Raw genomic sequence first — 55,447 nt, 5'->3', positions numbered from 1 at the left:
CCGTCGGGACGACAGGATTTGAACCTGCGACCCCTTGACCCCCAGTCAAGTGCGCTACCAAGCTGCGCCACGTCCCGGTGCGCGCCACCCGCGGTGAACCGCGTGATCGCGCGAACAGCACTTTACCCCACACCCCTGGCCGCGCCGAAAGCGGGCCGGGCGGGACAATCGGCGTATGGGCAGCACAGGACAGACCGACCCGGGCCGGCCGGGCGACGCACGGGACCGCGACAGTGAGGGGCGGGCCCGCAACGCCCGGCCCCGGGACGGACTCGGACGGCCCCTGCCGTACGGCTCGGACGGTGTGCCCCGGCAGCCCGAGGGTGTCGTCCGCACTCCGGAGGAGACCGTCAGCGAGGCGCAGCGGCTGCTCGACGAGGGCAAGCCGTTCCACGCGCACGAGGTCTTCGAGGACGCGTGGAAGTCGGGGCCCGACCGGGAGCGCGAGTTGTGGCGCGGCCTCGCCCAGCTCGCCGTGGGGCTCACGCACGCCGCCCGGGGAAATCTGACCGGTGGGGCCCGGCTGCTGCGGCGCGGGGCGGGCGCGGCCGAGGCGTGGGTGGCGGAGTCGGGGCAGTCCCTGCCGCACGGCATCGACGTGGCGAGTGTGGCCGCATGGGCACGGGAGCTGGCCGGAGACGTGGAGCGGCACGGCCGGGCGGTGGACGCGGGGGTGCGGGCGCCTCGGCTGCGGGGTGCGGCAGCCGGGAGCTGAGCCGCCGCACCGATGTGCCGGGGCCGACGAGCCCGAAACGCCGGCGCCGACGAGCCGCCTCGGCGTGCCCGCCCGGCAGTCTCGCCGTCCCCCGTGAACCCCCGTCCCGGCCCCCGACCTCCACCGCGGTGAAAACGCCCTCACCCCCGTGCGGCAGACTCGGGGCGTGCGAAAGATTCATGTCATCGGTATCGGCGCGGGCGACCCCGACCAGCTCACTCTCCAGGCGGTCCGGGCGCTGCGGAGCACGGACGTGTTCTTCATCCTGGAAAAGGGCGAGGTGAAGGCGGACCTCACCGGGCTCCGGCGGGACATGCTCGACGCGCACGTGCCGGAAGGGACGTACCGCGTCGTCGAGGCGCGTGACCCGGAGCGGGACCGGAGCGCCGGCGGTTCGGCGTACTCCCCCGCCGTCGGGGACTGGCGCAGCGCCCGCGCCGACATCTACGAGCGGCTGATCTCCGAGGAGCTCGGCGAGGAGCAGACCGGCGCGTTCCTGGTGTGGGGCGACCCGTCGCTCTACGACAGCACGCTGGGGATCCTGGAGGAGGTGCTGGAGCGCGGCGCCGTGGCGTTCGAGTACGACGTCGTACCCGGCATCAGCAGCGTCTCGGCGCTCGTCGCCCGGCACCGCACGGGGCTGAACCGCGTGGCCCGGCCGGTGCAGATCACCACCGGCCGACGGCTGGCGGAGGGCTTCCCGGAGGGCGTGGACGACGTGGTGGTCATGCTCGACGCCCACCAGACCTTCCGGCAGTACGCGCAGGAGGACGTCGACATCTACTGGGGCGCCTACATCGGCACCCCGGACGAGATCCTCGTCTCCGGCCCGATCGCCGAGGCCGCCCCCCGCATCGAGCGGTTGCGGGCCGAGGCCCGTGAGCGCAAGGGCTGGATCATGGACACGTATCTGCTGCGCCGGCATCCCCGCGACTGACGGGACCGGCGGGACTGACGGGTCCATCACCGGGCACCCGTGCGGACGTTCTGGCATGCGCACGTAGCCCACAGGTGTGAAGGTGACGACGTGACCGTCGTGGAGGAAACCGCCCTGCCCGCCTCCCAGCCGCCGGTGCTGGACACGCGTCGCCGCAACGTCGTCTTCGTGACGATCATGCTGGGGATGCTGCTCGCGGCCCTCGACCAGACCATCGTCGGCACCGCCCTGCCGACGATCGTGTCGGATCTGGGCGGGGCGGATCACATGTCGTGGGTGGTCACCTCGTACCTCCTCGCGGAGACCGTCGCGACCGTGCTGGTCGGCAAGTTCGGCGACCTGTTCGGCCGCAAGGCGGTCTTCCAGGTCTCGGCCGTCGTGTTCATCACGGGTTCGTTCCTGTGCGGTCTGGCGACGAACATGTCGCTGCTGATCGCCTGGCGGGCGATGCAGGGCATCGGCGCGGGCGGTCTGATGGTCACCTCGATGGCGCTGATCGCCGATGTGATCCCGCTGCGCGAGCGCGGCAAGTACCAGGGTGCGATCGGCGCGGTGTTCGGGGTGGCCACCGTCATCGGGCCGCTGCTGGGCGGGCTGTTCACCGACCATCTGACCTGGCGGTGGGCGTTCTACGTCAACGTCCCCATCGCGATCGTGGTCGTGGTGGCGGCGGCCCGGACCATTCCGGTGGTGAAGTCGGTCACCCGGCCGGTCATCGACTACCTGGGCATCGCGCTCGTCGCGGTCGGGGCCGGTGCCCTGATCCTGGCGACGAGTTGGGGCGGCAACGAGTACGCCTGGGGCTCGGGGGTGATCATCGGGCTGTTCGTGGGCGGCGCCCTGGCCCTGGCGCTGTTCTGCCGGGTGGAGCTGCGGGCGCGCGAACCGATGCTGCCCATGCGGCTGTTCGCCAACCCGGTGTTCACGGTGTGCTCGGTGCTGAGCTTCATCGTCGGCTTCGCCATGCTCGGCGCGCTGACGTATCTGCCGACGTATCTCCAGTACGTCGACGGCGACTCGGCCACGATCTCCGGTGTGCGGACGCTGCCGATGGTGGCGGGGCTGCTCATCGCGTCGGTCTTCAGCGGCACCGTGGTCAGCAGGACCGGGCAGTACCGGATCTTTCCGATCGTCGGCTCGCTGGTGATGGCGGTCGGCCTGTTCCTGCTGTCGCTCATGGGGCCGGACACCGGCGCGGGGCTGGAGTCCCTGTACATGTTCGTGCTGGGCAGCGGCATCGGACTGTGCATGCAGGTCCTGACGATCGCGGTGCAGAACACGGTCGACTACGCCGACCTGGGCACGGCGACCTCCGGCGTGACCTTCTTCCGTACGCTGGGCAGCTCGTTCGGCACAGCCGTCTTCGGCACGATCTACACCAACGCGCTGGCGCCCAACCTCCGTGACGGGGTGGCGCAGGCCGCTCGGACCGAGGAGGTGGACCCTGCCACCCTCGGCCGGGCGGCGACGAGCCCGGAAGGCGTGCACGAGCTGCCGTCGGCGGTGGCCGCCCCGATCGTCGACGCCTACGCCGACACGCTCCAGACCGTGTTCCTGTGGACGGTGCCGGTCGCCGCCCTGGGCTTCCTGGTCGCCCTGTTCCTCAAGCAGGTCCGGCTGCGCGACACCGCGCGGACGGGCTCGACCGACATGGGCGAGGGCTTCGGCTCGCCGAGCGGCGCGGACTCCCGGCGGGTGCTGGAGGCCGCCGTCGGCAAGATCATCGGCGGCACGGACCTGGACACCGCCCGGCGGATCGTCCTGGAGTCCGACACCCGGCTCGACGTGGCCGGGGCCTGGGCGGTGATGCAGGTCGAGCTGTTCACGCGGATGGTCGGCCACGCGAGTCTCGGGCTGATCGCGGCGCGGCGCAGGCTGCCTCCGGAGGTGCTGCTGCCGGTCTTCGAGCGGATGGTGGAGGAGGGGTTCCGGACCCGTGCCGGCTCCGTGCTGTCGCACACCGAGGCGGGCGCCCGTGAGGCCGCGGTCCTCACCCGGGCCTGGGCCGACTGGCTGGAGGACCGGCTGGGGCGGGACATCGACCGTCCCACGGACAGCGATCTGCGCGTGGCGGTCGACGCCATCGCGAAACGGCTGCTGGTGGAGGACCTGAGCCGTGGGCTGCCGCGCAGCGCGGAGAAGTCGCTCGCGGCCGGCTCGGTCTGAGCGCCCTACCCGAGCTCCAGCCGTTCCAGTACGCCCTCCACATCGGGTACGGCCGTCACCCCGTCCGGCAGCGGCGGCCGCCGTACGACGACGACCGGCACTCCGAGATCCCGGGCCGCCGTCAGTTTGGCCGCCGTGGCCGCTCCCCCGCTGTCCTTGGTCACCAGGACGTCGACGCGGTGCTCGCGCAACAGGGCCGTCTCGCCGGGGACGGTGAACGGGCCGCGGGCGAGCAGCACATGGGTGTCGGGCGGCATCGGCGGCTCGGGGGGATCCACCGACCGCACCACGAAGTGGAGGTCCGTCAGGTGGGCGAAGGAGGCCAGGCCGAGGCGACCGGTGGTGAGGAGCACCCGGTGGCCGAGGAGCGGGAGCAGGTCCGCGGCCGCGTCCAGTGAGGGGACGGAATGCCACCGGTCCCCGGGGCCGGGCCGCCAGCCGGGGCGGCGGAGCACCACCGCGGGCACGCCGGACTCGCGCGCGGCGTCGGCGGCGTTGGCCGTGATCGCCTCGGCGAAGGGATGGGTGGCGTCGACGAGCACGTCCACGCCCTCGTCCCGCAGCCACCGGGCCAGTCCCGGGGCCCCGCCGAAGCCCCCGACGCGCACCTCCCCGTCCAGCGCCCCGGGCTGGGCCACGCGCCCGGCGAGGGACGTCGTGACACGGACGCCGGGACGCGCGCACAGCGCCGCGGCCAGAGCACGGGCCTCGGCCGTGCCGCCGAGGATCAGAACGTGAGGGGACACGGCGTCGAGCGTACGAGGTCGGGTGCGGCGGGCGCCCGGACGGGTGGGCCGACCGCAGAACCGGGGAAGCGCAGCGCGGCGGTGCCGACCGGCGAGAGCGGCTCTGCGTGGCTATCGTCCTGGCATGGAGTCCGTGCGTGCCGTGCTCATCGACATCGACGGGGTGCTCACCGTCTCGTGGCGGCCCCTGCCCGGGACCGTCGATGCCTTGCGGGAGATCCGGGAGGCCGGGTTCGGCGTTCTGCTGGTCACCAACACCACCTCGCGTACCCGGGCGTCGATCGCCGGGACGCTGACGGAGGCGGGTTTCCCCGTGTCCGCCGAGGACATCCTGACCGCGCCCGCCGCCACCGCCGCGTACCTCGCCGAGCACTGTCCCGGCGCCCGGTGCGCGCTGTTGAACAGCGGCGACATCGCCGAGGACCTCGAAGGGGTCGGTGTCGTCGAGGAGGACGACGCGGAGACCGTGCCGGATGTCGTCCTGGTCGGCGGGGCCGGTCCCGAGTTCGGTTACGCGGCGCTCGACCGGGCCTTCGGGCATCTGCAGCGCGGGGCCCGGCTGGTGGCGATGCACCGCAACCTGTACTGGCGCACGACCGAGGGACTGCGGCTGGACTCCGGGGCGTTCCTGGCGGGACTGGAGCGGGCCGCGCGGGTGGAGGCCGAGATCACCGGCAAGCCGGCGCGGGCGTTCTTCGACTCGGCGCTCGCGCGGCTGGACGTCGGCGCGGACGAGGCGGTGATGGTCGGCGACGACGTCGAGTCCGACGTGCTGGCGGCGCAGCGGGCCGGGCTCACCGGGGTGCTCGTGCGGACGGGGAAGTTCCAGGAGGAGACGCTGCGGGCCGCCGACGGCACGCCCGACCACGTGATCGACTCCTTCGCGGACCTCCCGGCGCTGCTGCGGGGCTCAGCGCAGCAGTAGTTGCAGACCGCCCACGACCGTCGCCGCGATGACGAGCTGCTCGAACAGCCGCTGGTTGATCCGGTGCACGGCCCACTTGCCGAACAGCGCGCCGGGCACGACGAACGCCACGAGCGCGAGGTCGAGCAGCAGCGAGCGGCCGTCGATCAGGCCGAGCCCCGCGCTGAAGGGCAGCTTGGAGACGTTGACGATCAGGAAGAAGAAGGCCGAGGTGCCGAGGAAGCCGAGCTTGCGGAAGCCCGCGGAGAGCAGGTACATCGACATCACGGGGCCGCCCGCGTTGGCGACCATGGTGGTGAAGCCGCCGAGGACACCGTAGGAGCGGGCCTTGATCCGGCCCGACCGGGTCGTTCCCGACTCCGGTTCCTCCTCCCTGTCCGCGGTGCGCCGGCGCCACACCGTCACGGCCGCCATCAGCAGCAGGATCGCGCCGATCGAGGTCCTGACGATCGCGTCGTCGGCCCGGAGGAGGAACACCGTGCCGACCACGACGCCCGCGGCGACCGCGGGGAACAGCCGCCACAGCGTGGGCCAGTGGGCATGCCGCCGGTAGGCGGCGACGGCCAGGAGGTCGCCGGCGATCAGGAGGGGCAGCAGCACGCCGGTGGAGGCGCGGGCCGGCAGCACCGCCGCGAAGATGGCGAGGCTGACCGTGTTGGCCCCGCTCACCGCGGTCTTCGAGAAGCCGACGAGCAGGGCCGCGAGGGCGAGGGCGGCGCATTCCCAGCCCGTGATGTGCCAAAGCGTCATGGTGTTCATGCGAACACTGATGCTATGTGCAACGAACGGGTGCTGTAAGCGCTGTCTCGCCTGGTGGGCCGGGACGGGGCCGCTGGGACCGCTGGGGCCGCTAGGGCCGCTAGGGCCGTTCGACGAGGAGCGCGCTTCCCTGGCCCACCCCGACGCACATCGTGGCGAGGCCCCGTCCCGCGCCCGTGCGCCGCATGCGGTGGAGCAGCGTCGTCAGGATGCGGGCGCCGGAGCATCCCAGGGGATGGCCCAGCGCGATGGCGCCGCCGCTGGGGTTGACCAGCTCGGGATCGATGCCGAGCTGGTCCACGCAGGCCAGGGCCTGGGCGGCGAAGGCCTCGTTGAACTCGGCCTCCTCCAGGTCGTCGACGCTCCAGCCGGCGCGGGTCAGCACCTTGCGGGTGGCGGGGACGGGGCCGATGCCCATGACGTCGGGGTGGACGCCGGCCGAGGCGCCGGCGACGTAGCGGCCCAGGGACTCCAGGCCCAGCTCGTTCAGGGCGTCCTCGCTGACCAGGAGGAGGCCGGCGGCACCGTCGTTCATCGGTGAGGCATTGCCCGCGGTGACCGAGCCCCCGTCACGGAAGACCGGCTTCAGCCGGGACAGCTTCTCGTACGAGGTGTCCTCGCGGACGCATTCGTCGGTGTCGACGACCACGCCGTCGGGGCGTTCCACGGAGAGGAGTTCGTCGTCGAAGTGGCCGTTCTTGCGGGCCAGGGCGGCGCGCTGGTGGCTGCGCAGGGCGAACTCGTCCTGGCGTTCGCGCGGGATGCCGTACCGCGCGGCGACCTCCTCGGCCGTCTCCCCCATGGCGAGCAGGCCGTGCAGTTCGCGCATCGCCGGGTTGACCAGACGCCAGCCGAGGCGGGTGTCGGCGGTCTCCATGCGGTGCGGCAGGGCCTCGTCGGGGCGGGGCAGCACGAAAGGCGCACGGCTCATCGACTCGGAGCCGCCCGCGATCACGACGTCGGCCTCGCCGGCGGCGATGGTGCGGGCGGCCGTGGTCACGGCCTCCAGGCCCGAAGCGCACAGGCGGTTGACGGTGGCGCCGGGCACGGAGTCGGGGAGGCCGGCGAGCAGCGCGGCCATGCGGGCGACGTTGCGGTTGTCCTCGCCCGCCTGGTTGGCGGCGCCCCAGTAGACGTCGTCGATCCGGGCCGGGTCCAGCGCGGGCACGCCGGCGACCAGGGCGCGGACCACGGTCGCCGCGAGGTCGTCGGGCCGTACCGAGGAGAGGGATCCCCGCAGCTTGCCGATGGGGGTGCGGCGGGCGGCCGCGAAGTGGACGGAACGCACGGGAGGCTCCTCACGCCGCGCATCAACGCGCATTAATTAGCACTGCTAGTTTCGGACTATAGACCCTCGGGCCACCTTCTGTGAAGATTCTGCGCCACCAGGGGTTCCCGGCAGTCGTATCGCAGGCCGGGCAAGGCTCATGCGTCGGGTTTGCACCGATGCGCCCAGGGCACCCGCGCGTCCATGGAGTGGTTGCGGAGCGCCGCCTGCGTGGACGAGGACCCCGAGCTGTTCTTTCCCGTCGGCACCGCCGGCCCCGCCCTGCGCGACGTGAGCGCCGCGAAGCGGGTCTGCGCGCGCTGCCCGGTCACCGACCAGTGCCTGAGCTTCGCGCTGAGCAGCGGTCAGACCTCGGGCGTGTGGGGCGGCACCGGCGAGGAGGAGCGCGACGCACTGCTCCGGACGACGAGGAACGACGTGAGAAGGAGAAGCGCCCTATGACGACTGTGAGGAGCACCCTGCCCGACGACGCCCGGAAGGTCGCCTGCGAGGCACTCCAGGACACGTTGGTGGATCTGCTCGGGCTCTCGCTGGTCGGGAAGCAGGCGCACTGGAACGTCGTCGGACCGCGGTTCCGGTCCATCCACCTCCAGCTCGACGATGTGGTCACGGCGGCACGGGACTTCGCCGACACGGTCGCGGAGCGGTCCGCGGCGCTGGGCGTCCCGCCGGACGGCCGGCCGGAGACCGTCGCCAAGGGCTTCACGCTGCCCGCTCCGCAGGAGGGCTGGGTGCGCGACTCGGACGCCGTGCAGGTGATGGTGGACGCGCTGCAGGACGCGGTCGCCCGGCTGCGTGAGCGCATCGACGCGACCGAGAAGGCCGACCCGGTCACCCAGGACCTGCTGATCGGCATCACCGCGGAGCTGGAGAAGCAGCGGTGGATGTTCGACGCCGAGAACTTCCCGCGCTGACCGGCGGGAAGACGGCGCAGGGCAAGCGACGGACGTACGGAAGGGGCAGGCGATGACCGACGCCCTCGAAATGGACGCGCTGTGGGAGGACTTCCACCGCGTGGTGAACATGACCTCGCAGGAACTCGCGGCCTGGCTGCGGGTCCGTGACGCCGACGAGGCCACCGAGCCGCTGCCGGACCAGGCGGGGTCGGCCACCGGACAGCATGTGCTGGCGATCCTGCAGAAGCGGCGCACCGACCTGACCGAGGACGACGTGCGCGTGATGCGGAAGGTCGTCGACACGGTCACCGACCAGGTGGACCTCGAGAACGAACCCGAGCCGGAGGTGACGGCCGAGGACACCCGTCGTCGGCACCGGCTGATGACCATCGGGCACGATCCGCTGAAGGGGTAGGCCGTGGACCGGCGGCAGCGCGTCGTCCGGGAGCTTCTGGGCGCGCACGGCCGGACGTACGCCGAGGACGCGGGCATCGGGCTGAAGGACACGCCGCAGCCGCTGTACCGGCTGCTGGTGCTGTCGCATCTGCTCAGTGCCCGCATCCGCGGTTCCGTCGCGCTGGCCACCGCCCGGGCCCTGCACGAGGCGGGGCTGCGGGATCCGCGGCGTATGGCGCGGGCCTCCTGGCAGGAACGCGTCGACGCGCTGGGCCGGGGCGGCTACCGGCGCTACGACGAACGCACGGCCACCCAGCTCGGCGACGGGGCCGAGCTGCTGACCGAGCGGTGGGGCGGCGATCTGCGGCGGCTGCGCGGCGAGGCGGACGGCAAGGTGACCGAACTGCGCCGTCTGCTCCAGGAGTTCCCGGGCATCGGGCCCGCGGGCGCCGACATCTTCCTGCGCGAGGCGCAGGGCGTGTGGCCGGAGGCGGCCCCCTACCTGGACGCCAAGGCCCTCCAGGGCGCCGAGCGTCTGAGCCTCCCCACGGACCCGGAGCGCCTCGCCGAACTGGCCGGGGACACCGACCCGGCCGTCTTCGCCGCGGCCCTCGTGCGGGCGGCGGTGGAGAAGGAGGTCGCGCAGGACGCGCTGCGACGTGCCGGTTGACCGGCATGTCCGCCGGCATCCTCGCCGACACCTCCGCCACAAGGCCGCTCACCCGAGCAACCAGCCCCCGTCCACGGTCAGTTCGACCGCGTTGACCGACCGGTTGCGCAGCAGGAAGTCCACCGCGTCCACCACGTCGTCCATCGAGGCGAGCCGTCCCGTGGGGGTCTCGGTACGCAGGGTGGCCAGCACCTTCTCCGGTTTGGCCTGCCAGTACGGACTGTCGCCCACGACGCCGGGATGCACGGCGTTGACCCGGACGGGAGCCAGCTCGACGGCGAGGGTGTTCATCAGGCCCCGCACCCCCGCGTTGACCGTCGCCACCGTCGTCGCGCCCGGGTAGGGGCGCTCCTTGGCCTGGCCGCCGAACAGCACGATGGCACTGCCGTCGTGCAGGCGGCCGCGCAGTGTGTGCACGACCTCCGTGTATCCGACGAGTTTGAGGGTGACCAGGCGCAGGGCGGCGTCGATGTCGTACTCGGTCACCTTGTTGTCGTCCCGGGAGACCCCCGCGATCACCAGATGGTCGACGCGCCCCAGTCCGGCCAGGGCCGCCGCGATCTCCAGCGGCCGGGCCAGGTCGAGGGCGAGTCCGCGTGCGCCGAACTCATTGGCGACCGCTTCGGCCCGCTGGGCGTCGCGGCTGGTGAGAACCACGTCGTCCCCGCGCTCGGCGCGCGTGCGGGCGAATGCGAGCCCGATCCCGGACGTTCCGCCGACGACGAGCACACTGCTCATGACTGTTCCTCCAGTGCCGAGCGCAGGTAGTCCCAGTCCCGTGTGAACCGGTACGAGTGCCGTGACGGCGGCTGCGGCGCCTGGGTCTCCAGCCAGCGCAGCGGGCCGCGTCCGGCGTTGACGAACCCGTGCACGCACCCGGCGCCCGCCCAGGCCACGTCGCCGGGTTCCAGCCGGTACCGCTCGCCGTCGAGGGTGGCCTCCGCGACGCCCTCCAGGATCAGATACGTCTCCTCGAAGGGGTGGTCGTGGGTGCCGATGATTCCGTCGGGCGCGTACTGCACCATGAACATGGTCGAGGCGACCGCGCCCAGGTCGCCGTCGATCATCATCTTCACCGTGATCCCGCTGTAGACGAGCAGCGCGGTCCGCATGCTCGCCGTGACGGCCAGCAGGTCCTGGGACTGCTTGCCGGGATCCATCTGGGCGGGCTCGAAATGGCCGAAGGCGCGGGTGCGCGGGTCGCGGACGTCGATCCGGACCGGGTCACGGGCGGGCATGCCGGGCACGGCCTGGGTGTCGTGTCCGTAGCGGGCGCGCGGTACCGGGGCCAGCATGTCCGCCCAGCGGCCGCCGGTGTTCCCGGCCCCGCGCCAGGCGTGCGGAACGCCGGTCGGCAGCAGACCGTAATCGCCCTCCTCCAGCAGGTACGAGCCCTCGGGCAGGTCCAGGATCACGGCCCCGTCGAGGACGAAGAAGGTCTCCTCGTACGAGTGCACATGGGCGGGCACCCGGCCGTCGGGCCGCAGGTCGCACAGACCGAAGCCGGTGTGGACGCTGCCGTCGTCCTCGCCGACCAGCGCCCGCCGGCGGTGGCCCCGGCCGTCGTGGGGCGCCTCGGGCAGGTCGGCGGCGTGGCGCACCAGGTGAGCGCTCATGCCGGAGCCTTCGCTCCCTTGGCCTCCTTCGCCGCGAGGAGCCGGTCGCGGGATTCGCCGACGAGCCGCAGGGCCCGGGCGGTGTCGCCGAGGAGCCTGCCGTCCCGCTTGCGGATCTCGCCGTCCACGAGGACGGTGTCCACGTTGGAGACGTCGGCGCACAGGGTCACCGCGGCCGCCGCGTCGTGCACGGGGGCGACGTTGGGGGCGGTGGCGTCGATCGCGACGACGTCGGCGCGCTTGCCGGGGGTCAGGGAGCCGGTGCGGTCCTCGAGCCCGGCGACGTGGGCGCCGTTCACGGTGGCGATCTCCAGCATCTGGCGCGCTGTCAGCATGCTGCTGGGTACGGGCATGTTGGCCTGCCAGCAGTCGGCGTTGACGCGGGCGCGTTCGGCGCCGAAGGCCGCGCGGATCTGGGTGAACATGTCGCCCGGCACGGTGGTGACGACGTCGATGCTGAGCGCGGGCCGCAGACCGTACTCGATGGCCTGCATCACGGGTGGCCAGCCGTGCCCCATCTGGAGCTCCACCTGGGGCGCGACCGAGATCGTGCCGCCGCTGTCGGCGACCATCTGCCATTCCTCCCCGCTGAGGTGGCAGCTGTGGACATAGGTGGTGTCCGGGCCGAGCAGCCCCAGGGCGTGGAGCTGCTTCACCATGCCGAAGCGGCCGGCGAGGCGCCCCATGGCCACGTGCACGGTGATCGGCAGGCCCAGCTCCCTGGCCATGGCCCACTCGGCGGTGACGACCTCGTCGACGCAGAAACCCGGGCCGCGGGTGGCCAGGCCCATGGTCAGCAGCCCGTCGTCGGACGCGAAGTACGCCGACCGGATCCGCCGTACGTCGTCCGCCGGGATCGCGATGCGGCTCTCGAACCAGTACTCGGCGAGCGAGGTGTTGGCGCTGCCGTACGCGTACTGCGCCCGGATGCCGGACTCGCGCAGGCCCTGGATCGCCGCGTCCGGGTGCTCGGGGGTGTTGTTGATGTGTGACCAGTCCACGAGCGTGGTGATGCCGGCGTTGAGGCACTCCAGCGCGCCCGCGAGGTTCCCGGCGTACACGTCCTGCGGGGTGTACAGGGGGGCGAAGGTGTCGAGGATGTCGACGAAGTAGTCGTCGAGGGTGGCGTCGGGGGCCACGCCCCGGATGGGCGCCTCCCAGGTGTGGCGGTGGGTGTCGACGAAGCCGGGGATCACGATGTGGCCGCTCATGTCGAGGACTTCGGCGTCGGCGCTGATCTCGGGTTCGACGGCCGCGATCGTGCCGTCCTCGACGAGGACGTCCCCCTGGGGCAGGTCCCCGATCTCCGGGTCCATCGAGATCACGTGACCGGAGCGCAGCAGTGTCCTGGTGGTCATCGCGCTTCCTCCCATGGGGTGTGCGGTGGCGGGTGGGCGGCTCAGTAGGCGGCGAGTCGGCGGACCTCCGTGACGACCTTGTCGACGGTCGGGATGACCTGTTCCTCCAGCGCGTCGGCGAACGGCAGCGGGACGCACTCCCCCGCCACCCGCCGCACGGGCGCGTCGAGGAGGCCGAACCCCTCGTCGGCGACGACCGAGACGACGGTGGCGCCCCAGCCGCCCTGGTACGGGTTCTCCTCGACGGTGACGAGCCGGGACGTCTTGCGCAGCGAGGCGAGGACGGTCGCGGCGTCCAGCGGGACGAGGCAGCGCAGGTCGACCACCTCGGCTTCGACGCCCTCCCCGGCCAGGGTCTCGGCGGCCTTCAGGGCCAGGGGAACCATCGAGGCCAGCGCGACGAGGGTGACGTCGCCGCCCTCGCGGACGACCGCGGCCCGGCCCAGCTCGACGACGTGCTCCGGCGGCGGCGGTGGGCCCTTGGTCGCGAACAGTCCCTTGTGCTCGAAGAAGATCACCGGGTCGTCACTGCGTATCGCCGCCGCCAGCATGCCGACGACGTCTGCGGGTGTCGCCGGCGCCGCGATCTTCAGCCCGGGGACGGCCAGCGCCCAGTTCTCGGTGGCCTGGGAGTGCTGCGCGCCGAAACCGAGCCCGCCGCCGTTGGCGGTGCGCACGACGAGCGGCACGGTCACCTGGCCGCCGGTCATGTAGCGCACCTTGGGGATCTCGTTGGCGAGGTAGTCCCAGCAGCAGGCCAGGAAGTCGGAGAACATGATCTCCGCGACGGGCCGCATCCCGGTCATGGCGGCGCCCATCGCCGCGCCCACGATGGCCTGTTCGGAGATGGGCGTGTCCCACACCCGCTCGGGCCCGAACTCCTCCCACAGCCCCGTGGTCGTCTTGAACACGCCGCCGGCCGCGCCGATGTCCTCCCCGAGGCACACCACCGACGCGTCCCGCCGCATCTCCCGGGCGATGCCCTCGGCGACCGCGTCCCGGTAGGTGATCACGTCCGCCATGCGGCACCTCCGTCCGCCCACACGTCGGTCAGTGCCTCACTTGGGTCGGGCGGTGGCGCGGCCTTCGCCGCCTCCACGGCCCGCTCCACGACGACCCGGGCCCGCTCGTCGGCCTCGGCGAGCGTCTCCTGCCTCACTCCCAGCTCGGCCAGCCGCCCCCGCGCGAGGTCCAACGGGTCGTGCTTCAGCCAGCGTTCGACCTCCTCGGCCGGGCGGTACGCCGCCGGATCGGTACGGCTGTGCCCGAAGTGGCGGTAGGTCTCGGCCTCCAGCACGGCGGGCCCGTCCCCCGCCCGGGCCCGCCGGGCGAGCCGCGCCACCGCCTCCTCGACCGCGACGACGTCGTTGCCGTCGACGACCTCGCCCGGCATGCCGTGGGCGGGAGCCCGGTCGGCCGCGGGCCGGGGCACGGCCGTGACGTCGGCGATCGGCGTGTACTCCATGTACAGGTTGTTCTCGCACACGAACAGCACCGGCAGCTTCCATACGGCTGCCAGGTTGAGCGACTCGTGGAAGGCGCCGATGTTCGTCGCGCCGTCGCCGAAGAAGGCGACCGCGAGCTGCTCGGTGCCCCGCAGCCGGGCCGACCAGGCCGCGCCCACCGCCATCGGCAGGTGGGCGCCGACGATGGCGTACGAACCGAGCATGCCGGTGGCCGCCTTGGTCAGGTGCATGGAACCGCCCTTGGCGCGGCACAGCCCGGTGGCGCGGCTCATCAGCTCGGCGAGGCACTCCTCGGGGGTGGCGCCCCTGGCGAGGGCGTGATGGTGGCCCCGGTAGGTGGCGAACACGTAGTCGTCCGGTCGCAGGGCGGCGCTCGCGCCCACGGCGATCGCCTCCTGCCCGGCGGCCAGGTGCGTGGTGCCCTTCACCAGGCCCCGCAGGAACAGGTCGTGGGCGGCCTTCTCCGTCCGGCGGATGACGTTCATCCGCTCGTACCGGTCGAGGAGCACGCCCGCGTCCATCAGCGGTTCCCGCCGGTGGTCCGGGGACGGTCCGCGCTGTGGGCCCGCGAGCGCTCCCCGGCGCCTGCCCGTGTGCGTTCCCCGATGCCCGCCTGCGCGCCGTCCTGGGCGCCTGCCCCTGCGCGGTGCGCGGCGTCCGACCGTGCGCGGTCCCCGGTGTTGAGATGGGACTGCGCCTCGCGGCGGGTGTTCAGCTCGCCGCCGACCGTCCAGTACTTGCGCCCGGCCACCAGCAGTTCCTCGGCCGGGAACTTGGTGATGACCTCGCAGCCGTCGGCGGTGACGACCAGTTCCTCCTCGATCCGGGCGGCGGACCAGCCGTCGGCGGCCGGCCAGTACGTCTCCAGGGCGAACACCAGCCCCTCTTCGAGGACTTCGGGGTGGTCGAGGGAGACCAGACGGCTGAAGATCGGCTTCTCCCAGATCGACAGGCCCACGCCGTGGCCGTACTGGAGGGCGAAAGCGGCGGTCTCGTCGGCGAAGCCGAACTCCTCGGCGCGCGGCCAGACCCGCACGACGTCGGCGGTGGTGGCGCCCGGCCGGACCAGGGCGATCGCCTCGTCCATGTACTCCCGGCAGCGCACGTACGCGTCCCGCTGCGCCGGCGAGGCGCTGCCCACGGCGAACGTGCGGTAGTAGCAGGTGCGGTAGCCGAGGTGGCTGTGCAGGATGTCGAAGAAGGCGGGGTCGCCGGGGCGGACCAACCGGTCGCTGTAGACGTGCGGATGCGGCGAACAGCGCTCCCCCGAGATGGCGTTGACGCCCTCGACGTACTCGCTGCCGAGGTCGTACAGCACCTTGCTGACCACGCCGACGCACTCGTTCTCGCGCACCCCCGGGCGCAGGTAGCCGTAGAGCTCCTCGTAGGCCGCGTCGACCATGGCGCAGGCCTGGGTGAGCAGGGCGATCTCGTCGCCGGTCTTGATGCGGCGGGCCTCCAGGAACACCTGCTGCCCGTCGACGACGTCGATGCCCTCGGCGCGCAGCGCGGTGAGGACGGGCATCTCGGCGACGTCGACACCGAGCGGCTCGTCCGCCAGGCCGTGGGCGCGCAACTCGGCGGCGATCTTGGCCGCCACGTCCTGGGCGATCCCGGCGTCGGGGTGGAAGGCGCCACGCAGGGTGGAGATACCGGCCCGGGCCCCGGTGGGCGGGCCGCCCTTGCCGTCGCTGTAGTCGAGCCAGGGGTTGTAGAGCTGGTGGTGGCGGGCGGCGGAGCCGAAGTCCCAGACGACCGGTTCGCCGTCGCGCACCAGCAGGGCGAAGCGGATCAGCTTGTCCATCGCCCAGGTGCCGATGTGGGTGGCCGTCATGTAGCGGATGTTGGCGAAGTCGAAGCTGAGCACCGCGCCGAGGGAGGAGCGGTTCAGCGACTCGTGCAGCCGGGCCAGCCGCTGCCCGCGCAGCCGGTCCAGGTCGATGCGCTCTTCCCAGTCGACGGCGTTGGGTCCATATGTGCGGATCGCCATGGCGACCACCCCCACTTCGGAGTGAACGCCCGTGTGCGATGGGTGTCAAGTGTCACTGAACATCGCCGGACACGAACCAGACGCCCACCGCCGGTACCTCTCCATCGTTGCGGTAGCGGTGGGGTGTCGTCGACTCGAAGCAGACGGAATCGCCCGGCCGCAGCGTGTACTCCTCGAAGGCGAGGGTGAGGATCAGCTCGCCTGAGGTCAGGTAGCCGTACTCGGTGCCGGGATGGCGCATCAGCGCACCGGAGGCCGAGGACGAGCCGCCGGGGCGGTAGGTCACGAGCAGGAAGTCGGCCTCGGCGCCCGGGGCCCGCCCGAGCCGCTCCCACACGACCCCCGAGTCCAGCTCCAGCGTCTCGCGCCCGCCCGCGGCGACCAGCGGCCCGATCCGCCGCCCCGGCTCGGCCGCGAGGGCGGCGAGGGCGAGCGGCACGGTGGCGGGTGACGTGGTGGCAGGGGGCAGCACGGTGGCGCCGGGCACGGCGGCGGGGGACGTGGTGGCGCGGGACGCGGCGTGCGGGACCGCGGGACGGATGGTGGCGGGCGGGACCGGCGCGGCCTCCTCCCGGGCGTCGAAGAGGGACTCGACGGAGATCCCCAGGGCCGTGGTGATCGCGTACAGGGTGCTGACCGACGGCTGGCTCTTGCCGGTCTCGATCTGCGACACGAGACTCGCCGACACACCGACCTCCCGGGCCAGCGCGCGCAGGCTCGTGCCGCGCTCCAGGCGGGCCTGCCGGATGCGCGCGCCGACGGGCGGCACGACGGCGGGGGACACGGGCGGCTCCTCTGCTCGGACGGACGGTGAGGCTGTTCAGCTTCACGCTCCTGCTGTTCAGCATCATTGAACAGCGCGAGCGGGCCCGGCGCCAGGGCTCTGCCGGGTGGGCCAGGGTGCCCGCCGGTGCTCACCCGATCGGTCCGACGCCGGTGGTGGGCCCCCGGCGGTGGTGGTGCGCTGGGGGCACGCGTCCCGTTCCCAGGAGGCACTCCCGATGACCCGTCGTCCGTCCAGGCTCGTCCGTGTTCTCTCCGCCTCCCTGGCGGCAGGCACGCTGCTCTCCACCGCCGCCTGCTCGGACGACGACGGCACGGACGCCTCGCGGGTCTCCGGCGTCACCGCCTCCCAGGTCGCCGAGAGGGCGCAGACCCCTTCCCCCACCGCCAGCCTCTCCACGGACGGCGCGCGCACCGCGCTGATCACCGAGGCGGACATCGAGGACGACTGGACGCAGGTCAAGGACACGGAGGCCGAGAACTGGCACGACAGCATGCTCGTCGGCACGGTCGACGTGTCCGACTTCGTGTCCGGCAAGGCCCAGGCGTCCGACTGCCAGCGGCTCATCGACTCCCTGTACGACGACGACCTGCTGGGCCGGCCGTCGGGCGCGTCCGCGCTGCGCGGCTTCGAGCAGGGCGACTCCCGACTGCTGTACCAGGTCGCCTCCTACGACCGGACCGATGTGCAGGACTCCCTGAACTGGATGGCGAGCCTGCCGGAGAAGTGCGACGAGTTCACCGTGACCGACGGCAAGGACAAGCGCACCGTCCAGGTCATCGAGACCTCGGTGCCCAAGGTGGGCGACGCCCGGCAGGGCCTGCGCGTGACGGTGCAGGGCCCGGTCGACGGCAACGACGCCACACTGACGCTGAACGTCGCCGCCGTACGGGTCGGCGACGACGCGATCACCGTCACGGCGGGCGGGCTCGACGGGGGCGAGGACGACTCCATGAAGCAGGCGGCGCAACAGGGCACCCAGCGGCTGGAGGACGTCCTGGCCGGGAAGTCGCCCGCCGCGAGCCCCACCTAGTGCCGCGGCAGGCAACGTTCGCCCCGTCGCGACGCCCGGCACGCCCTCTCGCCGTACCGGCCGAAAGCCCAAGTACGTCCAGTACGAGGGCTTCCGGCCGGCACTCCCCCCAAGCTCTTCGAGCAGGGGGGCACCCCCAGAGCACGCACCGGACGCCGCTCCTTCACGGGCGAACGTTGCCTGCCGCGGCACGAGGTCGACACGCCGAAAAGCTCCTTTCCCGCGCCAACCGCCGCTCCCGCTCCGCCGATTCGCGGGACAGCGTGATCACCGGAGCGGCACAATGGCGGCGACGACCGGCGTCGGTCGTCGTGCGAGGAGAGGACGAGTCGTGAGTGATGGCCACACCCCTTCGGGAGGGTCGGCGAGGCTGAACACCGGTGTGGCGCACAACGCGCGCGTGTGGAACTACTGGATCGGCGGCAAGGACAACTACGAGGTCGACCAGCAGGTCGGCGAGCACGTCGCCGGCATGTTCCCGATCATCCGGGACATCGCCAGGGCCGACCGGGACTTCCTCGGCCGGGCCGTGTCGTTCCTCGCCGGTGAGCGGGGAGTGCGGCAGTTCCTCGACATCGGCACGGGGCTGCCGACGGCGGACAACACCCACGAGATCGCCCAGCGGCTCGCACCCGACTCACGGATCGTCTATGTCGACAACGACCCGATCGTGCTGGTGCACGCCCGCACGCTGCTCACCGGCACCCACGAGGGCGTCACCGCCTACGTCGACGCCGATGTGCACGACCCGGACGCCATCGTCGAACGGGCCGGGCAGACCCTCGACTTCACCGAGCCCGTCGCCGTGATGATGCTGGGCATCCTCAACTTCGTCCTGGACGTCGAGAAGGCCCGGGACATCGTGCGCCGGGTGATGGCGGCGGTGCCGTCCGGCAGCTTCCTGGTCCTCACCCACCCGACCTTCGACGACGAGCTCGGCGGCGCGGGCCAGATCCCGGCCATGAAGTTCTGGAACGAGAACGCCACTCCCCCGATCACGGCCCGCAGCGGCTCGGACATCGCCGCGTTCTTCGAGGGGCTGGAGGTGCTCGAACCGGGCATGGTGTCGTGCGGGCAGTGGCGTGCCGAGCCCGGCTCGGCCGTGCTGGTACCGCAGTACGGCGCGGTGGCCGTCAAACCCTGACGGGCGCCGCCCTCGCCGCACCAGTCCGGAGAACCGCGGAGGACGCAGATGACCACCCTGGCCGATCCCGTGCCCGGCGGCCGTCCCGGCGACGTCGAGCGGGCCACCGCGCTGAGCGGCGAGCTCGCCGGGCGGGGTGTGCACGGGGTCGTGCTGGCCTATGTCGACACCGCGGGCATCGGCCGCGTGAAGACCGTCCCTACGGCCCGGCTCTCCTCCGCGGCGGCCTGGGGCGTCGGCATGTCACCGGTGTTCGACACGTTCCTGGCGGACGACTCCGTCGTCGCCACCGACGTCCTGGGCTCCCCCGACGGCGATCTGCGCCTCTACCCGGACCTGGACCGGCTCGTCGTCCTGGCCGGCCAGCCCGGCTGGGCCTGGGCACCGGTCGACCGCATCACCCAGGACGGCGAGCGGCACCCCGGCTGCACCCGCACGTTCCTGCGGCGGGTCGTCGCCGAGGCGGCCGAGCGGCACGGCCTCGCCTTCAAGGCGGCCATCGAGGTCGAGTGGACCGTGGCCCGGGGCGACGCCCCCGGCGACGCGTTCGTGCCGGCGACGACCGGACCGGCGTACGGGGCGATCCGGCAGGTCGAGCTCGGTGACTACACCGCCGATCTGCTGGCGGCGTGCGCGGCGCAGGGCATCGACGTCGAGCAGGTCCACCCCGAGTACGCGGCCGGGCAGTTCGAGATCTCGGTGGGCGCCGCCGATCCGGTGGCGGCGGCCGACCGCAGCGTGCTGGTCCGCCAGACCGTCCGCGCGGTGGCCGGGCGGCACGGTCTGAGGGTCTCCTTCGCCCCGGCCGTGGCGGGCCGGGGCGTCGGGAACGGCGGGCACGTCCACCTGTCCGCCTGGCGCGACGGCGTGAACCTGCACTCGGGGGGCGCGGGCCGGTACGGCATGACGGCCGAGGCGGAGTCGTTCACGGCCGGCATCCTCGCCCACCTGCCCGCGCTCACGGCCGTCACCGCCCCGAGCCCCTCCAGTCACCTGCGGCTCAGGCCCTCTCAGTGGGCCGGGGTGTTCACCGCCTGGGGCCGCGAGACCCGGGAGACCGCGCTGCGGGTCGTCACCGGCACGGCCGGACTGCGCGACCGGGCGGCCAACCTGGAGATCAAGCCCGTCGACCTGGCCGCCAACCCCTACCTCGCGATCGGCTCCCTGATCGTCGCCGGTCTCGACGGCCTGACGTCGTCGGCCGCCCTGCCCGACGAGACCACCGGGAACCCGGCCCACCTGGGCGAGGCGGAGGCGACGGCCCGGGGCGTGCGGCGCCTGCCGGTGTCCCTGGAGGACGCCGTCGAGGAGTTCCGCGCGGACGACACGCTGCGCGCGGGCCTCGGCCCGGTCCTGGCCGACGCGGTGATCGCCGTCCGCCTGGGCGAAGCGGCGTCCGTCGCCGGGCTCGACGACGACCGGGTGGCGGCGGCGTACCGCTGGAAGTACTGACGTGGGCGCGGTCCGCGAGGCGCTCGACTCCGTACGGCTGGTCGACCACCACTGCCACGGCACCGTCACGGCCGACCTCGACCGGGGCGCCTTCGAGTCGCTCCTCACGGAGGGCGAGGCGTGGCCGGGCGTCTCGCCCTTCGACAGCCCCGTGGGCGTGGCCGTGCGGCGCCACTGCGCTCCGCTGCTCGACCTGCCCCGGCACGCTCCCCCCGTGGAGTACCTCGCCCGCCGCTCGGACCTGGGCTGGCGCGAGGTGCAGCGCCGCTTCCTGCGCGCGACGGGCACGGACGTCTTCTGCGTCGACACCGGCTACGCCCCGGACCGCATCACCACGCCCCGGGACATCGCCGAGGCCGCGGGCGGGACGTCGTACGAGGTCGTACGACTGGAGGGCGTCGCGGAGTCGGTGCGGGCCGCGGGGGTCGAACCGGACGCGTACGCGCAGGCCTTCCATGCGGCCGCGCTGGACGCCGTGCGGCGGCCCGGCGTGGTGGCCGTGAAGTCGGTGGCGGCCTACCGCACCGGTTTCGACCTGGACCCGGCCCGCCCCTCGGACGCGCAGGTCACTCAGGCGGCCCGGGCCTGGCTCGGCAGCGGGGACCGTCTCGACGACCCGGTCCTCGTGCGGCACCTGCTGTGGACCGCCGTCGACCTCGGTCTGCCGCTGCAGCTGCACACCGGGTTCGGCGACAAGGACATCCGGCTGCACCGCGCCGACCCCACCCACCTCACGGACTGGCTGCACCTCACCGCCGGGACCGTCCCCGTGCTGCTCCTGCACTGCTGGCCCTACCAGCGGCAGGCCGGCTACCTGGCGGCGGTCTTCGAGCAGGTGTACCTCGACGTCGGCCTCACCCTCCACTACGTCGGCCCCGCCCGGGCCGGGGCGGTCCTCACGGAGGCCCTGGAGATCACCCCTTTCCGCAAACTGCTGTACAGCTCGGACGCCTACGGTGTGCCCGAGTTCCACCACCTCGGGGCGCTCGCCTTCCGGCAGGGACTCGCGGAGCTGCTCCAGGAGCGGGTGGACAGCGACGAGCTGGCCCTGCCGGACGCGCTGCGGATCGCGCGGTGGGCCGGGCGGGACAACGCCCTTCGGGTCTACCGGTTAGGGAACGAACGGCCGGAGGGCGATTGAACAGGGGTGGGGCCGGTCACAGTTCTCCTGAAGCGGCTACCCAGGAAGCCCGAACGGCTGAAAGTATGATCAAGCGATGTCTGACATGACCGAAACCACGCCCGGCTGGCTGTCCTCCGACGAACTGGAGATGACGCGCGCTCGCATGCCGATCCTGTACGTCGAGGCCGTCCCGGTACGCGTCGACGACAGCGGCGAAGTCACCAGTGTCGGCCTGCTGCTGCGCATCGGACCGGACGGTACGGTCAGCCGGACGCTGGTCTCCGGCCGCGTGCTGCACCACGAACGCGTCCGCGACGCGCTTCTGCGCCATCTGGAGAAGGACCTCGGCCCGGTGGCGTTGCCCCGCGTCCCGGCGTCGCTCCAGCCGTTCACGGTCGCGGAGTACTTCCCGACGCAAGGCATCACGCCGTACCACGACCCGCGTCAGCACGCGGTGTCCCTCGCCTACATCGTGCCGGTGACGGGCGACTGCCGGCCCCGCCAGGACGCGCTCGACCTGGTGTGGTTCAGCCCGCAGGAGGCCGTCTCGGCGGCGGTGCAGAGCGAGATGCCCGGCGGACACGGGGTGCTTCTGAAGCAGGCGCTGGCGCATGCGGGCTGCGCAATCTGAGGCCTGAGCTCTGACCGGCCTCCAGCCGGGAGGCGCATGTGAGGGCGGCGGAGCAGCAGGGCCGATACCGGGGACAGCCGCATCTGCCCGAGCTGCACGTGCGCCTTCGCACCGAGCTGAGCCGGATCGACGAGCAGCTGCACGCCCTGCTGGACGCCATGGACGGGATGCAGGGCTGCTGGACGCCGTGGTGGCCATCAGCCGCGAGGTGGAGCTGCCCGCGGTCTACGGCGACCTGTACCTGTCCGAGCGGAGCGACGGGCAGCCCTTCGACGTGCACGACGAGAACGTCGTGATGGCCCTCGCGACCGCCGGCCGGCCCTGCCGAGGAGCCGGCGTGAGCAGGGATGAGCAGGGATGAGCAGGACAACGTCTCTTGTCTCAGTGGCTCAACGCCGAACGGCCGTATCGGAATGCTCCGATACGGCCGCCGACCTGCTGCTTCACACGTCGGGACGACAGGATTTGAACCTGCGACCCCTTGACCCCCAGTCAAGTGCGCTACCAAGCTGCGCCACGTCCCGTTGCCCGTCTGACCTGGGGGTTTCCCCCGGCCGAACGCGCAGGAAAACAATACCGCACTCGCGCCGATGATCGTGCACTCGTTTCTCCGGGCCGGCCCGCTCGTCCGCGGTCGGCCGGGGTTGCGGGGCGCGGGCCTCAGTCCGCCGGGAGGCCCAGCCGGGGGTGCGCCTCCAGGAGCCGGGCCGGGGCCGCCTGACGCCAGGAGTCGGCGAGGATGTCCCGCAGTTCGGCCTCGTCCTCGATGGCGTCTAGCCGGGCCCGCACCCAGGCGAACTGGGACTCGTGGCCGGCGATCCAGAACTTCCCCGGCTCGGCGAGCACCAGTTCGTCGCGCTCCTCCTTGGGGCAGCGCACGGCGAGGGAGGTCTCGTCCTCGGGAAGGGTGGCGAACATCTTTCCCGCGACCCGGAACGTGGGCATGCTCCAGGCGATCTTCTCCGTCGTGTCCGGCAGGGACAGGGCGATCCGTCGTACGTCTTCGGCATCCGGCATCCGGCATGGCAGGCACCGTAGCGGCTCGCACTGACAATCACCTGGTGGGAGCGGTGACCGGCAGACGCTTGTAGTAGATCGTCGTCGGCCGCAACACCCCGCCGGGGTCGGCCGCGTAGTCGGGGATCGAGCCGATCGGGGTCCAGCCGGCGGACCGGTACAGACGCTCGGCGGGGCTGCCGGTCTCGGTGTCCAGATGCAGGAGGGTGACACCGGCCGCCGCGGCCGCTGCCTCGGCCGTGGCCAGGAGCTCACGGCCGACTCCGCGTCCCCGGGCGTCCGTGTGCACCATCAGCTTCACGAGCTCGGCGCGGTGACGGCTGTTGGTCCTGCCGGGGAAGGCCAGGCTCACGGTCCCGAGCACGCGCTCCCCCTCGCACGCGGCCCAGACGGCGAGCCGGCCCGCGGCGACGTCCGCGGCCCGCTCCTCCCACCAGGCCAGAGCCTCCGCCCGGTCGAGCGGGGCGAGGAACCCGACGGAGGCACCGCCGTTCACGGTGCCGGCCAGCAGATCCGCCAGCTGTTCCGCGTGGGCCGGCAGGGCGGCCTCGTCCAGTCGGATCACGGCCGCACCACCGCCAGCAGGTAGCGGACACCCTCGGGTGCGGCGCACCGGAACCGGGTCGGGCCCCACACACGCATCCGCAGGCAGTCTCCGGCGCCCAGGCGGTGTTCGGTGTCCTGCGCCGTCACGTCCAGGGCTCCTTCCAGGATCCAGATGTGCTGTTCCAGCCCGGCCACGGGCGGACGGTCGTAGGAGAGGTCCGCGCCCGGTGAGAGGCGGGCCTCAACCAGTTCGCCGCGCAGAGCGGTGTGCGGGGGCGACACCGACCGCCGTACGAAGCCGTGGGCCCGGTCCTGCCACACGGGCTGCTCGGCGGAGCGGACCACGGCCTCCGGTTCCGCCTCGACCTCGCTGAGCAGCTGGGACATGGTGCGTCCGTAGACGGCGCACAGGCGGTTCAGGAGGGCGGCCGTCGGGCTGGTCTCGGCCCGCTCGGCCCGGGACAGGGTGGACCGGCTCACCCCGCTGCGGTCCGCCAACTCGCCCAGGGACCAGCCGTGTTCGGCCCGCAACGCGGCCAGGCGTGCGCCCAGCCGGGCGTCGACGGCGTCCACCTCGTCGCTTCCCATGTGCGGGACGCTATCCCGGATGTGAGACGTCGGTGTTACGGGAGGCTCACACCCCGGCCGCCGCGGCGAGCGCGTCCAGGACGGGCCGGATGAGGGGGTGCTCCTCGGCTCCTCTGCGGACTGCGGCGAAGACCCGGCGGGTGGGGGGCGTTCCGTCGACGGGGCGGACCACCACCCCGGTGAGGTCCATGCCGCGCAGCGCCGAGCGCGGCACCAGGGCGACGCCCGCGTCGGCCGAGGCGAGGGCGACGACCGCGCGGAAGTCGTCCGAGGAGTGCTCCATGCGCGGCTGGAAACCGGCGTTCTCGCAGGCCAGTATCACCACGTCGTGGCAGGGGTTGCCGGGGTAGGGGCCGATCCACGCGTCCTTGGCCAGTTCGGCCAGGGGCACCTCCGCCGCGTCGGCCAGGCGGTGGGTGACCGGTACGACCGCGTCGAAGGGCTCCGAGTACAGCGGCACGTGGGCCAGCCGCGGGTCGTCGGCGGGCGGGGCCCCGCGGTACTCGACGGCGACCGCGACATCGACCTGCCGGTCCAGCACCATCGGCAGGCTCGCGTCACCCTCGGCGTCCTGGACGCGGATGCGGATGCCGGGCGCCGACCGGGCGAGACCGGCCACGGCGGGCGCGACGACCAGGGCGATGCCGGTGGCGAAGGAGGCGACCGTGACGGTGCCGGCCGAGCCCGAGCTGTACGCGGCCAGCTCGGCCTCGGCCCGCTCCAGCTGGGCGAGGACCGCGTTGGTGTGGTTGAGCAGGATCTCACCGGCCGGGGTGAGCCGAACGCCCTTGGCACTGCGCTCGACGAGCCGGTGGCCGGTCTCCTGCTCCAGGGCGGCGAGCTGCTGGGAGACGGCCGACGGGGTGAGGTACAGCGCGGCGGCAGCCGCCGTCACCGTACGGTGGTCGGCCACCGCCCGGAGGATGTGGAGCCGCCGCGCTTCGATCATGCGATCGATTGTCTCAAACGCGTCCCTCAGGCCTGCTCGGAGTCCAGCTGGGCCCGGGCCGCCACGAACGCGTCGACCGCGCGATGGACGTCGTCCGTGGAGTGCGCGGCCGACAGCTGCACGCGGATGCGGGCCTGGCCCTGCGGCACCACCGGGTACGAGAAGCCGATGACGTAGACGCCGCGCTCCAGCAGCAGCTCCGCCATGCGGCCGGCGATCGCCGCGTCGCCGATCATCACGGGGGCGATGGCGTGGTCGCCGGGGAGGACGTCGAAGCCCTCCGCGGTCATCCGGCCGCGGAAGAGGGCGGTGTTCTCGGCCAGCCGGACGCGCAGGTCGTCCGCGGACTCCAGCAGGTCCAGGACCTTGAGGGAGGCGGCCGCGATCACCGGGGCGAGGGTGTTGGAGAAGAGGTAGGGCCGCGAGCGCTGGCGCAGCAGGGCGACGATCTCGGCGCGGGCGGCGACGTAGCCGCCGGAGGCGCCGCCGAGGGCCTTGCCGAGGGTGCCGGTGATGATGTCGACACGGTCCATGACGCCGTGCAGCTCGGGTGTGCCGCGCCCGCCGGGGCCGACGAAGCCGACCGCGTGGGAGTCGTCGACCATGACCATCGCGTCGTAGCGGTCGGCGAGGTCGCAGATCTCGCGCAACGGGGCCACGTAGCCGTCCATGGAGAAGACGCCGTCGGTGACGATCAGGCGGCGGCGCGCGTCGGACGCCTCCTTCAGGCGGGCCTCCAGCTCGGCGAGGTCGCGGTTGGCGTAGCGCAGGCGGCGGGCCTTGGACAGGCGGATGCCGTCGATGATCGACGCGTGGTTGAGGGCGTCGGAGATGACCGCGTCCTCCGGGCCGAGCAGGGTCTCGAACACGCCGCCGTTGGCGTCGAAGCAGGAGGAGTAGAGGATCGTGTCCTCCTGGCCGAGGAACGCCGAGAGCCTGGCCTCGAGTTCCTTGTGCACTTCCTGGGTGCCGCAGATGAAGCGGACGGAGGCCATGCCGTAGCCCCAGCGGTCCAGGGCCTCGTGGGCGGCGGCGACGACCTCGGGGTGGTCGGCGAGACCGAGGTAGTTGTTGGCGCAGAAGTTGAGGACCTCGCCGGGGCGGCCGCCCGCGGTGACGTTCACCGTCGCGGACTGCGGGGTGCCGATGACGCGCTCGGGCTTGTGCAGTCCGGCGGCGCGGATCTCGTCGAGGGTGGCGCGCAGGTCGTCGCGCACGGAGTCGAACATCGGGAAAGCTCCTAAGGTGCTCGCGGAGTCGGGGGGTTACGCGGTCCAGTCGAGGATGACCTTGCCGCCGCGGCCGCTCGCCGCGTCCTCGAACGCCGCCTCGAAGTCGCGGTGGCCGTAGCGGCCGGTGATGACCGGCGCCAGGTCCAGGCCCGCTTCGAGCAGGACGGACATGGCGTACCAGGTCTCGAACATCTCACGGCCGTAGATGCCCTTGATGGTGATCATCGAGGTCACGACGCGGGCCCAGTCGACGGGGAACTCCTGGGCGGGCAGGCCGAGCATCGCGATCCGGCCGCCGTGCGTCATGTTGGCGATCATGTCGCGCATGGCCTCGGGGCGGCCGGACATCTCCAGGCCGATGTCGAAGCCTTCGCGCAGTCCGAGCGTGCGCTGCCCGTCGGCGATGGTGGAGCCGGAGACATTGAGCGCGAGGCTGACGCCGATCTTGCGGGCGAGTTCCAGCCGCTCCTCGCTGACGTCGGTGATCACGACGTTGCGGGCACCCGCGTGCTTGGCCACGGCGGCGGCCATGAGACCGATGGGGCCCGCGCCGGTGACCAGGACGTCCTCGCCGACGAGCGGGAAGGACAGGGCGGTGTGCACGGCGTTGCCGAAGGGGTCGAAGATGGCGGCCACATCGAGGTCGACGGGCACCCGGTGCACCCAGACGTTGCCGGCGGGCAGAGCCACGTACTCGGCGAACGCGCCGTCCCGGCCGACTCCGAGCCCGACGGTGGCCCGGCACAGGTGGCGGCGGCCGGCCAGGCAGTTGCGGCACTTGCCGCACACCAGATGGCCCTCGCCGCTGACCCGGTCGCCGACGGAAATGTCGGTGACGTCGCGGCCGGTCTCGACGACCTCGCCGACGAACTCGTGCCCGACCACGAGCGGGGTGCTGATCGCCTGCTGGGCCCAGCCGTCCCAGGCCCGGATGTGCAGGTCGGTGCCGCAGATGCCCGTGCGCAGCACCTTGATGAGCACGTCGGTGGGCCCGACGGTGGGCTCGGGGACGTCCGCGAGCCACAGCCCGGGTTCCGCCTTCTGCTTGACCAGCGCCTTCACCGCTACGGCTCCTGTGCGTGAGTCCCGGCTCCGGGCATGCCGAAGGAACCCCTGGACCGGGATGGGAGTGGGATCGCAGTGCAATCTGCCGTACGGCGGCCACGCCGGTCCATCGAGGATTTCTTAAGCGCCGCGTCAGCTTTGCTTCACGCCCTCGGGAAGGCCGTGGGAGGCCCGGGCCTCAGTAGGGCGGCAGGCCGTCCCGGCTCTCCAGCTCCACCACGAGGCGCGCGGCGTGTTCCTTGATCGTCGTCAGACCCGGCTTCCCCCACGGCCGGGGCGCGACGTCCGCGACGCTGACGGTGCCCAGCACCAGGCCGGTGCCGTCGATGAGCGGTGCGCCGAGGTAGGAGCGGATGCCGAACTCGTCGACCACCGGATTGCCCGCGAACCGCGGATAGTCGCCGACGTCCTCCAGGGCGAGGGCCTTGCGGCGTGCCACCACATGGGGGCAGAAACCGTGGTCACGGGGCAGGGCACGGCCCAGGCGCGGGCTGGTGCCGTCGCTGCGCACCACCGGAGCGACCGCGGGCACGTACAGGCCCGCGAAGAACTGCCCCTGCACGTCGGGCAGGTTGACCATGGCGTACGGCGCCCCTGTGAGGTCGGCGAGGCGGTGCGCGAAGGCGTCGAGGATGGGATCGGGGCGTCCCCCCAGGCCCAGTCGGCGCAGTCGGCGGGTGCGGGCGGGGGCCTCCTGGTCCTCGGGTGTGAGCAGCAGACGACCGGCCGGGCGCGGCGGGTCGTAGGTCATGGGCGTGCTCCTGAGCTATGGACTTGCGTCATATAGGGGCTCCGTGGCGGGTGTGAGGGGGTCACATGTGGGCGCCATACCCCGTCGCCGGGGCCGGCGTGTGGGCGATGAGATGGCGCACCAGGGTCAGCAGGGTCTGGACCCCGGAGCTGGAGATCCGTGCGTCACAGCACACGACGGGGACGTCCGCTGACAGGTCCAGGGCACCGCGCACCTCCTCGGGGTCGTAGCGGTAGGCGCCGTCGAACTCGTTGACGGCGACGATGAAGCCGAGGCCGCGCTGCTCGAAGAAGTCGACGGCCGCGAAGCACTCCTGGAGTCGGCGGGTGTCGGCGAGGATGACCGCGCCGAGCGCGCCCTCGCACAACTCGTCCCACATGAACCAGAATCGCTCCTGCCCGGGTGTGCCGAACAGGTACAGCACGTGCCGCGGGTCGAGGGTGATGCGGCCGAAGTCCATGGCCACGGTCGTCTCGACCTTGTTCTCGATGCCGTCGAGGTTGTCTGTCGCGGCACTGACGGTGGTGAGCAGTTCCTCCGTGCTGAGCGGCGCGATCTCGCTGACCGCGCCGACGAAGGTCGTCTTGCCCACCCCGAACCCGCCGGCCACCAGGATCTTGAGCGCGGTGGGGAACGGGTCGGCGCCTGGGCCCGGTTCGTCGGTGTAGTCAGAGCTGTCGTCGTAGTCCATCGAGCACTGCCTCCAGAAGGGCCCGGTCCGTCGGGTTGTGGTGGAACGCGGGGGGCTTGGTCGTCAACGCCCCGCAGTCGACGAGGTCCGCCAGCAGCACCTTGGTGACGGCCACCGGCAGTTTGAGGTGGGCGGCGACCTCGGCGACGGCGACGGGCACCCGGCACCGCTCGATCGCTTCCGCGTGTTCGGGGCCGAGGTAGCCGAGGGGGGCCGCCCCGGTGGCCATCACCTGTGACATGAGGTCGAGCGCGACGGTCGGACGGGTGCGGCCGTCGCTGACCGTGAACGGCCGTACCAGCCGCCCGGCCGCGTCGTCGAGCCAGGGCCCGTCACCGGCCGCCGTCACGCTCAAGGCCTCATCGCCGGGGATTCGACGGACTGCCGGGGAGCGGTCACCAGGTAGGGCCGGACACTCTTGACCAGCATCGCCATCTCGTAGCCCAGCACGGCCGCGTCGGCCTCGCGGCCCGCGAGGACGGCGAGGCAGGTGCCGGAGCCGGCGGTGGTGACGAACAGCAGGGTCGAGGCGAGTTCGACGACGACCTGCCGCACATCGCCGCCGTCGCCGAAGCGGACACCGGCGCTGCGGCCGAGGGAGTACAGGCCGGAGGCCAGCGCCGCCATGTGGTCGGCGCTGTCCGGGTCGAGACCGTGCACGGACTTCACGAGTCCGTCGCAGGACAGGAGCACGGCGGCGGTTGTGTGCGGTACGCGCTGCACGAGGCCGCTCATCAGCCAGTCGAGATCGGAAACATGTGCGGTCGGCGCATCGCTCGCCATGGTGGATCGACTCCTTGGGGTACGAAGGTCTGAGGGAGCACTGGGGGTGGGAAGGGGGGTGGTCATCCGGCGGGTGCGCTCCCGTCCTGCCGGGTGGTGGTCGTGCGGTGGTCGTAACGGGACCCGGGCGTCGGCCTGTTCGAGGGGGACGGCTCCTGCGGGAGCGCCTCGAGGCGGACGGGCCGGAGGTGCGTCGACTCCCGGTGGACCGACCCGCCGGGCGCGGGACCCGTGGGAGCGGTGCCTGTGGCGGCGGAGTCTCTGTGCGTGGAGTACATGGGGGACCACTCCGTGTGGTCGGCCTCCAGGTTCTGCTGTGCCTCCGCGAGGCTGATGCCGCGTTGGAAGGCCGCCATCAAACCGGGGTCGTGCCCCACGAGGTACTCGGAGTCCTGACGGGGCGTCGGGCCGTCGCGCAACTGGGGTGCGATGTGCTCCTGGGCGCGGCGACGGGGCAGGTGGGGCTTGTCCATGGTGCCGCGCACGGAGCCGTTGCGGGGGGTGGGCAGTTCGGTGACGTTCTCGGCGAGGGCGCGCCGGTCGCCGGGACTGAGCCCGGGCCGTGCCTCGGCGGGGGTCGGACGTTCCCGGCGGGCCCCGCGCATGGGCAGGGGCGCGGGCCGGCCGCCCGGCGCGCTCCCGCCCGGGGCCGACTCGGCTTCCGGTGTGTGTCCGCGTGGTGCCCCGGGCGGGGCCGGGGTCGGCGTCCCCGATCCGGATACGGGCAACGATACCGAGGAGAGCCCGGATTCAGCACCGTCGGCCGAGGTTCGCCCTCGGGAGGCGGCAAGGGCACCCGGCCCGGTCCCGGCATCAGCGGCCCCCTGCCCGGCCCGCCCCGGCCGCCCGGCCTGACCACCCGGCCCGCTCTGCCCGGCCTGCGAGGTCCGGTCACTCGGTCCTGCCTGCCGCGTCGGTACAGCAGGGAGCGATGCAGTGGCCGCTCCGCCCTCCGGCCGGCCCTCTCCCCCGGGCGCGCCCGCCCCCGCCTCCCCTCCCAGCAGTGCCTGCGGTACGACGAGCACCGCCTGCACTCCGCCGTAGATATTGGTCTGGAGCCGGACGGTGATGCCGTGCCGCCGGGCGAGCTGGGAGACGACGAACAGGCCGATGCGGCCGTCGGAGAGGAGCCGGGCGACGTTCACCTGGTCGGGATCGGCGAGCAGCGCGTTCATCCGCGCCTGCTCCTCCAGGGGCATGCCGAGTCCGCGGTCCTCGACCTCGACCGCGAGCCCGGAGGTGACGAGGTTGGCGCGCAGCAGGACGTGGGTGTGCGGGGCGGAGAACACCGTGGCGTTCTCGACGAGTTCGGCCAGGAGGTGGATGACGTCGGCGACGGCGTGCCCTCGCAGCTGCCCGTCGATCGGCGGCACGAGTTTGACCCGCGAGTACTGCTCGACCTCGGCGATGGCCGAGCGCAGCACCTCGGTCATGGAGACCGGGTTGCTCCACTGGCGGCGCGAGACGGCCCCGCCGAGCACGGCGAGGTTCTCCGCGTGGCGGCGGATGCGGGTGGCGAGGTGGTCGACGTGGAAGAGCCCCTTCAGCAGGTCGGGGTCCTCCATCTCGTTCTCCAGCTCGTCGAGGAGGGAGATCTCGCGGTGGACCAGGGACTGCAGGCGCCGGGCGAGGTTGACGAACACCTCGAGTTTCTGCTCGCTTCCGGCCTGGCTGGAGAGCTGCGAGGCCTGCACGACGGCGGTGACGGCGCCGTCGTGCGCGCGGGAGAGGTCGGCGGCGAGGAGGTCGAAGTCGTCGGCGTCCGCGGGCGGACCGCCGGTCCGGCTCTGCGGTGTGAGCTGCGGCGGGCCGTCGCCGCGGCGCAGGGTCTCGACGAGGGTGCGCAGATCGGCCTCGCGCCGGGCGGTGCCGCGGCGCAGCACGCCGATGCGGTCGTGCACGGAGCGGGCGGCCCGGTCGGCGGCGACCGCGGCGACGACGATGCCGACGAGGGCCACGAAGACGGCACCGCCGAGCACCGCCCACAGGGTGGGGCCCGGCCGCGCTCCGGTGGACCGGACGGTGAAGAGGACGGCGGCGCATCCGCTGAGGGCCACGGCGACGGGGGGCAGCACCGCGAGCCGCAGCAGCTGGGGCCGTAGGTGGGTCTCGGGCAGCGCGGGTGCGGTGCGGACGGCGGGCCGCCCGTGCCGCCCGCCCTCACGGCGGTCTGCGCGTGCGGCCGGTGCGCGGAGGTGAGACATCGGTGTCCTCGTACGGGTACGTCGGGCCTGGGTGCCGGGGGAGCTGGTGGGAGTGCGAACGGGGTCGCGTGGACGCTTGCGCGCGCCCCGGGCCGCGCCCCCCGATGCACGCCTCGTTCGCGTGCCGTCGGTGCCTCGGGGTCCCGCGGGGCGACCCGGGTGGGAGGCCTGCGTGACGCCGGGGTCGGCCTCGTCCGGGACGTCTGCGCCGACCGCGCCGCCGACGCCGGTGTCGGTGGCGCGCGGGCAGCGGGGGTCCCCGTCGCGTCGACTCCCTCGTCCGCCCTGCGCCTGCACGTGCCGGCCCCCGCTCGCTGATCCATCCTGCTTCCCGACGGCCACTGACAGTAGTCGCCAGCGCATCATGTGCGGTGGGCAGTTGACAAACTCGTACGGTGAGCGTCCCGCTCTGGTATGAGGTCTCGCACGACAGACCGATAACACCCGCCTGGGCGCGAACACGAACCATGAGACATCGATCAGACCTGGTCAGAAGCGGTCACACAGAAGCGGCGAGGGCCGGGGAACTCCTCACCCCGGCCCTCGCCGTTTCTGTGTCGTACGCCCCGGGGTCAGCCCGCCGGGAGCGCTTCGGGATCCTCGGTGTCCTTGCCCGCCCCGCGGCCACCGTCACTCACCGTGTCGGCCTGGGCCAAGGCTGCCGCGCCCGACGCGGTCTTGATCGCGGCGTCGGCGAGGGCCTCCCCGGCCGGGAAGCCGCCCTTCGGGGCGAGCGCCGCCCCACGCCACCACGGCTCGGACGGGACGGTCTCGGCGGTGGGCTCGAAGGGCTCACCGGGGCGGGGCAGGGCGACACCGGCGCCTCGCGCGCGGGCGGCCGCGAGCGTGCCCTCACCGGGATCCGCCCACGGGTGCGTCGCCAGATTGAAGGTGGCCCAGTGGATCGGCAGCATCGGACCGTGCTGCGGTCCGCCCTGGAGGTCGAGGTGGGCGCGCATGCCCTCCTCCGGGGTCATGTGGATGTCGGGCCAGAAGTCGGAGTACGCGCCGATCTGGATCATCGTGGCGTCGAACGGCCCGTGCTCGGCGCCGATCTCCTTGAAACCGTCGAAGTAACCGGTGTCGCCGCTGTGGTAGATCCGGTGCTCCTCACCGGTGACGACCCAGGAGGCCCACAGGGTGTGCTGGGTGTTGCGCAGTCCGCGGCCGCAGAAGTGCCGGGCCGGGGTGGCGGTCAGGGTGAGGCCGCCGATCCCGGTGGACTCGTGCCAGTCCAGCTCGCGCAGCCGGCCGGCGGAGACGCCCCAGTGCTCCAGGTGCGCGCCGACGCCGAGGGGCACGGCGAACAGGGTGTCCGTGCCCGCGAGGGCCTTGATGGTGGGCATGTCCAGGTGGTCGTAGTGGTCGTGCGAGATCACCACGACGTCGACCGGCCCGAGGGCGGCCAGCGGCAGGGGGACCGGGTGCAGCCGCTTGGGACCCGCGAAGGAGAAGGGGGAGCAGCGCTCGCCCCACACCGGGTCGAACAGGACGCGCCGGCCGTCGATCTCCGCGAGGACGCTGGAGTGCCCCATCCAGGTCAGCCTGAGGCCGGTGACCGGGGGCCGGGCGATGTCGGCGAGGGTGGTGGAATGCACCGGAACGGTGCCCTCCGGGGCGCGGCGGGGCCGGGTGTCCTTGTCGAAGAAGACCTTGGCGAAATCCAGGGTCGAGCCCGAGGGCCGGGTCCGCGCGGGGCCGCCGGGGTTCTGGAAGACCCCGTCCTTGAAGTGGGGTGATCTGCGGATGCGCGCCATGCGCTCACCGCTCGGATCCGCGCCGAACGCCCCGGGCCGGAGCGCGCGGAGCCCGGAGCTCAGGGTACGGAAACCGGCCACGGTACCTCCAGGTGGAGTCGGTCAGGCTTTCCATTATGGTCGGCCCCTCCGACATCACGGGATCACAGGGGTCACACCGGAGGCCGACCCAAGGCGATACTGACCGGTGATACTGACCGGCGATTCAGTTACCCGTGTGGCGAAGGAGCCCCTATGGCCGCCCCCCTGCTGTCCCTGACCTGGACCGATCACCTCACGGGACGACAGGGCTTCCTGGTCGTGGACCGGCTGGTGCGCGGGGTGGCCAGCGGCGGTCTGCGCATGCGGGCCGGCTGCACCCTGGACGAGGTCACCGGCCTGGCCCGCGGCATGACCGTCAAGGAGGCCCTGCACTACGACCCGGCGAGCCGTTACGTCCCCCTCGGCGGCGCCAAGGGCGGCATCGACTGCGACCCGGGACCCCGAGGCGTACCCGCTGCTGGTGCGCTACCTGCGCGCGATGCGCCCCTACATAGAGAGCTGCTGGACGACGGGCGAGGACCTGGGGCTCACTCAGGACCTGGTCGACCGGGCCGCGGCCGAGGCGGGACTGGTCTCCTCGATCCAGGCCGTGTATCCCCTGCTGGACGACGAGGCCGAGGCCCGGGCCCGGCTGCGGGACGCGTTCGCGGTCGAGGTCGACGGCATCGGTCTGGACGAGCTGGTCGGCGGCTGCGGTGTGGCCGAGGCGGCCCTGGCCGCCCTGGACCTGGCCGGTGTGCCGCGCACCGGGACGCGGGTCGCCCTCCAGGGGCTCGGCACGATGGGCGGGGCCACCGCGCGCTTCCTCGCCCGCGCGGGGCTCACGGTCGTGGCAGTCGCCGACCTCAAGGGCACCGTCGCCAACCCGGCGGGCCTGGACGTCGAGACGCTGCTCGCGGCCAGGGACGCCCACGGTACGGTCGACCGCTCCGCGCTGCGCCCCGGCGACCGCGAACTTCCCGGCGAGGCCTGGCTGTCGGCCGGCGCGGACGTGCTGGTACCGGCCGCCGTGTCGTACGCGATCGACGCCGGCAACCAGGAACGGATCACCGCCCGTTGGGTCGTGGAGGCCGCCAACATGCCCGTACGTCCGGAGGCGGAGCCGCTTCTGGCCGCGCGCGGAGTGACCGTGCTGCCGGACGTCGTGGTCAACTCGGGTACCAACGCCTGGTGGTGGTGGACGCTGTTCGGGGACGTGGGCGCCGACGCCGAGGAGGCGTTCGCGCACACCCGCCGCTCGATGCGGGCCCTGGTCGAGCGCATGCTGGACCGCGCGCGGGCCGACGGGACGACACCGCGGGCAGCCGCCCACGCGATCGCGGCGGACCGGCTGCCGCTGATCGCGGAACGCTTCGGCTGGTTCCGGTGAGGCTGCCACTGATCTCGGCGCCGTTCGGCTGCTTCCGGCGAGGCGCCCGCTGATCGCGCGCTTCGGCTCCTCCCGGTGAGACCCTCCGCGCTCTCTCGGACTGCCGTCGTCGGCCCTGCCGGACCGGCCGGAACACCCGTCGAGGGGCCGCACGCGCGTGGGTAGGGTGACGGCGTGACGAGAGTCCGGTTGAGTGTCGCCGAGCGGCGCGGGGATCTGCTGCGGGCCGCCATCGAGCAGATCGAGGCGAGGGGTGTGGCGGCGGTCAGGATCGCCGACGTGGCCTCGGCGCTCGGCGTGAGCAACGCGCTGGTCCTCTACCACTTCTCGACGAAGGAGCAGTTGGTCGCCGCCGCGTTCCGGCACGCGGCGGAGGGCGATCTGGCCCATCTTCGCAGGCTGCTGGGCCGCCGTACGCCCGCGTTGCGCCGGCTGCGGTCGGCTGTGCGGTGGTACGCCCCGACGGGGCAGGCCAAGGGCTGGCGCCTGTGGATCGAGGGCTGGGCGGCGGCGCTGCGCGACCCCGTGCTGCGGGAGGTCGCCCAGGACCTGGACAGACAGTGGAAGGCGGCCATCGCCGAGGTCATCGTAGAGGGCGTGGCCGCCGGCGAGTTCCACTGCCCGGACCCGCACGGGGCGGCCCTCCGCCTCACCGCCCTTCTCGACGGCCTGGCCGTCCAGCTGACGTCCTACGAGGGCGCGGTGGCGCGAGCGCGGGCACAGGAGTGGGTGGCGGAGGCCCTCTCTCGTGAACTGAGCCTGGGAGCCCGCCGGGAGCCCCCCGAGGACGCCCGCTGCCGCGAAGTGGGCCGCTGACCGTCACGGACCGGTTCGAAGACCGGCGGCGGCGCGGGAGATGATGAGCGGGTGAGCAAGGAGCAAATCATTCGCTGGCCTGAGAGTTCGGGAGAGGAGCGCTGCGCCCTGTGGCGGTCGGAGAGCGGCGCGCCACCGCCGAAACAGGTGCTGGTGGCCGATGACCGGATGAACGCCGATACCGCGTTCCGTCTCGCGTGCGAGGGGACCTCGCTGTTATGGAGCGGCGACTTCCAGAACGCCCGCCAGTTACTGCGGGCGATGGCACGCCGCGTCGACCGTAAACCGCCGAAGCGGGGGACGTCACCGGCGCAGAGCTTCCATCTGTACCGTCAAGCGCAGTCGAGGCGGGCGCGGATTCTGGGCATGCTGCTCGTGCCGGTCGAGACGGGGCATGTCATCCCCCTGCGCCGGGCCCCGGACGTGCGGCTGGCCTGCGAGCAGGCGTACGGCCGGTGCAACGAACCCTATGTTGTGTCATTGCGCGAGCTCCAGGGGGTCCTCGGGGCCGGCGAATGGCGCAAGAAGGGGGTCCACGTGCCGGCGCTCGGCGCGTCGATCACACCGCACTACGGTGTGTTCTCCCCGGTGCGGGGCGAGTACGTCGACCTGGTGGCCGATGCGCCGCTGCCGTCACAGGGCACGGTGTTCGACATCGGCACCGGCACGGGGGTTCTGGCCGCCGTCCTGGCGCGGCGCGGCGTCCGCCGGGTGGTGGCCACGGACCTCGACGCTCGTGCGCTCTCCTGCGCGCGGGAGAACATCGACCGACTGGGCCTGTCATCCACCGTGGACATCCAGCAGGCCGACCTGTTCCCGGACGGCCGGGCCTCGTTGATCGTCTGCAACCCGCCTTGGCTTCCCGGCAGGGCCCGGACGCCGCTCGAACACGCGGTGTACGACACGGAAAGCCGGATGCTGCGCGGCTTCCTCGACGGACTGTCCGCCCATCTGGAACCGGGCGGTGAGGGGTGGCTCGTCATCTCGGACCTCGCCGAGCACCTGGGGCTGCGCTCCCGCACGGAGCTGACCGAACTCTTCGCCCGGGCGGGTCTGACGGTGGCGGGGCGCCTCGACGCCCGGCCGCTGCATCCCCGGGCCCATGACCCCGCCGATCCGCTGCACTCCGCCCGGAAGGCGGAAGTGACCTCCCTGTGGCGGTTGGCGCCGAGTGCGGGCGCCGCCGGCTGACCGTCCCGGCAGCGCGCGGACACCGGGAGTCTGACAGGACCGTCAGGCTCCCGTGCGCCGCCAGTCACCGAACAACTCCGGTCGCAGCGAGTCGAGAGCGGACTCGAAGGCCACGGACAGTGCCTCCAGATCCGTATCGGCGCGCAGGTACCACTCCCGGCTGACGACGCGTCCGACCGCCTTGAACACCGCCACGATGAACTGCGGACGGAAGTCGTCGCTCGGATCGACTCCTTCACGGGCGGCGATGATCCGGGCGAGCCTGCCCTCCATCTCCTCGCTGCGGCGCAGGTATTCCGCGAGGAGTCCGGGCGTGCGCTCCACCAACCGCATCATCGCCATGTGCGACGCGCCGTCCACACTTTCCAGTTCCCCGTCGCGTACGCGCTCCAGGACGGCCCGGAAGGCACCGCTCATCGCCTGCAGCGGGTTCTCGTCCTCCGGCCGGATCTCCAGCGCGGCGAGAAACGCCTCGTCGATGGCGCTGATGGGGGTGAGGGCGACCTCTTCCTTACTGGCGAAGTGGCGGAAGAACGTACGCGGATGCACTTCGACCGCCTCGGCGATCTGCTCCACGGTCGTGCGCTCGTACCCCTGCGCCAGGAAAAGCTCCAGAGCCTCATGAATCAGCTGATGGCGCGTACGGCGGAACCTCCGCTGCCGCAGGCCGGGGCTGCTCGGGGGGCTGGAGGTCTCGGTTTCGGCGGAATCCACCCGGCCACCCTATCGCGCGCCACTCAGTGACATCTGCGTATGGTTGTCAAATGTCACTCACTGCTGTTACTTTCAAGGCCATGCTCTCCTCGTCACAACCGTGTCCGTCCTGCCGGAATTCGTTAGGGGGACACTGATGAGCACGACAAGGCACAACGAGCCGTCAGGCGTCACGCACCCCGCTGCATCCGGTCTGCGCGGACGTCCCTGGCCGACCCTTCTCGCGGTAGCGGTCGGCGTGATGATGGTGGCTCTGGACAGCACCATCGTCGCCATCGCCAATCCCGCCATCCAGCAAGACCTCCATGCCTCGCTGGCCGACGTGCAATGGATCACCAACGGCTACCTGCTGGCGCTCGCGGTCGCGCTGATCACGGCAGGCAAACTGGGCGACAGGTTCGGACACCGCCAGACCTTCCTTCTCGGAGTGGCGGGCTTCGCCGTCACCTCCGCGGCCATCGGCCTCTCGGACAGCGTCGCGGCGATCGTCGTCTTCCGTGTTCTCCAGGGCCTGTTCGGCGCTCTGATGCAGCCGTCCGCACTGGGCCTGCTGCGGGTCACGTTCCCGCCCGACAAACTCAACATGGCGATCGGCATCTGGAGCGGCGTGGTCGGCGCCTCGACCGCCGCCGGGCCGATCATCGGCGGACTCCTCATCCAGCACGTCAGCTGGGAGGCGGTCTTCTTCATCAATGTGCCGGTGGGCCTGGCGGCGCTCGCCTTCGGTCTGATCATCCTGAGGGACGCCCGCGCCGGACACGCCCCGAAGTCCTTCGACGTCTCCGGCATCGCGCTCCTGTCCGGAGCGATGTTCTGCCTGGTCTGGGGCCTCATCAAGGCTCCGGCCTGGGGCTGGGGCGACCTGCGGACCCTGGGATTCCTGGCCGCCTCCGTCTTTGCCTTCGCGGGTTTCACTCTGCGGGAGAGTAGGGCCGCCGAGCCGCTGATTCCGCTCGCCATGTTCCGTTCCGTGCCGCTGTCCGCGGGCACCGTACTCATGGTGCTGATGGCGTTCTCGTTCATCGGCGGACTCTTCTTCGTCACCTTTTACCTGCAGAACGTCCACGGGCTGAGCCCGGTCGACAGCGGTGTGCACCTGCTGCCGCTCACCGGCATGATGATCGTCGGTGCCCCCGTGTCCGGTGCCGTGATCAGCCGGTTCGGACCCCGCGGACCGCTGCTGGTGGGCATGCTCCTGACGGCGGCGTCCCTGTGGGGCATGTCGACGCTGGAGGCGGACAGCGGCCTGGGGATCGCGTCCCTCTGGTTCGTGTTGCTGGGCCTTGGTCTCGCCCCGGTGATGGTGGGGACGACCGACGTCATCGTCAGCAACGCCCCGGCCGAACTGGCCGGCGTGGCCGGCGGTCTGCAGCAGTCCGCGATGCAGGTCGGTGGAAGTCTCGGCACCGCCGTACTCGGCGTCCTCATGGCCTCCCGGGTCAGCGACGTCTTCCCCGGCAAGTGGGCGGAGGCGAATCTGCCGCCGCTCGGCCCGAAGGAGGCCGCGGCGATGGAAGACGCGGCCAAGGTCGGAGTATCCCCACCGCCCGGCGCCCTGCCCGGCCGACAGGCCGAGACCGTTTCCGACGTCATCCAGTCCTCGTTCATCTCGGGAATGGGACTAGCCTTCACCGTGGCCGGCGTCGTCGCACTCGTGGCAGCCGCCGTCGCCCTGCTCACCAAGAAGGCGGAGCCCGGTATGGCACCGGCAGAGGAACCGGTCGCGGCGGCCACGGGCGCGCAGCACTGAAACGCCTCGCACACATCCGTCGGTGAAGTCGGCGGGGTCCGAACGAATGGACCCCGCCGGCACCGCTGTCACTGTGTACCAGTGGCGCGACGAATTATCTGTGGAATCAGAAGACGTAACGCAGCAGCCGGTGCGCGTAACGCAGTTGCGGAACGCTGCGCATACCGGCTCCCATCCATTTTTCGACGGGCCGGGCTCCGGCGAGATGAGGTGAATCGAGCAGCGACCACTGCTCCTGGAATCGCATCCCCGTCACTTGCCTCTCCAGGGATCGTGGATCTCCGATCCCCCAGCCGAATGTGGCACCCGTGGCTCGCAGGAGTTGCAAGTACTTGGCGAATCGAAGCGTCCACGGGAGTACGGCGTCGAACATGACCGCACCCTTGTGGAGATGCCGGGTGAGCCGTCGGAGCATTTCCACCCCGTCGGAGTCCTGGAGATACGGCGTCAGACCTTCGGCAATCACGAGCGCCGGCCGGTCTTTGTGTACCGAGTTCAGCCACTCCTCCGTAGTGACCGATGCCCCGATCATCCGGTATCCGTCGCGTTCCGGATAGAGCCGACTTCTCAACTCGATGACGTCCGGAACATCGACATCGATCCACTCGACGCCGTGGGGTGGATCCAGCCGGAATGCCCGGCTGTCCAGACCGCACGCGAGATGCAGCACCACCGCGTCCGGGTGGGTGACCAGGAACTCCCTGGTCCACTCATCGAGTTTCCTGGCGCGGAACGTCACGATCCGCACGTCCTTGGTGGCTGTTCGGATGTGACTGAGGTCGCAGTCTATGCGGCGCAGCAATTCCTCCGCCATCGCGTCGCCCAGCACGGGTTCCGGTTGTCGATTGTCCAGGGCACGGGCCTGAAGTGTGGCGAGAAGCGTCTCGTGTACGCCGGTCAGCCGGATTGTTTCACCCATGAGACAGCAGCTTCCGAGTGAACCCCGCGTGGCGTCAAGAGACCCCTGGGTTCGCAGCAGCACACAGATTCAGACACATTGCCGCGCGGGAACCGGTGAAACTTCTACGTATTTCTTGCCAGACAACAGCAGCGGTCGGCAGGACGCTTGGCTCGATCTGATCAACGCGCCGGACGGGCGCGATCGTCTGGACGGCTTGATCTTTCTCGTGCGGAAGGCGAGGGAGCGGTCAAGAAGTAAAAGATTCACGTTGCATCATCAATGGTATGAGCAATTAAGAGAGGTTGAAGTTTAACAGTCGGACGGCATGGGTATTGATGCCGCTCAATTTTCCCGTGCGCTCCTGACGTGCCGTCAGCGAGAAGAATTCGGTCTCATTGCAGCAGATTGATCGATGTTGACTCGGCAGACCGGAAGGTGTTCATCTGGATGAGCCGAGTACCGCATCGTTGGCCCGAAGCGAATCCCCCCTTATCAGCTGGGGTGACTCGTGTCCCCGTTCCAATCGATCGAAAGGCCGCACCTTGCCCACCGAAGAAGTCCCGGTCCTGATAGTCGGCGGAGGTCTTACCGGACTGTCCGCAGCGCTGTTTCTCAGTCAGCACGGAGTTTCCTGCCGACTGGTGGAGAAACACGCGGGAACCACAGTTCTGACCCGGGCGTCGGGAATCAGTTCCCGCACGATGGAGTTGCTGCGCGACGTCGGCCTGGAGCAGACCGTGATCGAGCGCGGGCCGAAACTCGTCGAGGGAGCCCGCTGGCGTGAGCTCGGCCAGCCGGCGAACCACATCCCATGGGTCGTCATCCGGGCAGACGGCCTGCACGACCTGGAGAACGCGGTGACCGTCGAGGAGCCCTCGCTCGACGTCGGCCACCTCAGCCCCACCCGCCCCTACTGGTGCGGGCAGGACAGGCTGGAGCCGATCCTGCGCGACGAGGCGGTCCGCCGTGGGGCACGCATCGACTTCGACACCCGTCTGGAGACGTTCGCGGCAGACGAGAACGGGGTCACAGCCACGGTCGTCGACCAATCGACCGGCGAGGAGAGCACGGTCCGCGCCCAGTACCTCATCGCGGCGGACGGGGTGCGCAGCCCCGTGCGGGAGACGCTCGGCATCTCGCGCACCGGGCACGGCACGATCGGCAACGCGATGAGCGTTCTGTTCAAGGCGGACCTGAAGGACGCGATCAAGGGCCGGCGCTTCGTCATCTGCTACCTGCCGAACCCCGACGAACCCGGAGTCCTCCAGCTCCCGGACGTGCCCGCAGTGCTCCAGCTGTTCGACGAGGAACGCTGGATCTTCGGCTTCTTCTACGATCCCCGCGAGGCCTCGGCCGAACAGTTCACGGAAGAGCGCTGTGCGCAGATCATCCGGACCGCGACCGGACTGCCGGACCTCTCGGTCGAGGTCCAGATGGCCAGGCCCTGGGAGATGTCCCACAACAGTGCGCGCTCCTACCGCAGCAGCCGGGTCTTCCTGGCCGGCGACGCCGCCCATGTGCACCCGCCCGCCGGTGCCTTCGGAGCCAACGGCGGTATCCAGGACGCCCACAACCTCGCCTGGAAGCTGGCGGCCGTCCTGAAGGGGACGGCCGGTGACGCTCTGCTCGACACCTATGAGCAGGAACGCCTGCCGATCGGTGCCGCCGTCGCCGACCAGGCTTGGATCCGCCACACCTGGAGGCTGAGCGACTCCGAGGAACTGGGCCGCGCCCTGCGGGAGTCGACTCTGGTCGCCACCGGCTACCGATACACCTCCGACGCGATTCTCGGTGCCGCCTACCCGGAACCCATCCCTGCGGAGCACGACCTCACCGGCCGGCCGGGACACCGCGTGCCCCATATCTGGCTGAGCCGCGGCGGGGAGCGCGTCTCGACGGTCGACCTCAGCACGGACGCGTTCGTCCTGCTCGCCGGACCGGACGGCGGCGAGTGGCAGGCCGCGGCCGACAAGGTCACACAGGACCTGGGCGTGCCCGTGCACTGCCACACCGTGGGCGAGGACGGGCAACTGGCCGATCCCGACGAGGTCTTCTTGGCCACCACAGGTCTGGCGCGGACCGGTGCGCTGTTGATCCGGCCGGACGACTTCGTGGCGTGGCGGGCCGAGAGCCTGCCGGAGGACGCCGCGGGCGGTCTGCGGTCCGCGCTGGAGCGGATCCTGGCCCGGGCACCCCACACGCCCGGCGTCACGGCGATGGAGGGCTGACCACATGGCGACCATCGCCCCGTCCTCCCACCTGTTCACCCTCGTCAACGTCTTCTCCGTCGCCCCCGAGAAGCAGCGGGAACTGCGGGACCACCTGGTACGGGTGACCGAGGATCTGATCCGGCACATGCCGGGTTTCGTCTCCGCGAGCTTCCACCTCAGCCGCGACGGCGAACAGGTCGTCAACTACGCCCAGTGGCGGTCAGAGGCCGACTTCCGCGCCATGCACGCCGACCCACGTCTGCAGAGCCACTTCGACTACTGCCGGTCCGTCTCCCGGCCGAAGCCGATCCTCTGCGAGGTCACCCACTCCTTCGACGCCGCGTCAACGGGCGGAGCGTGAACATGGCCTACCGGGCACTCATGGTCCTGCGGATGAACCCGGCGGACGCGGAGCACGTGGCAGCCGCCTTCGCCGAGCACGACACGACGGAACTGCCGGCGCAGATCGGTGTCAGGCGGCGGGTCCTGTTCCGCTTCCACGATCTGTACATGCATCTCATCGAAGCCGACGACGACATCATGGAGCGGCTCTACCAGGCGCGCAGCCACCCCCTGTTCAAGGAGGTCAACGAGCGCGTGGGGCAGTACCTCACCCCGTACGCGCAGGGCTGGAAGGAGCTGAAGGACTCCAAGGCGGAAGTGTTCTACAGCTGGACCGCCCCCGACTCCTGACCGTCGGCCCTCCGTGACCATCGCTCAGCACGAAGGAGAACAGATCGTGACAGCCGCCGCAAAGATCGCCATGTCCAGCGTGGCGCCCAGTCACCGACAAGGGGGCAGTACCCGCGCCCTGCTGACGCCGTCGTCGGTGGGTACGACCTCCGGATTCCTCGGCCACATCGAGCTGGCGCCCGAGGAGGCCATCACCGAGCACTACCACCCCTTCTCGGACAAGTACCTGTACCTGATCGAGGGGAGCCTTGTCGTCCGGGTGGACGGAGAGGAGGTGCCCCTGGAGCAGAACGAGGCCCTGTTCGTCACCCGCGGTCAGCGGCACCGCATAGAGAATCGAGGAAACGTATCCGCACGGGTGGTCTTCCAGATCTCGCCTCTCGCCCCGAGACCCGAACTCGGCCATGTCGACACCGAGCCCGTGCCACACCCGGAGTCCACACCCCCGAAAGTGGGAGGCTGACATGAGCCGACACGCTCAGAAACGGGTGGTGATCACCGGCATCGGCGTGCGAGCCCCAGGAGGTGTCGGAACCACGGCCTTCTGGGACCTGCTGACCGCCGGACGCACCGCCACCAGGACGATCTCCCTGTTCGACGCCGCGCCCTTCCGGTCCCGGATAGCCGCGGAGATCGACTTCGACCCGATCGGCGAAGGGCTGTCGCCCCAGCAGGCGTCGACGTACGACCGGGCCACGCAGCTCGCCCTGGTCTGCACCCGCGAGGCGCTGAAGGACAGCGGACTCGACCCGGCCGAGTCGAATCCGGAGCGGACAGGGGTGAGCATCGGCACCGCCGTCGGCTGCACCACCAGCCTCGACCGCGAGTACGAGCGGGTCAGCGAGGGCGGCTCGCACTGGCTGGTCGACCACACGCTCGCCGTGGAACAGCTCTTCGACTACTTCGTACCGACCTCCATCAGCCGGGAGGTCGCCTGGGAGGTGGGAGCCGAGGGACCGGTGACGGTGGTGTCCACCGGGTGCACCTCCGGTCTGGACGCCGTCGGACACGGTACGGAGCTGATTCGGGACGGACGGGCCGACGTGGTCGTCTGCGGCGCCACCGACGCGCCGATCTCCCCCATCACCCTCGCCTGCTTCGACGCCATCAAGGCGACGTCGGCCAACAACGACGACCCGGCGCACGCCTCCCGCCCCTTCGACCGCAACCGCGACGGATTCGTGCTCGGCGAGGGCTCGGCCGTCTTCGTCCTGGAGGAGCTGTCCGCCGCCCGGCGGCGAGGAGCGCACGCCTATGCGGAGATCCGCGGTTTCGCCACCCGGTCGAACGCCTTTCACATGACGGGCCTGAAGCCGGACGGCCGGGAGATGGCGGAGGCCATCACCGCGGCCCTGAACGAGGCCCGTCGCACCGGCGAGGACCTGCATTACATCAACGCGCACGGCTCCGGTACCCGGCAGAACGACCGGCACGAGACAGCCGCCTTCAAGCGCAGCCTCGGCCGGCGGGCGTACGACGTGCCCGTGAGCTCCATCAAGTCCATGATCGGGCACTCGCTCGGAGCCATCGGCTCCCTCGAACTGGCTGCCTCCGCGCTGGCGATTGAACACGGCGTGATCCCGCCCACCGCCAACTACGCGGAGCCCGACCCCGAATGCGACCTCGACTACGTGCCGAACGTCGCCAGGGAGCAGCGGGTCGACACCGTGCTCAGCGTCGGCAGCGGATTCGGCGGATTCCAGAGCGCCGCGGTGCTCGCTCGGCCGGAGACGAGCTCATGAGCGCGCCGGCCCCCGTCGTGGTCACCGGCATCGGCATCGTGGCACCCAACGGCATCGGCACCGAGGAGTACTGGTCGGCCACGCTCGCCGGCAAGAGCGGCCTCGGTGTCATCCAGCGGTTCGATCCCCATGGCTACCCCGTCCGGGTGGCCGGAGAGGTGCTGGCCTTCGACGCCGCCGCCCATCTCCCCCGACGTCTCCTGCCGCAGACCGACCGCATGACCCAGCACGCCCTGGTGGCCGCCGAGTGGGCACTGGCGGACGCCGGGCTGGAGCCGGAGAAAGAGGACGAGTACGGCCTCGGAGTCCTCACGGCCGGCGGCTCCGGGGGGTTCGAGTTCGGCCAGCGGGAGATGCAAAAGCTCTGGGGGACCGGTCCGGAACGCGTCAGCGCCTACCAGTCGTTCGCCTGGTTCTACGCGGTGAACACCGGCCAGATCTCCATCCGCCACGGCATGCGCGGGCACAGCTCGGTGTTCGTCACCGAGCAGGCCGGCGGCCTCGACGCCACCGCCCAGGCGGCGCGTCTGCTGCGCAAGGGCATCCTGGACACCGTCCTGACCGGCGGGTTCGAGGCCTCCCTCTGCCCCTGGGGCCTGGTCGCCCAGATCCCGAACGGCTTGTTGAGCGAGGCCACCGACCCCCACCTCGCCTATCTGCCGTTCGACGCGCGGGCCACCGGATATGTGCCCGGCGAGGGCGGCGCCATGGTGGTCGCCGAGCGGGCGGACTCCGCACACGAGCGGGACGCCGCCACGGTCTACGGGAAGATCGCCGGGCATGCCTCCACCTTCGACGCCCGCCCCGGCACCGGCAGGCCCACCGGGCTGGCACGGGCCATCCGCCTGGCCCTCGACGACGCCCGGGTCGCGCCGGAGGACGTCGACGTGGTCTACGCCGACGCCGCGGGGGTGCCGGCCCTCGATCGTGCAGAAGCGGAAGCTCTCATTGGCGTCTTCGGTCCCCGGGCGGTACCGGTCACCGCGCCCAAGACGATGACCGGGCGGCTCTCCGCGGGGGGAGGGGCGCTGGACGTCGCGACCGCGCTGCTGTCCATCAGGGACCACGTCGTCCCGCCGGCCGTCGGCACCCGGGCGCCCGCGCCGGAGCTCGACATCGACCTGGTGCTCGACCAGCCGCGTGAGCTCGAGGTGAGCACCGCCGTGGTCGTCGCTCGAGGCATGGGCGGGTTCAACTCCGCCCTCGTCGTCCAGCGGCACCTCTGACCGAGCCGTCTTCGTTCCACCGCGCCGGAGCGCGCATCGCCCCATCACACCACTCATCCGGAGGTCCACCGTGCCCCAGTTCAGCCTGCCCCGACTCGTCGAGATCATCAGGGAGTGCGCAGGAGACTCCGACGAACGAGACCTGGACGGCGACATTCTCGACATCACCTACCAGGACCTCGGCTACGACTCCATCGCCCTTCTCGAGATCTCCGCGAAGCTGGAACAGGAGCTCGGAGTGTCGATACCCGGGGAGGAACTGCAGACGCCCCGTCACACCCTTCAGCTCGTCGACGCCCGACTGGCCGGGGAGGCCGCCTGACATGGCCGCTCGCACCGACAACTCCATCGTCATCAACGCGCCGTTCCAGCTCGTCTGGGACATCACCAACGACGTCGAGTCATGGCCGGAGCTGTTCTCGGAGTACGCCGAGGCGGAGATACTCCAGCAGAGCGACGACGGCTTCGACTTCCGGCTCAAGACCCGCCCTGACAAGAACGGGAAGGTCTGGGAGTGGGTCTCCCACCGTGCGCCCGACAAGGACTCCCGCACGGTCCGGGCACATCGCATCGAGACCGGGCCCTTCGCCTACATGAACCTGCACTGGACGTACCGGGCCGTCGCCGGAGGCACCGAGATGCGGTGGGTGCAGGAGTTCGACATGAAGCCCGAGGCCCCGTTCGACAACGCGCACATGACCGCCCACCTCAACACGACGACGCGGGCGAACATGGAGCGCATCAAGGAGATCATCGAAGACAGGCACCACGCTCGACGGGGGGCCGCGGCGTCCGCCCTTCCCACCGAGCTCCACGCCCAGCAGCTGCTCCTGCTGGCCGCCTCCGGCCGCCTGGCCCGGATCGTCCACGTGCTGACCGAGCTCAAGATCGCCGATCTGCTCGCCGACGGTCCCCGCCATGTCACGGAACTGGCCAAAGAGACGGATACGCACGAACTCTCCCTCTACCGCGTCCTGCGCAGCGCCGCCTCCGTCGGCATCTTCGCCGAAGGTCCCGTCAAGAGCTTCTCCCCGACGCCCCTGTCGGACGGACTGCGCACCGGCAACCCGGACGGTGTGCTGCCCCTGGTGAAGTACAACAACATGGAGCTGACCAGGCGGCCCTACGACGAGATCATGCACAGTGTGCGCACCGGCGAACCCGCCTTCCGGCAGGTGTTCGGGAGCTCGTTCTTCGAGTATCTGGAGGCGAACCCGAAGGCCGGCGAGTTCTTCGAGCGGTTCATGGCGCACTGGAGCCGGCGGCTCGTCCTCGACGGGCTCGCCGACCAGGGCATGGAGCGCTTCTCGCGCATCGCCGACCTCGGCGGTGGGGACGGCTGGTTCCTCGCCCAGATCCTTAGGCGTCACCCGCAGGCCACGGGCGTGCTCATGGACCTGCCCCGGGTGGCCGCGTCGGCCGGGCCCGTCCTGGAGGAGGCCGGGGTCACCGACCGCGTTACCGTGCTGCCCGGCGACTTCTTCACGGATCCGCTCCCCACCGGCTGCGACGCCTACCTCTTCAAGGGCGTGCTGCACAACTGGCCCGACGACCGGGCCGTGAGCGTGCTGCGCCGGGTCCGGGAGACCATCGGCGACAATGACGCCCGCCTGCTGATCTTCGACCAGGTCATGGCTCCCGAGAACGAGTGGGACCACGCCAAGCTGCTGGACATCGACATGCTGGTGCTCTTCGGGGGCCGCGAACGCGTCCTGACCGAGTGGCGGCAGCTGCTGCTCGAGGCGGACTTCGACATCGTCAACACGCCCTCCCACACCTGGACGACGCTGGAGTGCCGCCCCGTTTAGGGCCCGCACCCGGACATGTCACCACCGCGGGGTCTGGCACGCACCAGGCCCCGCCCTCCGGAACAGCCGGCCCCGCATTCAAGGAGAGCGAGCACACTATGGCACCGCACACGCACGTCCGTGGACCGGGCGAGATCCTTCAGCTGACCATGGCCTTCTACGGATCGCGCGCCCTCATCAGCGCGGTCGAACTGGACCTCTTCACCCTGCTCGCCGACAAGCCGCTGCCCCTGGGAGAGCTGTGTGACCGGGCGGGCATCCATCTCCGCGGCGCACGGGACTTCCTCGACGCCCTCGTGGCGCTCGGGCTCCTGGAGCGGGAGGGCGAGGAGGTGTATCGCAACAGCCCGGCCGCCGACCGCTACTTGGACCGGCGCAAGCCCGGATACGTGGGCGGCTACGCGCGGCTCGCGGACACCAAGCTGTTCCCCGTCTGGGCGCGGCTGACCGATGCCCTGCGCACGGGCGAGAAGCAGGTGCTGAGCCAGGGCGGTTTCTTCGGTGGCTACGCGGACCCCGACGCGGCCCGCGGCTTCCTCGGCGCCATGGACGCCGTCAACAGCGGCGTCGGGCACAGCCTGGCCGGCGCGCTCGACTGGGGACGGTACTCCTCCTTCGTCGACCTCGGTGGTGCGCGTGGCAACCTCGCCGCGCACCTGCACCGGACTCACCCGCACCTGCGGGCCACCTGCTTCGACCTGCCCGAGATGGAGCCCTTCTTCCAGGAACACATGAAGTCTCTCAAGACGACGGACCACGTGCGCTTCGTCGCGGGCGACTTCTTCACCGACGCCCTACCGCGAGCCGATGTCTTCATCGTCGGACACATCCTTCACTACTTCGGTCCAGGGCAGCGCGAGGCCCTGGTCGCCCGCATCCACCGGACGCTCCCCCCGGGCGGTGTCGTCCTCGTCTACGACCGGATGATCGACGACGACCGACGCAGTGCCGGCCTGAGTCTTCTCGGCAGTCTGAACATGCTGCTGACCTCCGACGAAGGACGCGAGTACACACCCGCGGAGTGCGTCCGCTGGCTGTCCGACGCCGGTTTCACCGACGTCCGTACCACGGCGGTGAGCGGACCCGACACCCTCGCGATCGGCCGCAAGCCCCAGTGAGGTGGTTCGGCAGGACCTTCTGGCTGGGCCTGATCAGCCTCGGCGCGTTCTGGACCGGGCACCTGCCCGCCGGCCCTCACGAACCGGACCGGTCCGCGCCCGCCACGCCGGCCGGACATCCGGAACGGCTCGTCCCCACGGCCCTCACCCCTCAGGAGTTGATTCTGGCGCGCGAGCTGGGCTGGAGCCGCTGACCCGCTGTCATGGGCGCGCAAGGCGCGGCGAACGTCGGCCTCCGCCACCGGTCGGCACCGCGGACGATCCGGACATGCCGACCTCCGCCAGCGCAGGCGCGGGAACCCACCGCAGTACCGTGACCGTGTCACGTCGCATTCCGTCGATGCGGCGTTCCACGGTACGGCGGTCTTGTCCGCGGTGGCGGTGCGGGGCGGGCGTGCGGGCGGCCGGGCCACACGGCCGGCACCGGCGTTCGGCGAGCGGACGCCGCACGCCCACACATCCGGCCACCGTCACGCCACCGACGCGATCCGCATCCTGATGTCGTCCGGGGACAGCGCGCCCTTGGCCGTCACGTGGTCGCCCGACGACTCCCCGCGCAGCCGGCGCCCGATCCACGGCACCAGGAACTCGCGCGCCCAGGCGACGTTGTCGCGCCGCACGTGGAGCGCGCCGCGCGGGGGCAGCGGGGGCCACGCCTGCTCGGGGTCGGCCGGCACATCGAGGCCCAGCACCTGACCCGCGCGGAGCGCCACGCGCGTGTGCCCCTCGGGCGACAGGTGCAGCCGGTCGGCGTCCCAGGCCCTGCGGTCCTGCACGCTGCGCAGGGACCACAGATCGAGCACCGGGCAGCCGTACCGGTCGGCGATGGCCCGCACGTGTCCGTTGTACGTGGCGATCTTGCCGCGCAGGTGCTTGAGCACGGGCACGCCACGGGTGTCGAAACCGGTCGTCACCATGACCGTGCCGGACGCGGCGGTGAGCTGGGCCAGCGCCCGCTCGAAGCGCTCGGCCACCTCGTCCGGGTCGGTGCCGGGCCGGATGATGTCGTTGCCCCCGGCGCAGAACGAGACGAGGTCCGGGGCCATGTCGACGGCCCGCGGAACCTGGTCCGCCACGATCTGGTCGAGGAGCTTCCCGCGTACGGCGAGATTGGTGTACCGGAAGTCGCCCTCGGGCCTGCGGTCGGCGAGCAGGACGGCGAACCGGTCGGCCCAGCCGACGAACGCCCCGTCGGGGCCGGGGTCGCCGACGCCCTCGGTGAAGCTGTCCCCCAGCGCCACGTACGACCCGATCTCTGCTCTGCTGTCACTCTTCGAATCGTCTGCCACAGCAGCTCATGATTCACCTTCGAATGTGACTTACGCGACCGTAGGCAAGGGTTGACGGGCGGTGAGATAAGCCACTCCTCAAGGGTGGGCCAACTCCGGAATACCCCGCTTGTCAGGGATGTTTCGGGGTGAGCCGCCCGGCCCGGAAGCCACCTTGAGGCGGGCGACCGCACGCGCACACACCGAAGGCCGGACCCGGGGATCGGGGTCCGGCCTTCGGAAGCGTGTCAGGCAGGTGGTCGTGCGGTGGGTCAGCCGACGGAGACGCCGTGCGAGCGCAGGAAGGCGACCGGGTCCACGTCCGAGCCGTAGTCCGGCGTGGTGCGGATCTCGAAGTGCAGGTGCGGTCCGGTCACGTTGCCGGTCGCCCCGGAGAGGCCGACCTGCTGTCCGGCGGTCACGGTCTGGCCGGCCGACACGGAGAGCTGGGACAGGTGGGCGTACTGGGCGTAGTGGCCGTCGTTCAGCTTGATGACGACCTGGTTGCCGTAGGCGCCGCCCCAGCCGGCGGAGACGACCGTGCCGGCGCCGACGGCCTTGAGGGACGTGCCGGTCGGGACGACGAAGTCGACGCCGGTGTGGTAGCCGCTGGACCACATGCTGCCGGACATGCGGTACGGCGTGCCGACGGTGGCGCCGGCCACCGGCAGGGTGTAGCCACTGGAGTTGCTCTCGGCGGCGGGCTTGGCGGCAGCCGGCTTGGCGGCGCTCTGCGCCTTCGGGGCCGACTCGGCGGCGGGCTTCTCGGCCGATGCCTTCGGCGCGGCGGGGGCCGAGGTCTTCGGGGCCGCCGCGGCCTTCTTGCCGATCGAGAGCTTCAGGCCCGGGTGGATCAGCGAGGGGTCGGAGCCCACGGCCTCGCGGTTGTCCGCGTAGAGCTTCTTCCAACCGCCGCTGACGTTCTGCTGGTCGGCGATCCTGGCGAGGTAATCGCCGGCCTTCACGGTGTACGTGTGGGCGCCATCGGTCTTTTCGGCGGCCTTTTCACCGGCGACCGGAGCGGACTGGGCGGCCTTTTCCGGAGCCGACTGCGGCGTTGCGGCATGGGCGCCGGCGGCCCCCATGAGCGGCAGGGCGAGGGCGGCTCCGCCGGTTCCGGCGACGGCGATGGAGCGGGTGAAACGCTGGGTCTTGGGGCGGCGATGCTTACCCTTCGCGGGCATGACGAATTCCTCTCCGTCGCCTGCGAGGTGAGCTGTCGGGTGCGGGCTGGAGATGCCCGGCCGCGCCGGTGCGCGGCTGAACCCCAAGCCGTTCCGGGAACCGGAACAGGCGTCTTACCTGTGGGTCCCCCGCTCCTGCCGTGCGTCGGGTCAGTGTGTGCGGGCTCCGGGCGGCGGCAGGATTAGGCGTCCGTCCGGATTGGTGTGGAACGTAAGCGACCGAGACGCAAGGGGACAAGCTTGCGATTGCGCGTGACCCCGTTTTTCCCGACACATGGGCACGTGCGCTGTCACCGAGCGTGGATTACGGATCTCCCGCTTTGCTCAATAGCCCTGCATCATGCGGAGATTACGTGAACATGGCGACAGCGGATCGTCACGAATATGACGATGGTCACGCACCCCGATCCCATCTCCTTTGCGATCGGGGCACGTTATGCCTTAGCGGCCTAAATTCCCCATTCGGACAGAACGGCCACTTCCGCTTAAGCCGGACGGCTGCGGCGTCCAGGTCTCCACGCAGACCGACCCGCAGTCCGTGGTGCAGCAGGAGCGCCCCGCGGTGAACTTCGCCCGTTTCGCGCCATTCGTACGATGCTGTCGGGTAGGCCGCGCAGCCGGAGCGACGGCACGGGCTCGCCGTAGCGCTGCGCCTGGAGCCGGGCGAGGACGACGGTCTCGTCACCGAGGACGTACTGCACGGCGCTCAGCCCGGCCTGCGGCGGCCGCAGCCGGTACAGGTCACCGCGCTGCACCAGGGGCCGGATCTCCTTGTACAGCCTCACCCACTCGCCGGCTTCGGCGAGTTCCCCGGACGTCCACCCGGTGAGGTCGCCGCCGCCCCCGAGCACCCCGGCCATGGCGCTGACGAACCGGAACCGCAGCGAGCCGGCCCGGTGGTTGAGCATGGCGTTCGGGCTGTCCGTGACCCAGGCGGCCATGACCCGGGCCGGATGGATCCGGCTGAAGCCGTGCTGGATGGCGAGCCGGTCGAGGGGGTCGGTGCTGTCGGAGGTCCACACCTGGTCCATGCGGCTCAGCACACCGAGGTCGATCCGCCCGCCGCCACCCGAGCAGGACTCGAAGGCCACTCCCGGACGGGCGGCCCACAGCCGGTCCAGCAACGCGTACAGGCCGTGGACGTGGTCGACCCACAGCCGCTGCGGAGAGGCGTCGTCCGGCCATCCGGCGTCGGTGAAGCAGCGGTTGAAGTCCCACTTCACGTAGTCGACCGGTGCACTGGAGAGGAGTCCGTCGAGCTGCTCCCACAGGTACTCCCGGAGGTCCTCGCGAGCGAGGTTCAATACGAGCTCATTGCGGAACTCCGTCCTCTTTCGACCTGTTTGATACTGGACCCAGTCGGGATGTGCCCGGTACAGGTCGCTGTCCGGGTTGACCATCTCGGGCTCCACCCAGATCCCGAACTGCATGCCGAGGCCGTGCACATGGTCGGCGAGCGGCTTCAGTCCGCCCGGGAAGCGGTGGGGGCTCGGAGTCCAGTCACCGAGGCCGGCCCGGTCCCCGGTGCGTGCCCCGAACCAGCCGTCGTCGACCACGGAAGCGCAGCCGCAGCTCGCCCTCCTCGGCGTCGTGCCCCGGATAGGCCCATTCGGTGCCCCGACGCTCGGTCGTGCGTACGGACAGGGCGGGGCGCACGAAGCGGGGGCCGCCTTCGACCGGGTGCTCCTCGCGCCCGTCGAGCGTGGACTCGAAGGGCCGGTAGTCCGGCAGCGGCCTCAGCGCGAGGGCCTCGGCGTCGGCCAGGTCGATGCGGGGACCCCAGCGCAGGTGCAGCAGCTCGTCCCGGTCGGTGACGTGGACGGCGTAGCTGCCGGCCGGCCCGGAGAGCATCCAGGTACGACCGTCTTCGGAGAGGTCCGGCATCATGCCCTCACAGATGCGAACAGGCCCGACCAGATCCGACCAGGCGGCAACATCATCGAGTGCTGTGGGGGCTCCGGGCAACGCTTGTGGACAACTCATTGCCCCAGGCAGGCATGTCGTATCGTCGAGTGACGCCCGTCGACGAGCCGCGCCGGCGGCGCCGAAGGGGAGGAGCCCTCGTGACACAGCAGGTCCCGTCGACCGAGCCCGAGCTGGCCGGAGTGCGCAACTTCCGCGATGTGGGCGGACTTCCGACCGTCGACGGGCGGCGGGTGCGGCAGGGCGTGCTGTTCCGCAGCGGCCACCTCGCCCACGCGACCGGGGAGGACACCGCCTTCCTGACCGGTCTGGGTCTGCACACGATCTTCGACTTCCGCAACGCGGCCGACCAGAAGCTCGAAGGGCCGGACGTCGAGCTGCCCGGCGTGCGCAATGTGAACCTGCCGCTGAGCGACCCGGCCGACGGCGCCGAGTTCTGGAAGATGGTCCGCGACGGCAACCTGGACCAGCTGCGCGAGATCCTCGCCGACGGCAAGGGCGCAGGCCGCATGATCGCCTCGTACCGCACGATCATCAAGCACCGCACCGGCGAGCACTCCCGGGTGCTGCACGCGCTCGCGCAGGACAGCGTGCCGGCGCTGATGCACTGCGCGGCGGGCAAGGACCGCGCGGGTCTGTCCGTCGCGGTGACGCTGCTCGCCCTGGGTGTCGAGCGCGAGGCGATCGTCGAGGACTACCTGAAGTCGAACGCCAAGCACCGCCGCTACAAGGTGCACCGCTCCAGCTCCGCCGCCTCGGCCTACTCCCCCGAGGTCATGGAGCTGCTCAGCCCCCTCTTCGACGCGCGTGCCGAGTACCTGGCGGCGGCCTTCGACACCATCGAGGAGACGTGGGGCGGCGTCGACACCTACCTGGAGAAGGGGCTCGGTCTCTCCGCGGAGACCCGGGAGCGGCTGCGCGAGCGGCTCCTCGACTGAGGTGCGCGGCTGGGGCTACTTGGCCCCGACCTCGAACAGCAGGTACACGAAGGCGGCGAAGATGTGCCCGGCGATGAGGTAGACGAACAGCCTCACCCACAGGGCCCGGGGGAACTTCTCCTCCAAGTTGCTCATGTCATGTCTCCGGGGTTGGGGCCCAGGCACAGGGCGGCCGTGGGGCTCTGCAGCAGGGTGTGGACGAAGAGCAGGTCGACGCCGTCGTGGTCCTCGGCGGCGATCCGGTGCGGGGTGAGCGAGTCGAAGTGGGCGCTGTCGCCGGCCGCCAGCCGGTGGGTGGCGTCCCCGAGGCGCAGCCGCAGCCGGCCGCGCAGCACATGGAGCCACTCCTCGCCGGGGTGGACGCGCACGATGTCGCCCTGGGAGCCATGCGGGACGTGGACGCGCAGGGCCTGCATCCCGCGGCCGGGGGCGCCGGCCTGCCAGTAGGTCCAGCCGCCCGCAGCGGTGGGTTCCATGTCGGCGGCGCGGATGACGGCGTCCCGTTCGGCGACCGTCTCTCCCAGCAGTTCGGAGACCGTCGTACCGTAGATGCGGGCGAGGGCCAGCAGCATCGGCAGCGAGGGCTGGCGCTGCCCGGTCTCCAGCCGGGAGAGGTGGGCGGGCGACAGCCCGGCGGCGCGGGCCGCGGCCTCCAGCGTCAGGGAAGCCTGGCGCCGCAGGGCCCGCAGCCGGGGCGCCACCGCGGTGGACAGCGCACCGTCCGCCTGGTCGGCCGGCGAGTCGGCCCCTCGGGGCCGCTCGGTCTCGGAGGAGCTCATGACTCCATTCAGCCGGAGACTTGCCTCTGCGGCAAATTTCTTGCCTGGGAGGCAAAGCCGCGGGCCGGCCCGGCCGAGGTTCAGCGGTTGGCCACGG

Annotated in this window: 57 protein-coding genes, 2 tRNA genes, 2 pseudogenes and 1 riboswitch (1 of these 62 only partly in view); of the genes and pseudogenes, 29 read left to right on the top strand and 32 right to left on the bottom strand. The window is 71.5% G+C overall.

Features of this window, described 5'->3' with window-relative positions; translation table 11 throughout:
* Positions 1–3 precede the first annotated feature (3 nt).
* Positions 4–77 (bottom strand) — tRNA-Pro (locus ACFZDI_RS06815).
* A gap of 98 nt (positions 78–175) precedes the next feature.
* Between ACFZDI_RS06815 and ACFZDI_RS06810 the strand changes: the two genes are divergently transcribed.
* From ACFZDI_RS06810 to ACFZDI_RS06800, 3 genes are all read left to right on the top strand, one after another.
* Positions 176–715: a DUF309 domain-containing protein gene (locus tag ACFZDI_RS06810; RefSeq protein WP_391248277.1), complete on the top strand. Its 540-nt coding sequence runs from the start codon at positions 176–178 to the stop codon at positions 713–715.
* Between the two features lie 166 nt (positions 716–881).
* The gene (gene cobF / locus ACFZDI_RS06805) at positions 882–1,652 is read left to right on the top strand and encodes a precorrin-6A synthase (deacetylating) (RefSeq protein ID WP_234849006.1); all 771 of its coding nucleotides are present in this window, start codon (positions 882–884) and stop codon (positions 1,650–1,652) included.
* Positions 1,653–1,742: 90 nt separating this feature from the next.
* The gene (locus ACFZDI_RS06800; RefSeq protein WP_391248275.1) at positions 1,743–3,818 is read left to right on the top strand and encodes a DHA2 family efflux MFS transporter permease subunit; all 2,076 of its coding nucleotides are present in this window, start codon (positions 1,743–1,745) and stop codon (positions 3,816–3,818) included.
* A gap of 5 nt (positions 3,819–3,823) precedes the next feature.
* Here the strand turns inward: ACFZDI_RS06800 and ACFZDI_RS06795 are convergent, their stop codons facing one another.
* Positions 3,824–4,564, bottom strand: coding sequence for a cobalt-precorrin-6A reductase (locus ACFZDI_RS06795; protein WP_391248273.1), 741 nt, complete (start codon positions 4,562–4,564; stop codon positions 3,824–3,826).
* Between the two features lie 124 nt (positions 4,565–4,688).
* On the opposite strand from ACFZDI_RS06795, the gene ACFZDI_RS06790 reads away from it, so the two are divergent.
* Positions 4,689–5,489 (top strand): HAD-IIA family hydrolase, encoded by an 801-nt coding sequence (locus ACFZDI_RS06790; RefSeq protein WP_391248271.1) that lies wholly within the window; start codon positions 4,689–4,691, stop codon positions 5,487–5,489.
* Here ACFZDI_RS06790 and ACFZDI_RS06785 read toward each other — a convergent pair.
* Complete coding sequence (locus ACFZDI_RS06785; RefSeq protein WP_391248269.1) at positions 5,475–6,248, bottom strand: TSUP family transporter; 774 nt, start codon at positions 6,246–6,248, stop codon at positions 5,475–5,477. The two genes, ACFZDI_RS06790 and ACFZDI_RS06785, sit on opposite strands and share 15 nt — an antisense overlap.
* Before the next feature lie 100 nt (positions 6,249–6,348).
* Positions 6,349–7,536: an acetyl-CoA C-acyltransferase gene (locus tag ACFZDI_RS06780; protein WP_391248267.1), complete on the bottom strand. Its 1,188-nt coding sequence runs from the start codon at positions 7,534–7,536 to the stop codon at positions 6,349–6,351.
* Positions 7,537–7,719: 183 nt separating this feature from the next.
* On the opposite strand from ACFZDI_RS06780, the gene ACFZDI_RS06775 reads away from it, so the two are divergent.
* Genes ACFZDI_RS06775 through ACFZDI_RS06760 form a run of 4 tightly spaced genes read left to right on the top strand, consistent with a single transcriptional unit; the run spans position 7,720 to position 9,498 of the window.
* Entirely contained in the window at positions 7,720–7,977 is a 258-nt protein-coding gene (locus ACFZDI_RS06775; protein WP_234848999.1) for a WhiB family transcriptional regulator, read from the top strand.
* On the top strand, positions 7,974–8,450 hold the full coding sequence (locus tag ACFZDI_RS06770) for a ferritin-like domain-containing protein (protein WP_391248265.1): 477 nt from the start codon (positions 7,974–7,976) through the stop codon (positions 8,448–8,450). Before ACFZDI_RS06775 ends, ACFZDI_RS06770 begins: the two co-directional genes overlap by 4 nt.
* Positions 8,451–8,502: 52 nt before the next feature.
* Positions 8,503–8,847, top strand: coding sequence for a DUF3140 domain-containing protein (locus ACFZDI_RS06765; RefSeq protein WP_391248263.1), 345 nt, complete (start codon positions 8,503–8,505; stop codon positions 8,845–8,847).
* A 3-nt stretch (positions 8,848–8,850) separates the two neighbouring features.
* Complete coding sequence (locus ACFZDI_RS06760) at positions 8,851–9,498, top strand: endonuclease (protein WP_391248261.1); 648 nt, start codon at positions 8,851–8,853, stop codon at positions 9,496–9,498.
* A gap of 48 nt (positions 9,499–9,546) precedes the next feature.
* Here the strand turns inward: ACFZDI_RS06760 and ACFZDI_RS06755 are convergent, their stop codons facing one another.
* The 7 genes from ACFZDI_RS06755 to ACFZDI_RS06725 are packed head-to-tail and all read right to left on the bottom strand — an operon-like array spanning position 9,547 to position 16,712.
* Positions 9,547–10,236: an SDR family oxidoreductase gene (locus tag ACFZDI_RS06755; RefSeq protein ID WP_391248259.1), complete on the bottom strand. Its 690-nt coding sequence runs from the start codon at positions 10,234–10,236 to the stop codon at positions 9,547–9,549.
* A complete protein-coding gene (locus ACFZDI_RS06750; RefSeq protein ID WP_391248257.1) occupies positions 10,233–11,114 on the bottom strand; it encodes a cupin domain-containing protein in 882 nt (293 codons plus the stop codon). Before ACFZDI_RS06750 ends, ACFZDI_RS06755 begins: the two co-directional genes overlap by 4 nt.
* Positions 11,111–12,472, bottom strand: a complete 1,362-nt coding sequence (locus ACFZDI_RS06745; protein ID WP_391248256.1) for an amidohydrolase family protein — start codon at positions 12,470–12,472, stop codon at positions 11,111–11,113. The genes ACFZDI_RS06750 and ACFZDI_RS06745 overlap by 4 nt, the downstream gene beginning before the upstream one ends.
* A gap of 41 nt (positions 12,473–12,513) precedes the next feature.
* Positions 12,514–13,494 (bottom strand): pyruvate dehydrogenase complex E1 component subunit beta, encoded by a 981-nt coding sequence (locus tag ACFZDI_RS06740; protein WP_391248254.1) that lies wholly within the window; start codon positions 13,492–13,494, stop codon positions 12,514–12,516.
* Complete coding sequence (locus ACFZDI_RS06735; protein WP_391248252.1) at positions 13,482–14,459, bottom strand: thiamine pyrophosphate-dependent enzyme; 978 nt, start codon at positions 14,457–14,459, stop codon at positions 13,482–13,484. Before ACFZDI_RS06735 ends, ACFZDI_RS06740 begins: the two co-directional genes overlap by 13 nt.
* Positions 14,459–15,928 carry a Xaa-Pro peptidase family protein gene (locus tag ACFZDI_RS06730; RefSeq protein WP_234848989.1) on the bottom strand — a complete coding sequence of 490 codons (1,470 nt, stop codon included), beginning with the start codon at positions 15,926–15,928 and terminating at the stop codon, positions 14,459–14,461. Before ACFZDI_RS06730 ends, ACFZDI_RS06735 begins: the two co-directional genes overlap by 1 nt.
* A gap of 52 nt (positions 15,929–15,980) precedes the next feature.
* The gene (locus ACFZDI_RS06725; RefSeq protein WP_391248250.1) at positions 15,981–16,712 is read right to left on the bottom strand and encodes a cupin domain-containing protein; all 732 of its coding nucleotides are present in this window, start codon (positions 16,710–16,712) and stop codon (positions 15,981–15,983) included.
* Between the two features lie 217 nt (positions 16,713–16,929).
* Between ACFZDI_RS06725 and ACFZDI_RS06720 the strand changes: the two genes are divergently transcribed.
* From ACFZDI_RS06720 to ACFZDI_RS06695, 6 genes are all read left to right on the top strand, one after another.
* Complete coding sequence (locus tag ACFZDI_RS06720) at positions 16,930–17,745, top strand: hypothetical protein (RefSeq protein ID WP_234848986.1); 816 nt, start codon at positions 16,930–16,932, stop codon at positions 17,743–17,745.
* Between the two features lie 331 nt (positions 17,746–18,076).
* Positions 18,077–18,889, top strand: a complete 813-nt coding sequence (locus tag ACFZDI_RS06715) for an SAM-dependent methyltransferase (protein WP_234848985.1) — start codon at positions 18,077–18,079, stop codon at positions 18,887–18,889.
* Between the two features lie 48 nt (positions 18,890–18,937).
* Positions 18,938–20,341 (top strand): glutamine synthetase family protein, encoded by a 1,404-nt coding sequence (locus ACFZDI_RS06710; RefSeq protein ID WP_391248247.1) that lies wholly within the window; start codon positions 18,938–18,940, stop codon positions 20,339–20,341.
* Between the two features lies 1 nt (position 20,342).
* Positions 20,343–21,482, top strand: a complete 1,140-nt coding sequence (locus ACFZDI_RS06705) for an amidohydrolase family protein (RefSeq protein WP_391248245.1) — start codon at positions 20,343–20,345, stop codon at positions 21,480–21,482.
* 76 nt (positions 21,483–21,558) lie between these two features.
* On the top strand, positions 21,559–22,095 hold the full coding sequence (locus ACFZDI_RS06700; RefSeq protein WP_234848982.1) for an NUDIX hydrolase family protein: 537 nt from the start codon (positions 21,559–21,561) through the stop codon (positions 22,093–22,095).
* 187 nt (positions 22,096–22,282) lie between these two features.
* A complete protein-coding gene (locus ACFZDI_RS06695) occupies positions 22,283–22,456 on the top strand; it encodes a hypothetical protein (RefSeq protein WP_391248243.1) in 174 nt (57 codons plus the stop codon).
* 89 nt (positions 22,457–22,545) lie between these two features.
* Here ACFZDI_RS06695 and ACFZDI_RS06690 read toward each other — a convergent pair.
* The 13 genes from ACFZDI_RS06690 to ACFZDI_RS06630 all read right to left on the bottom strand — a co-directional run bounded on the left by ACFZDI_RS06690 (position 22,546) and on the right by ACFZDI_RS06630 (position 33,759).
* A tRNA-Pro gene (locus tag ACFZDI_RS06690) sits at positions 22,546–22,619 on the bottom strand.
* 136 nt (positions 22,620–22,755) lie between these two features.
* Complete coding sequence (locus ACFZDI_RS06685) at positions 22,756–23,112, bottom strand: MmcQ/YjbR family DNA-binding protein (RefSeq protein WP_391248241.1); 357 nt, start codon at positions 23,110–23,112, stop codon at positions 22,756–22,758.
* 37 nt (positions 23,113–23,149) lie between these two features.
* Positions 23,150–23,677, bottom strand: a complete 528-nt coding sequence (locus ACFZDI_RS06680; protein WP_391248239.1) for a GNAT family N-acetyltransferase — start codon at positions 23,675–23,677, stop codon at positions 23,150–23,152.
* Positions 23,674–24,246: a helix-turn-helix domain-containing protein gene (locus ACFZDI_RS06675; protein ID WP_391248237.1), complete on the bottom strand. Its 573-nt coding sequence runs from the start codon at positions 24,244–24,246 to the stop codon at positions 23,674–23,676. The genes ACFZDI_RS06680 and ACFZDI_RS06675 overlap by 4 nt, the downstream gene beginning before the upstream one ends.
* Positions 24,247–24,292: 46 nt before the next feature.
* The gene (locus tag ACFZDI_RS06670; RefSeq protein WP_391248235.1) at positions 24,293–25,195 is read right to left on the bottom strand and encodes a LysR substrate-binding domain-containing protein; all 903 of its coding nucleotides are present in this window, start codon (positions 25,193–25,195) and stop codon (positions 24,293–24,295) included.
* Between the two features lie 26 nt (positions 25,196–25,221).
* Positions 25,222–26,424, bottom strand: coding sequence for a glycine C-acetyltransferase (locus ACFZDI_RS06665; protein ID WP_391248233.1), 1,203 nt, complete (start codon positions 26,422–26,424; stop codon positions 25,222–25,224).
* Positions 26,425–26,460: 36 nt separating this feature from the next.
* Positions 26,461–27,489, bottom strand: coding sequence for an L-threonine 3-dehydrogenase (gene tdh, locus ACFZDI_RS06660; protein WP_234848975.1), 1,029 nt, complete (start codon positions 27,487–27,489; stop codon positions 26,461–26,463).
* Positions 27,490–27,670: 181 nt separating this feature from the next.
* Positions 27,671–28,243 carry a GAF domain-containing protein gene (locus tag ACFZDI_RS06655; protein WP_344367704.1) on the bottom strand — a complete coding sequence of 191 codons (573 nt, stop codon included), beginning with the start codon at positions 28,241–28,243 and terminating at the stop codon, positions 27,671–27,673.
* 61 nt (positions 28,244–28,304) lie between these two features.
* Positions 28,305–28,934 (bottom strand): ATP/GTP-binding protein, encoded by a 630-nt coding sequence (locus ACFZDI_RS06650; RefSeq protein ID WP_234848974.1) that lies wholly within the window; start codon positions 28,932–28,934, stop codon positions 28,305–28,307.
* Positions 28,912–29,283, bottom strand: a complete 372-nt coding sequence (locus ACFZDI_RS06645) for a DUF742 domain-containing protein (RefSeq protein WP_234849008.1) — start codon at positions 29,281–29,283, stop codon at positions 28,912–28,914. Before ACFZDI_RS06645 ends, ACFZDI_RS06650 begins: the two co-directional genes overlap by 23 nt.
* A 2-nt stretch (positions 29,284–29,285) precedes the next feature.
* Positions 29,286–29,717: a roadblock/LC7 domain-containing protein gene (locus ACFZDI_RS06640; protein ID WP_030840841.1), complete on the bottom strand. Its 432-nt coding sequence runs from the start codon at positions 29,715–29,717 to the stop codon at positions 29,286–29,288.
* Positions 29,718–29,779: 62 nt separating this feature from the next.
* Positions 29,780–31,921, bottom strand: coding sequence for an ATP-binding protein (locus tag ACFZDI_RS06635; RefSeq protein ID WP_391248230.1), 2,142 nt, complete (start codon positions 31,919–31,921; stop codon positions 29,780–29,782).
* Positions 31,922–32,493: 572 nt separating this feature from the next.
* A complete protein-coding gene (locus ACFZDI_RS06630) occupies positions 32,494–33,759 on the bottom strand; it encodes an MBL fold metallo-hydrolase (RefSeq protein ID WP_391248228.1) in 1,266 nt (421 codons plus the stop codon).
* 153 nt (positions 33,760–33,912) lie between these two features.
* Here ACFZDI_RS06630 and ACFZDI_RS06625 point away from each other — a divergent pair.
* From ACFZDI_RS06625 to ACFZDI_RS06615, 3 genes and pseudogenes are all read left to right on the top strand, one after another.
* Positions 33,913–35,089, top strand: a pseudogene (locus ACFZDI_RS06625) (Glu/Leu/Phe/Val dehydrogenase dimerization domain-containing protein).
* 174 nt (positions 35,090–35,263) lie between these two features.
* The gene (locus ACFZDI_RS06620; RefSeq protein ID WP_391248227.1) at positions 35,264–35,905 is read left to right on the top strand and encodes a TetR family transcriptional regulator C-terminal domain-containing protein; all 642 of its coding nucleotides are present in this window, start codon (positions 35,264–35,266) and stop codon (positions 35,903–35,905) included.
* Positions 35,906–35,956: 51 nt separating this feature from the next.
* Positions 35,957–37,096 (top strand): methyltransferase, encoded by a 1,140-nt coding sequence (locus tag ACFZDI_RS06615; protein ID WP_391248225.1) that lies wholly within the window; start codon positions 35,957–35,959, stop codon positions 37,094–37,096.
* 42 nt (positions 37,097–37,138) lie between these two features.
* Here the strand turns inward: ACFZDI_RS06615 and ACFZDI_RS06610 are convergent, their stop codons facing one another.
* On the bottom strand, positions 37,139–37,810 hold the full coding sequence (locus tag ACFZDI_RS06610; RefSeq protein ID WP_391248223.1) for a TetR family transcriptional regulator: 672 nt from the start codon (positions 37,808–37,810) through the stop codon (positions 37,139–37,141).
* Positions 37,811–37,946: 136 nt separating this feature from the next.
* Here ACFZDI_RS06610 and tcmA point away from each other — a divergent pair, with 136 nt between their 5' ends.
* A complete protein-coding gene (gene tcmA, locus ACFZDI_RS06605; RefSeq protein WP_391248222.1) occupies positions 37,947–39,560 on the top strand; it encodes a tetracenomycin C efflux MFS transporter in 1,614 nt (537 codons plus the stop codon).
* 106 nt (positions 39,561–39,666) lie between these two features.
* Here tcmA and ACFZDI_RS06600 read toward each other — a convergent pair whose 3' ends face one another.
* Positions 39,667–40,479 (bottom strand): class I SAM-dependent methyltransferase, encoded by an 813-nt coding sequence (locus tag ACFZDI_RS06600; RefSeq protein ID WP_391248220.1) that lies wholly within the window; start codon positions 40,477–40,479, stop codon positions 39,667–39,669.
* 449 nt (positions 40,480–40,928) lie between these two features.
* On the opposite strand from ACFZDI_RS06600, the gene ACFZDI_RS06595 reads away from it, so the two are divergent.
* The 10 genes from ACFZDI_RS06595 to ACFZDI_RS06550 all read left to right on the top strand — a co-directional run bounded on the left by ACFZDI_RS06595 (position 40,929) and on the right by ACFZDI_RS06550 (position 49,452).
* The gene (locus ACFZDI_RS06595; protein ID WP_391248218.1) at positions 40,929–42,689 is read left to right on the top strand and encodes an FAD-dependent monooxygenase; all 1,761 of its coding nucleotides are present in this window, start codon (positions 40,929–40,931) and stop codon (positions 42,687–42,689) included.
* 4 nt (positions 42,690–42,693) lie between these two features.
* Complete coding sequence (locus ACFZDI_RS06590; protein WP_391248216.1) at positions 42,694–43,032, top strand: antibiotic biosynthesis monooxygenase; 339 nt, start codon at positions 42,694–42,696, stop codon at positions 43,030–43,032.
* Positions 43,033–43,034: 2 nt separating this feature from the next.
* Positions 43,035–43,364, top strand: coding sequence for a TcmI family type II polyketide cyclase (locus ACFZDI_RS06585; RefSeq protein ID WP_391248214.1), 330 nt, complete (start codon positions 43,035–43,037; stop codon positions 43,362–43,364).
* Between the two features lie 46 nt (positions 43,365–43,410).
* On the top strand, positions 43,411–43,827 hold the full coding sequence (locus ACFZDI_RS06580; protein ID WP_391248212.1) for a cupin domain-containing protein: 417 nt from the start codon (positions 43,411–43,413) through the stop codon (positions 43,825–43,827).
* Position 43,828: 1 nt separating this feature from the next.
* Positions 43,829–45,106 carry a beta-ketoacyl-ACP synthase II gene (locus tag ACFZDI_RS06575; protein ID WP_391248210.1) on the top strand — a complete coding sequence of 426 codons (1,278 nt, stop codon included), beginning with the start codon at positions 43,829–43,831 and terminating at the stop codon, positions 45,104–45,106.
* Positions 45,103–46,332 (top strand): beta-ketoacyl synthase N-terminal-like domain-containing protein, encoded by a 1,230-nt coding sequence (locus ACFZDI_RS06570; RefSeq protein WP_391248208.1) that lies wholly within the window; start codon positions 45,103–45,105, stop codon positions 46,330–46,332. Before ACFZDI_RS06575 ends, ACFZDI_RS06570 begins: the two co-directional genes overlap by 4 nt.
* Positions 46,333–46,402: 70 nt before the next feature.
* Positions 46,403–46,654 carry a phosphopantetheine-binding protein gene (locus ACFZDI_RS06565; RefSeq protein ID WP_391248207.1) on the top strand — a complete coding sequence of 84 codons (252 nt, stop codon included), beginning with the start codon at positions 46,403–46,405 and terminating at the stop codon, positions 46,652–46,654.
* Between the two features lies 1 nt (position 46,655).
* On the top strand, positions 46,656–48,140 hold the full coding sequence (locus ACFZDI_RS06560; RefSeq protein WP_391248205.1) for a methyltransferase: 1,485 nt from the start codon (positions 46,656–46,658) through the stop codon (positions 48,138–48,140).
* 98 nt (positions 48,141–48,238) lie between these two features.
* Positions 48,239–49,258, top strand: coding sequence for a methyltransferase (locus ACFZDI_RS06555; protein ID WP_391248203.1), 1,020 nt, complete (start codon positions 48,239–48,241; stop codon positions 49,256–49,258).
* Positions 49,255–49,452 (top strand): DUF6059 family protein, encoded by a 198-nt coding sequence (locus tag ACFZDI_RS06550; RefSeq protein ID WP_391248201.1) that lies wholly within the window; start codon positions 49,255–49,257, stop codon positions 49,450–49,452. The genes ACFZDI_RS06555 and ACFZDI_RS06550 overlap by 4 nt, the downstream gene beginning before the upstream one ends.
* Before the next feature lie 276 nt (positions 49,453–49,728).
* On the opposite strand, the gene ACFZDI_RS06545 is transcribed toward ACFZDI_RS06550, so the two are convergent.
* From ACFZDI_RS06545 to ACFZDI_RS06535, 3 genes and pseudogenes are all read right to left on the bottom strand, one after another.
* A complete protein-coding gene (locus tag ACFZDI_RS06545; protein ID WP_234846821.1) occupies positions 49,729–50,547 on the bottom strand; it encodes an SGNH/GDSL hydrolase family protein in 819 nt (272 codons plus the stop codon).
* A gap of 251 nt (positions 50,548–50,798) precedes the next feature.
* Positions 50,799–51,710 carry a M23 family metallopeptidase gene (locus tag ACFZDI_RS06540; protein WP_234846820.1) on the bottom strand — a complete coding sequence of 304 codons (912 nt, stop codon included), beginning with the start codon at positions 51,708–51,710 and terminating at the stop codon, positions 50,799–50,801.
* 4 nt (positions 51,711–51,714) lie between these two features.
* A riboswitch (cyclic di-AMP (ydaO/yuaA leader) is annotated at positions 51,715–51,871 on the bottom strand.
* Positions 51,872–52,104: 233 nt separating this feature from the next.
* Positions 52,105–53,594, bottom strand: a pseudogene (locus tag ACFZDI_RS06535) (alpha-galactosidase).
* Positions 53,595–53,773: 179 nt separating this feature from the next.
* On the opposite strand from ACFZDI_RS06535, the gene ACFZDI_RS06530 reads away from it, so the two are divergent.
* A complete protein-coding gene (locus tag ACFZDI_RS06530; protein WP_391248198.1) occupies positions 53,774–54,571 on the top strand; it encodes a tyrosine-protein phosphatase in 798 nt (265 codons plus the stop codon).
* A 15-nt stretch (positions 54,572–54,586) separates the two neighbouring features.
* Here ACFZDI_RS06530 and ACFZDI_RS06525 read toward each other — a convergent pair whose 3' ends face one another.
* From ACFZDI_RS06525 to ACFZDI_RS06515, 3 genes are all read right to left on the bottom strand, one after another.
* On the bottom strand, positions 54,587–54,706 hold the full coding sequence (locus ACFZDI_RS06525) for a DUF6126 family protein (RefSeq protein ID WP_234846817.1): 120 nt from the start codon (positions 54,704–54,706) through the stop codon (positions 54,587–54,589).
* Positions 54,703–55,350, bottom strand: a complete 648-nt coding sequence (locus tag ACFZDI_RS06520) for a helix-turn-helix domain-containing protein (protein ID WP_234846816.1) — start codon at positions 55,348–55,350, stop codon at positions 54,703–54,705. The genes ACFZDI_RS06525 and ACFZDI_RS06520 overlap by 4 nt, the downstream gene beginning before the upstream one ends.
* A gap of 80 nt (positions 55,351–55,430) precedes the next feature.
* Positions 55,431–55,447, bottom strand: partial view of an aminotransferase class III-fold pyridoxal phosphate-dependent enzyme gene (locus ACFZDI_RS06515; RefSeq protein ID WP_391248196.1) — the final stretch only. It continues 1,399 nt past the right edge of the window; the window shows 17 of its 1,416 coding nt (coding positions 1,400–1,416); its start codon lies beyond the right edge, outside the window; it ends in the stop codon at positions 55,431–55,433.

Origin of the sequence: Streptomyces sp. NPDC007907, assembly GCF_042959365.1 — a bacterium.
Taxonomy (GTDB): Bacteria; Actinomycetota; Actinomycetes; order Streptomycetales; family Streptomycetaceae; genus Streptomyces; species Streptomyces indiaensis.
The sequence above is the reverse complement of the archived record's forward strand: the minus strand, read 5'-3'. Positions and strand labels throughout refer to the sequence as shown.

Coding starts and splice junctions, on each gene's coding strand:
- ACFZDI_RS06810 (WP_391248277.1), top strand. CDS start 176: ATGGGCAGCACAGGACAGACCGACCCGGGCCGGCCGGGCGACGCACGG.
- ACFZDI_RS06790 (WP_391248271.1), top strand. CDS start 4,689: ATGGAGTCCGTGCGTGCCGTGCTCATCGACATCGACGGGGTGCTCACC.
- ACFZDI_RS06785 (WP_391248269.1), bottom strand. CDS start 6,248: ATGAACACCATGACGCTTTGGCACATCACGGGCTGGGAATGCGCCGCC.
- ACFZDI_RS06775 (WP_234848999.1), top strand. CDS start 7,720: ATGGAGTGGTTGCGGAGCGCCGCCTGCGTGGACGAGGACCCCGAGCTG.
- ACFZDI_RS06770 (WP_391248265.1), top strand. CDS start 7,974: ATGACGACTGTGAGGAGCACCCTGCCCGACGACGCCCGGAAGGTCGCC.
- ACFZDI_RS06765 (WP_391248263.1), top strand. CDS start 8,503: ATGACCGACGCCCTCGAAATGGACGCGCTGTGGGAGGACTTCCACCGC.
- ACFZDI_RS06755 (WP_391248259.1), bottom strand. CDS start 10,236: ATGAGCAGTGTGCTCGTCGTCGGCGGAACGTCCGGGATCGGGCTCGCA.
- ACFZDI_RS06750 (WP_391248257.1), bottom strand. CDS start 11,114: ATGAGCGCTCACCTGGTGCGCCACGCCGCCGACCTGCCCGAGGCGCCC.
- ACFZDI_RS06745 (WP_391248256.1), bottom strand. CDS start 12,472: ATGACCACCAGGACACTGCTGCGCTCCGGTCACGTGATCTCGATGGAC.
- ACFZDI_RS06740 (WP_391248254.1), bottom strand. CDS start 13,494: ATGGCGGACGTGATCACCTACCGGGACGCGGTCGCCGAGGGCATCGCC.
- ACFZDI_RS06735 (WP_391248252.1), bottom strand. CDS start 14,459: ATGGACGCGGGCGTGCTCCTCGACCGGTACGAGCGGATGAACGTCATC.
- ACFZDI_RS06730 (WP_234848989.1), bottom strand. CDS start 15,928: ATGGCGATCCGCACATATGGACCCAACGCCGTCGACTGGGAAGAGCGC.
- ACFZDI_RS06720 (WP_234848986.1), top strand. CDS start 16,930: ATGACCCGTCGTCCGTCCAGGCTCGTCCGTGTTCTCTCCGCCTCCCTG.
- ACFZDI_RS06710 (WP_391248247.1), top strand. CDS start 18,938: ATGACCACCCTGGCCGATCCCGTGCCCGGCGGCCGTCCCGGCGACGTC.
- ACFZDI_RS06700 (WP_234848982.1), top strand. CDS start 21,559: ATGTCTGACATGACCGAAACCACGCCCGGCTGGCTGTCCTCCGACGAA.
- ACFZDI_RS06685 (WP_391248241.1), bottom strand. CDS start 23,112: ATGCCGGATGCCGAAGACGTACGACGGATCGCCCTGTCCCTGCCGGAC.
- ACFZDI_RS06675 (WP_391248237.1), bottom strand. CDS start 24,246: ATGGGAAGCGACGAGGTGGACGCCGTCGACGCCCGGCTGGGCGCACGC.
- ACFZDI_RS06670 (WP_391248235.1), bottom strand. CDS start 25,195: ATGATCGAAGCGCGGCGGCTCCACATCCTCCGGGCGGTGGCCGACCAC.
- ACFZDI_RS06665 (WP_391248233.1), bottom strand. CDS start 26,424: ATGTTCGACTCCGTGCGCGACGACCTGCGCGCCACCCTCGACGAGATC.
- ACFZDI_RS06655 (WP_344367704.1), bottom strand. CDS start 28,243: ATGACCTACGACCCGCCGCGCCCGGCCGGTCGTCTGCTGCTCACACCC.
- ACFZDI_RS06650 (WP_234848974.1), bottom strand. CDS start 28,934: ATGGACTACGACGACAGCTCTGACTACACCGACGAACCGGGCCCAGGC.
- ACFZDI_RS06640 (WP_030840841.1), bottom strand. CDS start 29,717: ATGGCGAGCGATGCGCCGACCGCACATGTTTCCGATCTCGACTGGCTG.
- ACFZDI_RS06635 (WP_391248230.1), bottom strand. CDS start 31,921: ATGTCTCACCTCCGCGCACCGGCCGCACGCGCAGACCGCCGTGAGGGC.
- tcmA (WP_391248222.1), top strand. CDS start 37,947: ATGAGCACGACAAGGCACAACGAGCCGTCAGGCGTCACGCACCCCGCT.
- ACFZDI_RS06600 (WP_391248220.1), bottom strand. CDS start 40,479: ATGGGTGAAACAATCCGGCTGACCGGCGTACACGAGACGCTTCTCGCC.
- ACFZDI_RS06590 (WP_391248216.1), top strand. CDS start 42,694: ATGGCGACCATCGCCCCGTCCTCCCACCTGTTCACCCTCGTCAACGTC.
- ACFZDI_RS06585 (WP_391248214.1), top strand. CDS start 43,035: ATGGCCTACCGGGCACTCATGGTCCTGCGGATGAACCCGGCGGACGCG.
- ACFZDI_RS06575 (WP_391248210.1), top strand. CDS start 43,829: ATGAGCCGACACGCTCAGAAACGGGTGGTGATCACCGGCATCGGCGTG.
- ACFZDI_RS06570 (WP_391248208.1), top strand. CDS start 45,103: ATGAGCGCGCCGGCCCCCGTCGTGGTCACCGGCATCGGCATCGTGGCA.
- ACFZDI_RS06560 (WP_391248205.1), top strand. CDS start 46,656: ATGGCCGCTCGCACCGACAACTCCATCGTCATCAACGCGCCGTTCCAG.
- ACFZDI_RS06555 (WP_391248203.1), top strand. CDS start 48,239: ATGGCACCGCACACGCACGTCCGTGGACCGGGCGAGATCCTTCAGCTG.
- ACFZDI_RS06540 (WP_234846820.1), bottom strand. CDS start 51,710: ATGCCCGCGAAGGGTAAGCATCGCCGCCCCAAGACCCAGCGTTTCACC.
- ACFZDI_RS06525 (WP_234846817.1), bottom strand. CDS start 54,706: ATGAGCAACTTGGAGGAGAAGTTCCCCCGGGCCCTGTGGGTGAGGCTG.
- ACFZDI_RS06520 (WP_234846816.1), bottom strand. CDS start 55,350: ATGAGCTCCTCCGAGACCGAGCGGCCCCGAGGGGCCGACTCGCCGGCC.